Below are 47042 nucleotides of genomic sequence, written 5' to 3' on the forward strand. Positions count from 1 at the left end.
GGACGCGTATCTGTGGGTGAAGCGCCCGGGCGAGTCCGACGGCACGTGCCAGGGCGGTCCGAAGGCCGGGGACTGGTGGGCGGCGTACGCGCTCAAGCTCGCGGAGGCCAGCAAGTAGGCGCTCTTGGAGCTCTTACACGTGCGCGGGTGTCAGGGGACCTTGACCCACTGCGCCACGCTCGGCGTTCCCTGGTCGTCGTCGACGAACAGCATGTACCACCCGGACTGGACGAGGTTGCGGTTCTTCGGGACCGTCACCGTGATCGTGGCCCCCGACGTCTTGAAGTCCAGCGCGATCGACCGCTGATCCACGTCCGTGACGTGCGTGGACGCGCTCGGCCGGATCAGCCGCACCTTCTTGATCGACGAGGCGTGCTGCGAGGTGAACGTTCCCGAAGCACCGCGTGCGATGGTCGCCGGCCCGCCCGACAGCGAGGGCCGTGCGTCCCGGTACAGATACGGCGGCGTGTAGATCTCGATGCGCTGCTCGAACTTGCCGGGCTTGGTGTTCGCCCTGTCGCCGTACAGCGAGTCGGAGCCGAAGAACATCACCCGGCCGTCGGGCAGCAGGAGCGAGCCCGAGTGGTAGTTGCGGCCCACCAGCGGGTCGGCGACCCGCTGGAGCGTGTTGGTGTCCGGGTGGTAGATCCGCGCCTGGAGGATGTCGGAGTCACTGCGGCCCCGGTAGTCCTCCGAGCCGCCCGAGACCAGCACCGTGTCGTCGGGAAGGATCGAGGACTGCGGGTAGCGCGTGCCCTTCTCCAGCGTCGGCCCGTCCACGAAGTGCGGGTTCTTCGCCTTCAGGTCGACCAGCCGCGTCCTGTTGGTCGACAGTGCGGACTCGCCCACCCCGCCGCCACCGATCACCATGTACCTCTCGTCCTGTGCCGGTGGCAGCAGCACCGTCCCGGACGTCTCCATCATGTTCGGGTCGCTGAGCCCCGGCACCTTGGTGAACTTGTTGCTGTCGACGTCCCAGACACCGGGGTCGCGGCCCACGTCGGCCGGACCGTAGCCCGCGTTCGAACCCGAGTAGAAGACCTTGCCGTTCTGCATCAGGAACAGTGCGGGATAGGTCGGGAACTGGCGGATCTTCGGCGTGTACGTCCACTTCTTGGTCCCCGGATCGAAGATCTCGTTCTTGCCCGGGACCAGCTGGCCGATGTCGTCGAGGCCGGACACGCTGAGGATCCTGCCGTCGCCCAGGGTGGTGAGCGTCGGGTACCAGCGGGCTTCGTTCATCGGGTCGACCTTGATGTACTTCTCGGCGACCGGATCGAACTCGTAGGCGTCCCGGATGCCTTGGAAGTCCTTCTTGTCGAGGGCGAGCTTCTGCGCGATGCCATAGGTGTTGCGCGCGTCGGCGCCCGTCAGGCCCCGGATCCGGTAGTTGTCCTGGGTGCCGGTCTCGTACTGGGAGCCGCTCTGCTGCGCCTCGACGTATATACGGCCGAGGCCCGGGTCGTTGCGCAGGAACCTGCCCGTCCCGTCGAAGACCTTCTTCGCCCGCGGCACCAGGACGGGGTCCTTGGACACGAAGGTCTTGCCGTTCGCCCTGCCGGTGAACCCCGTGCCCGCGGGCAGAGTGATCGGCTTGTCCGGGTTCTCGTTGTGGACGATCATCAGGCCGCCGGCCTTGGTGACGTCACCCTTCAGCTTCTCGTACCGCTTGGTGCCGCCCGCGATCAGGATGTCGCCGTTGTCCAGCTGGGTGTGGCCCGTGCAGAACAGGTCGTTCGGCGTCGGGACCTTCTTGATCGTGCCCTTGACCGGGTCCCAGATCCGGGAGTCGAACCGCTTCTTGTCGAAGTTGACCTGGTTGTTGCCCGAGCCCGCGACGAGCAGCACCTTCCCGGTGTGCAGCAGGACCGCGTGGATGGTGTCCTGGCGGTACTCCTCGGGGAACTCGATGATCTGCCAGTGGCCGTTCTGCGCCTTGTACTCGGGCTTGTCGATCGTGTACTGGTGATACCGCTGCGACCCGAAGCGGTACAGCCACGGTCCGTTCATTCCGGCCAGTGCGAGGACCACCGCCGTACCTATCGCGAGACGGCGGGCACGACGGCGGCCGGCCTGGTCCTTCATTTCTTGTGTCCCCCAAGGGCGATCTGCATGGTCTGGTCACTGTCTCCGTGTCCGGCCCAGGTGGGCCGCTGCCCCGGCGCGTGCGCACCGACGGCCCGCTGCGGTATGACCGGGCTGTCCTGCGGCTCGGCCGCGTCGGACGGCCGCTTCCTCTCCTGCCGCAGCGTCCAGCGCCATACGAAGAGGGGCGAGGCCGTGATCAGCAGGGCGATCGAGGCCCAGGTGATCATCGCGGGATGGGAGTGACCGAGGAGGAGGCCGGCGGCGATCGAGCCGCCGAAGACCAGGACGAAGAACAGATGGATCCGGAAGGTCCCGAACAGGGTGTCCGGGCTTGTCGAAGCCCCCTTGGGAGTGACCACGAACGTGCTCTTGCGACGCAGCACGGCGTCCATGAGCGAGCGGGCGTAGACGGGCGCCGACAGCGCCGACATCACCATCCCGGCCACGCCGCCGGAGCCCTCCGGCTCGTGCGGCGAGACGTTGTGCCGGCGGTTCCAGATGTACAGGCCGATCTGCAGCGCCGAGGCGTTGCCGTACAGCATCAGCCAGACCGTCGGGTCGATGTTCACACCCGAGGCGCCCAGCCCCAGGAACAGCGCACAACTCAGCGCCGCCAGGATCCAGTTGAGGGCCGACATCGGATAGAAGACGATCATCATCGTGTAGTTGAAGAGCTTGCCCGGCGACAGCGAGAAGAAGCCCTTCCAGTACTGCTTGAGGATCGTCTCGTACGTGCCCCGTGACCAGCGCAGCTGCTGGGTGAAGAAGTCCGTCCAGGCGCCCGGGCCCTCGCCGACCGCGAGCACGTCCGGGGTGTAGACCGACCTCCACTTCTTCCCGGTGGCGGGGTTGCGGTGGCGGTGCATCTCGAAGCCGGTCGCCATGTCCTCGGTGATCGAGTCGTACAGCCCGCCGATCTGCTTGAGCGCCTTGATGCGTACGGCGTTGGAGGTGCCGACGAACATGGGGGCGCCGTAGCGGTTGCCGGCCCGCTGGATCAGCGCGTGGAAGAGGAACTGCTGCGACTCTGCGGCCTTGGTGACGAAGGTGTCGTAGTTGCCGTACACCTGGGGGCCGATGACGAAGCCGACGTCCGGGTCGCGGAAGAAGCCCAGCATCCTCTCCAGATAGTTGGGCAGCGGCACGTGGTCGGTGTCCACGGAGGCGAAGTAGTCGTACTCGTCGCCGTGCGCCTCCAGCCAGGCGTTGTAGTTGCCGTGCTTCGTCCTGGCGCGGTGCGGGCCCTTGGGCTGGTTCCACCTGGGGATGCCCTTGCGGGTGAAGTGGTGCACACCCAGGCGCTCGCAGACCGCCTTCACCTCCGGGTCGTCGCCCTCGTCGAGGAGCCAGACATGCAGAAGGCCCCGGTGCCGCAGCCGTACGGCCGCCTCCAGGGTCTTCGTCACCATCGACAGCGGTTCCTTGCCGGGGACGTACGTGGTGATGAAGGCGACTCTGGTGCCGGTCTCGGGCACCACCGGGATCGGGTCGCGGGCGACCAGCGTGGCGTGCGCGTTCGACAGCACGTTCATGCAGCGGAAGAACTCGATCAGGCCGATCGAGACGAGCATCACGACGTCGAGGGCCGGCAGGAAGTCGTAGGCGGGATAGTCGCGTTCGGTCCAGTGCGCGGGCTGGAGCAGCCAGGCGAGCAGGATCAGCGACAGCAGCGGCGCCGCACTCAGCATGAGGGCGGCGCGGACGCGGTGCGGCTCGTGGGAGAGCAGTGAGCGGTACTGGACCTTGTACGGCTTGGTGGGATCCGGTTGTGTGAGGGGTCCCGCCAGCCGGCTGTAGTGCTCGTAGTCGTATCTGGGAAGTGTGTTCCGGATCCGGTGGATGCTGCCGGTGTGGCCCGTCCGGTGTGCCGGCACCCTGAGCCGGGTCGTCTCTGACGGGTCGAAGTCCTGCCGGGCGCCCGTCGGCGTCGACGTCATGAGTCATCCCCCCGCACGCATACGTGCGCGTGTTCGTTGATCTTTCGCCCGCCCGCTCCGGTCCCCCTCGACCATCGCGAACGGTCAGTGACTGGTCGGCCTCACCGCGTCACGTATCATATCGACACGAAACGCGACCTTCCGGTTGCATGATGCCCCCCTCGACATCCGTTCAGCCGGGACCCCCATCCCGCGCGCCGCAACCGGCCCGAGCCCCCAACTGCCCTCTCTCGGCAGTCCCTTGACGTCCAGGGTTCTATGGCGTCCGGCATGATCGCAAGAGCGAAACACGGTGTTTACCGGTCATACCCGCTCATTGAGACGCTTCTTGGAGTCTTCTGGTGCGGTTGAGACCACCTGTGTACGGAAGTTGAGAAAGTGTTGCCTCATGGCCTCCTTTGCGGGTACGGCATCCCCGGACCGCACCGCGTCGAGGATCTCCCGGTGCTGCCGGCAGATGACCTCCGGATCCCGCGGCACGTCCACCAGATCCGTGCGGACGCGGTGGAACGCGTCCCGGAAGGCCCCCAGCACCTCGCTCGGCAGCGCGTTGCCCAGCCCTCGGTAGAGGGTGGCGTGAAAGGCGCGGTCGGTCTCGGCGAGGCCGGCCCCTTGCCCGGTCTCCTGTTCCATACGATCGACGAGTGCGTCCAGTGCGACGAGGTCCCGCTCCGGCACCCGGCTGGCCAGCCGGGAGACCAGTCCCGTCTCCACCGCCTCGCGCACCGAGTTCCGGCCGGCGCCGAGCGGCGTCATGAGTTCGGGCTCGGTCGGCAGGACCGCGCCCGGGGGCAGGCGGCGGTCGACGATGAGTCTCCTGATCCGCTCCTGCAGGTCGCGTCCCATGGCCAGAGGCCATCCAGCCAATCGGTGCGGGCTCCCCGTGCGGAGGGATGCGAAATGGCCCCTCGGGTGAGCGAGGGGCCATTCCGGTCGTGCGCCGCCAGGGACTCGAACCCCGGACCCGCTGATTAAGAGTCAGCTGCTCTAACCAACTGAGCTAGCGGCGCCTGCTGACCTGGAGAACTCTACCCGATGTGGAGGGGTGCTCCTGTCCGTGGGGCGCGGCGGCGGCCCGTCGTCCGGATGTGCCCGGACGCGCCGAGAGCGGCCCGTGTACATCATTCGGACCGTCAACATGCGGTTCCGGTGGCGGGTTGGAAAACTGACGGTCATACAGAAATGAGGGTGATTCACCTCAAAACGAACAGGGAGTGTGAGGGTCGTCTCATGGAGACTCCGGTATTCGAGGAATTCGAACCCCAGCGTGGCTGCGACTGCCCAGGATGCGTACACGGGTACCATGGCGTCCCCCTCCCCTCCCTCTTCGGGCCGGCCGGCCGCCCGGCGGTGCGCAAGGCCCTCGCCCTGGCCGCCGCCGCGGGCACGGTGCTCGGAGTGGGTCATGCGGCGCCGGCCGTGGCGGCCGCCCACGCGCCGCTGCGGCCGGGGACCCCCGCGGAGGACGATCCTCCCGCCACCCCGCAGGGCCGCACGGCACCGCTGCACGGCTCGGGCTGGATGCCGGCCCCGGCCCTGGTGCCCACGACGACCCGGGCGCAGATCATCAACCGGGCGAAGAAGTGGGTCAGCGCCCAGGTCCCGTACAGCATGGACAAGTACTGGTCGGACGGTTACCGGCAGGACTGCTCCGGCTTCGTCTCGATGGCCTGGAACCTCGGTACCAACGAGTGGACGGGCAGCCTCGACCGGTTCGGCGTCCGCATCGCCAAGGACGATCTGCAGCCGGGTGACATGCTCCTCTTCCACAACCCCGCCAACCCGGAGAAGGGCTCGCACGTCGTCATCTTCGGCGGCTGGACGGACTACACGCACACGTACTACATCGCCTACGAGCAGACCCCGCCGGTGGCCCGTCGGCAGTCCACGCCGTACGCGTACTGGGTCAATTCCGGCCGCTATGTGCCGTACCGCTACAAGCACATCGTCGACAGCAAGGGCGGCACCCAGGGCAAGGACGCACCGGTCCCGGTGAACCTGCCCGCCTCGTCGGTGCGCTATCCGGGTGCCGCCTCCTTCGGTCCGGGCGCCGACAACGTGCACGTCACCGAGCTCGGCGGGCTCCTCGTCTCGCGCGGCGGGGCCCGCTTCTACACGAGGGGTCCCGGGCCGCGCTGGAGCGAGGCGGACCGGCGGGCCACGCAGGCGTTCCAGCGGGCGCAGGGGTGGACGGGACGGGACGCGGACGGGCTGCCGGGGCCGACGACCTGGCAGTACCTGGCGCGGAAGAGGGGCAGGGACATCCCTCCGTCCGCGACTCCCGCCGGGGCCGCGGCTCCCGTCGGCGCCGCGGGGGCGCCGGGTGCCTCCTCGCCCGGAGTGCCCGGCTATCCGGGTCCGAGCAAGTTCCGGCCGGGCGCGAACAATCCGTACGTCACCCTGCTGGGCCGACAGCTGGTCAGGAAGGGGTTCGGCGCGCACTACACCGGCGGGCCCGGGCCGCGCTGGAGCGAGGCCGACCGGCGCAACGTCGAGGCGTTCCAGCGGTCCCAGGGCTGGCGCGGTGCCGCGGCCGACGGTTACCCGGGACCGGAGACCTGGCGGCGCCTGTTCTCCTGACCCCCGTCCCGGCCCGATTCCCGACGCACCTCGGCACGGCACTTCCCGGCGCGGAGGCATGGAGGCACGTATGAGTACGACATCGCAGACCCCGGAGCCGAATCAACCACCGGACCGGGCGGACGCCCGGCGCGAAGGGGCGCCGGATCAGGAGGGTGGCCGGTGCGAGGGGGCGTCGGGAGGGGCAGGTGGCCGGTGCGAGGGGGCGCCGGGCCAGGGGGGTGGCCGGTGCGAGGGGGCGCCGGGCCGGGAGGGTGGCCGGTGCGAGGGGGCGCCGGGCCGGGAGGGTGGCCGGTGCGAGGCGGCGCCGGGCCGGGAGGGTGGCCGGTGCGAGGGGGCGCCGGGCCGGGAGGGTGGCCGGTGCGAGGGGGCGCCGGGCCAGGCGGGTGACCGGCATGAGGGGGCGGTAACGGACCGGGGGGCTGCCCGGCGTGAAGGGGCGCCGGAGTCGGCGGGTGTTGGGCATGGTGGGGGGTCGGAAGGGGCGAGCGCTCGGCATGGTGGGGCGTCCGAGTCGGCGGGTGTTGGGCATGGTGGGGGGTCGGAAGGGGCGAGCGCTCGGCATGGTGGGGCGTCCGAGTCGGCGGGTGTTGGGCATGGTGGGGGGTCGGAAGGGGCGAGCGCTCGGCATGGTGGGGCGTCCGAGTCGGCTGGCGCTCGGCATGAGGAGGTGGCGGCGGATCACGCTGGTGCCCGGCAGGCCCGGATCATTCACGGCGAGTCGACCACCGAGATCCCCGTCCATCTGCTGTTCCGGGACGAATCCGGCCCGGTCTCCGTGCCGCTCGCCCCGGCCGTCGTGGCGCGGCGGCTCGGCGCGGACGAGCAGGCGCGGGCAGCCCGGCCCGCGCCGCAGGGGCGCCGGGTGCCGGCCGCCGATCCCGAACTGGCCGAGCGGCCCGCGCGGGTGCTGTCCGGCGCGGTGGGCGTGCTGGCCGGTCTCGGCGGGATGGCCGGCTGTGCGGCCGTCACATGGTGGGCGGGGGTCCTGCCGCCGGACGCGGCCCGCGCGCTGGAACTTCCGGTGTCCGGGGGCACCGGGGCCGGGCTGGTGCAGTGGGCCGCGTACGCCGGGGCGGGCACGCTCGCCCTCCTCGGCTTCGGCGGGCTCGCGCGTGGGCGTACCGGGCGCGCCTGGGTGCTCGCCCGGTGCGGCCGCTACCGGGGCACGGTCCGCCGCACGGGCCTGCTGTGGCTCAGCCCGCTGGTGCTGCGCCGCCGGGTCGACGTACGGCTGCGGCACTGGCGCAGCGAACCGATGCCCGCGGTCGACGCCCATGGCGTACCGCTGCGCGTGGTCCTGCTGGTGACCTGGCGGGTCAAGGACACCGCGCGGGCGGTGCTGGGTACGGAGGACCACGAGACGTATCTGCGGGAGTGCGTGGAGTCGGCGCTCGCGCGGGTGCTGCCCCAGGTGTCGGCCGATCTGCCCACGGCGAAGGACGGGGTGACCCTGCGTCATGTCGAGGCAGCCGCCGACACACTCACCCGGCTGGTGGCTCAGGACGCGGCGCCGGTCGGTCTGGAGGTGTTCTCGACGCAGCCGACACGTGTCGAGTACGCCCCCGAGGTCGCCGAGTGGATCCAGCGTCGCCGTATCGCCGCGCTGGATGCCCGGCACCGCGACACGGTGCTCAGCTCGGTCGTCGACTCGGTGGAGGACACCATCACCCGGCTGACCACGCGCGGCCTGGTCGAACTCGACGACTACGAGCGCAAGGCGCTGGTGAAGGACCTGACGGTGGCGTTCTACACGGGGCGTCCGGCCGACGGGGTCTGAAAGCCCTGCTGATTGGTATGGACATGTTCAACTGACGGCAATAATCTGGGACTTGGTCTAGACCTGCACGGCTCACTGAACTTCCCCCACGTTCTCCAGGAGCGGCAGCATGCGCACAAGGACCAGGTTGTACGCCGCCGTGCTGGGCCTCGCGACCGCCGGAGCCTTCGTGCTCTCCACCGGTGGCGCCAGCGCCCACGGCTACACCGACCAGCCCCTCAGCAGGCAGAAGATGTGTGCCGCGAACGGCGGCATCGTCACCGGCTGCGGCGACATCCAGTGGGAGCCGCAGAGCGTCGAAGGCCCGAAGGGCTTCCCGGCGGGCGGCCCGAACGACGGTCAGATCTGTTCGGCGAACCACACCAACTTCAGCGCGCTCGACCAGCCCAGGACGCCCTCGGGCGGGGCGTGGCCGACGACCCGGGTGACCGGCGGGCAGAGCTACACCTTCCGCTGGCAGTTCACCGCCTCGCACGCGACGACCGACTTCAAGTACTACGTCACCAGGCAGGGCTGGAACCAGAACCACGCCCTGGCCCGGGCGGACCTGAACACGACCCCGTTCCTGACCGTCCCGTACAACGGCCAGCGCCCGCCGTCCACGCTCACCCACACCGGCACCCTGCCGAGCGGGCTGAGCGGGCATCACATCATCCTCGGGGTGTGGACGATCGCGGACACGGGCAACGCGTTCTATTCGTGCGCGGACGTCACGTTCTGAGCCGCGTTTCGTCCCTGGTCCCTCCGGGGGCCGGGTTCTGAGCCTCCCTTGAGGGGCGCGGCCGTCCCGGGCGGGTACGTTCCACGCACGTCGGCATGACCGTGTGGGCGTGCGTGGAGTCGTACGACCTCGGGGGAAACATGGACTTCCTGTTCTACGCGGCGCCGAGCCTGATCATCACCGGAGCGCTGGCCATGGGTGCCGTGGTGGTTCGCCGCTCGCTCCGGCTGAGGAGCAACTGGAGCAGCGGCCTGACCGCCGAGGCGCGCTGTCTGGGCACGTACACGACGACCAGCGGTGGTGGTGACACCTCCGTGACCACGACGCTGCACCACGTCTACGAGTTCACCACCCGCGAGGGCCGCGCGGTCTGCTTCGAGGAGGCGGGCGGCCCACGTACCACGGTCGAGGGTGACATCGTCACCGCGCACTACACCGCGGCCCGCCCCGAACGGGCCACCGCCCATGCCCCGGCGCCGGGCACGGCCCTGGCGGGCGCGGTCGGCATCCTCGGGTGCCTCTCCGTGGTCGTCGCCTTCTGTGTCGGCTTCATGGTGACCTACACCGCGGTCTTCGCGGGCGACGGCCCGTTCGCACGCTTGCCGTAGGGCAGGCACGCTCGGCCGGCCCACGGGTGTACCGTCGCGGAGCTGGTGCGGGAGCGGTGGGGTGATCACCGGCCGGGGCTGTGGTTCGAGGGGCGGGTGCCTCAGTCAGCACCAGGTGGCCGCGGGAGCGGCGGCGCGGGCGGCGCTGCTCGTCGACCTGCTGCGTGGCCGCGCCCCCACGACGTGCGGTGGAGCCACGCGGAAACGGCGAAGGCGAGCCTCGCTCGCGCTGTACGCGAACACGACTCGCCATCGCCATGGTGCGCCGCCAGGGACTCGAACCCCGGACCCGCTGATTAAGAGTCAGCTGCTCTAACCAACTGAGCTAGCGGCGCAGACTCTGTCGCTGTTCACTCTCGCGCCCGGCGACAGAGAAAATACTACCTGGTCCGGAGGGGTGCTTGTGACCACCCTCAGATCGCGAGCGACAGCAGGACCGGGGCCGCCCCCTTGTTGAGCCACTCCGCCGCCTGCCGCAGACGGTGCGCGTGCTCCACCGGCAGGGAGAGCGCCAGGCAGCCGACCGAGGAGCCCGCGGTGATCGGGACGGCCGCGCAGACCGTGCCCACCGCGTATTCCTGCAGGTCGAGCACCGGGACCGTCGGTGGATGGGCGTCGAGGCGGGACAGCAGGACCTTCTGACTGGTGATCGTCCGCGAGGTGAGCCGGGCCATCTTGTGCCGGGCGAGATGGTCCCGCCGGCCGTTGAGGTCGAGCTGGCCCAGCAGACTCTTGCCGACCGCGCTGGCATGGGCCGAGAAACGGAAGTCCACCCACTCGTGCACCGCGGGTGTCGCCGGGCTCTCGGCGCACTGGGTGATGTGTATCTCGCCGTCGATGTAACGGCTGATGTAGACCGCGGCGCCCACCGAGTCGCGCAGCCGGTCGAGGGTCCGCTGGAGCTTCTCGCGCAGGGCCTGCTCGTGCTCCCGGGCGGAGCCGAGCCTGCTGAGGGCGGCGCCGGTGACATACGCGCCGTCGGCCGTCTGCTCGACGTACCCCTCCCTGCGCAGCATCCGCAGGAGCGAGGTCAGACGGTGGGCGCCGAGTCCGGTGAGGCGGGCGAGCCGGGCGTCGGTGACCCCGGTGGGGTGCCGGGCCACCGTCTCCAGGACGCGCAGCGCGTCCTGGGCCGAGTGGTACGGAGCGGTCGGCTCATGGGTCAGCGCCACGGTCTCCCCCTGCGCTTTCGGGCCATTCTCGGGACAGCTTGGCTTCCTCCACGATACGGCGCAAAGGCTCACCCGGGAGCGGGCGTTGACGTACTTTGTGGTGCCTTTTGCCCCTCCCGGCAGGAACGTGCCACAGCTGCACATGCCCCTGTCGTGAACCGACGGTCGGGATCTCGCCAAATCACCGCCTTCACTCCCCGTAGTCAGAGCACTGCGCTGAGGAATTCCCGGGTGCGTGCCTGCTCGGGTTCGCTGAAGATCTTCTCCGGGGAGCCCGCTTCGATGACATGGCCGGAATCGAACATCAGGACCCGGTCGGAGATGTCCCGGGCGAAGCTCATCTCGTGCGTCACGCAGAGCATCGTGATGTCCGTGGTATGAGCGATGTCGCGGAGGACGTCGAGGACCCCGGCGACCAGCTCCGGGTCGAGCGCGGACGTCACCTCGTCGAGCAGCAGCACCTGCGGGCGCATCGCCAGTGCCCGCGCGATCGCGACCCGCTGCTGCTGGCCGCCGGAGAGCTGGCTCGGGTACTTGTCCAGGTGCTCGCCGAGCCCGACCAGGTCGAGCAGTTCGCGCGCCCGCTGCTCGGCCTCGTCCTTCGACAGCCCGAGGACGGTGACCGGTGCCTCGGTGATGTTCCGCAGCACCTTCATGTTCGGGAACAGGTTGAACTGCTGGAAGACCATTCCGATGTTCTTGCGGATCTCCCGGACCTGCTTCTCGGGGGCCGGGTGGAGCCGCTGTCCGGCGACCGTGATCGTGCCCTCGTCGGGCTTGGTCAGGGTCATCAGCAGCCGCAGGATCGTGGTCTTCCCCGAGCCCGACGGGCCGATCAGCGTGACGTGCTTGCCCGCCTCGACCGAGAAGTCGAGCCCGTCGAGGACCGTGTGGTCGCCGAAGCGCTTGGTGACCTTGTCTAGGCGGATCAGCTCGCCGGTGGCCGCAGGCGGGTTGGCGTGGGCGTCGGATTCCTTCATCAGGGGGGTGTCAGCGGACAAGGCGTCGCTCCAGGGCTCGCAGGAGGAGGGAGGCGGGATAGGAGATGAGGACGAAGGCCACACCGATGACGGTGAGGGGCTCGGTGAACTGGAAGTGCTGCTGTGAGAAGAGCCGCGCCTGGCCCAGCATGTCGAGGACGGTGATCGCCATCAGCATCGGCGTGTCCTTGAGCATGGAGATCACGTAGTTGCCGAGCGCCGGAACGACCCGGCGGATCGCCTGCGGCAGGATCACGGCCGTCCAGGTGCGCCGCGTCGGCAGGCTCAGCGCGGTGGCCGCCTCCCACTGGCCGGCGGGCACGGCGTCGATGCCGGCGCGGTAGACCTGCATCGTGTACGTCGAGTAGTGCAGGCCGATCGCGACGACACCGGTGGTCAGCGCGGAGAAGGTCAGCCCCCACTCGGGCAGCACGTAGAAGAGGAAGAACAGCTGCACCAGCAGCGGGGTGTCACGGATGAACTCGGTGACGACCCCCACCGGCCAGCGCACCCACGGGGAAGGCGTGCGCATCAGCAGCGCCCACACCAGTCCGACGGCGAACGAGATCAGCGAGCCGAGGGCCAGCGCCTGGAGGGTGACGAGCAGGCCGTCCCAGAAGTGCGGCATGAAGTCGCGTACGGCGCCCCAGTCCCACTTCACGAGACACCACCTCCGACCGGCTGCGGGACGGAGACCCGGGGCTGCGGCGCCTTTCCGACCCCGGCCTTCAGCCGACGCTCCAGCCGCCGCATCAGCCGGGTGAGCAGGAAGGCGATCACGAAGTAGATCAGCAGGACGTACGTGTAGATCTGCGCGCTCTCCTGGAGCGCGAGCCGCACCAGGTTGCCGCTGAACGCCAGGTCGCCCATGCCCATGACGGAGACCAGCGCGGTGCCCTTGAGCAGTTCGACCAGCAGGTTCGAGAACGGCGGGATCATCTCCGGCACCGCCTGCGGCAGCAGGATCTTCCGCATCCGCTGCCAGGGAGTGAAGCTCAGCGCGATACCACCCTCGCGCTGCGCCGGGTCGACGGAGTTCACGGCGCCGCGCACGATCTCGGCGCCGTACGCCCCGTACGTGAGCCCCAGCGCGAGCGTGCCCGCCCACATCGGCACCAGCTGCCAGCCGAAGGCGAGCGGAAGCACGAAGAACACCCAGAAGATCATGATCAGGGCCGAGGTGCCACGGAACACCTCGGTGTAGAAGCCGGCGAGGAAGCGGACGATCCAGCGCCGGTGGGTGCGTGCGATCCCGACGGTGAAGGAGACGGCCGTGGCGAGCAGCGCGCTGAGCACGAGGAGCTGGACGGTGGTCCAGATGCCGTTGAGTACGAGTTCCCAGAGTCCCGAGGTCATCCGCGGCACAACTCCTTCGCGGTCAGGTCGGTCATCTCGGCCCTGGTGAAACCGAACGGCCGCAGAATGCGGAAGAGTTCGCCGCTGGCCTTCATCTTCTTCAGCTCGGCGTTGAAGGCGTCCCGCAGCCTTGTCTCGGTGGGCCGGAACGCGAAGCCGCCCCCGTCGATGTGGGGTCTGCCCTTGACCAGGGGCGCGAAGGGTCTCGTGGCCTCCGCCCTGCTGGACTTCCTGACGACCTCACGGGCGGTCAGCGCGGTCCCGGCGAACACGTCGACGCGTCCGGCCTCGACGGCGTTCAGCCCGGCGACCTGGTCGGGCACGATCAGGATGTCGCTCTCCTTGTACCCGGCCTCGACGGCGTACTGGATCTCCGCGTATCCGGTGCCAGTGGCGAACTTCGCCTTCTTCTCGACGACGTCCTTGTAGGTGTGCAGGCCCTTGGGGTTTCCCTTCCGCACGATGAAGGCGTCGAGCATCTGGTAGTCGGGGTCGGCGAAGATGACCTGTCGGCAGCGCTCCGGGTTGATGTACATCCCGGCCGAGACGACGTCGAACTGCTGGGAGTTCAGCCCGGGTATGAGCGAGCCGAACTCGGTCGGCACGGGCTGGACGCGGTCGACGCCGAGGCGTTTGAAGATGACCTTGGCCAGCTCCGGTGCCTCGCCGGTGAGATTGCCGTTCTTGTCGATGTAGCCGAAGGGGATCTCGCCGGCGATGCCGAGGCGAACGACGCCCTGGGCCTTGAGCCTGTTCAGCAGATCACCGCCGGGCGCGGTCGACGCCGTCGCCACGCGGCTGCAGCCGGCGGCGCCCAGCGCGCCGAACGCGGCGACGCCCGCGAGCAGTGACCGGCGAGTGGTTCCGGGTTTCCCTGCGTCATTCGTCCGTGGTGGAGCCATGGGCGCGCGGCTACCCGGGACCATGCAATGTATTCAGGCCGATTTCAGCCCCGCCCCCCGCGCGACGGTACCCCCGCTGCTTGACACGCCGTGGCGGACGCCGTCTCGGCCAACCAGGTGACTACGGGGACCGGCTCGGCGTCACCTGGGTACCCGAGCGGTGGGTCCCCATCAGGCTCTGCCCGACGAGGCAGCACACCAGGGACCCCGTATTGCCGGAAGGACCGGAAGAACCGGAAGAACAGGAAGGTTGGGCATGACCGCACTCGGATTCCTCTACCCGGGCCACTTCGCGGAGGACGACTATCCGCGCATCGAGCAGTTGCTGGCCAGTGACATCCGGCTCGACCTCGTGCACACCGACAGCGGCGAGGACGTGCACCGCGTGGACGTGCTGCGGGAGATCGGCTCACCGCGGCGGCTGGCGGCGGGTGTCGAAGAGCTGCGCCTCGCGGGCGCCGAGGCGGTCGTGTGGGCGTCCACCAGCGGCAGCTTCGTCCACGGCTGGGAAGGCGCCCACGAGCAGGTGCGCGCCATCGCGCGCACCGCCGGGATGCCGGCCTCCGCCACCTCGTTCGCCTTCGTGCACGCGGCGCGGGAGATCGGCGCGCGGCGGCTGGCCGTCGCGGCGACATACCCGGGAGACATCGCGGAGCTGTTCGCCGAGTTCCTGCGGGAGGCGGGCACGAAGGTGGTGTCGGTCCACGCCGCCGGCATCGTCACGGCGGCGGAGGTGGCCGCCTGGGGCGCGAAGGAGGTGCTGGAGCTGGCCCGGCAGGCCGACCACATCGACGCCGACGCGGTCCTGCTCCCCGACACCGCGCTCCACACCGTCGCGCACCTGGCGGCCCTGGAGCGGGAGCTCGCCAAGCCGGTCCTCACGGCGAACCAGGTCACCGTGCGGGAGGCCCTGCGTCTGGTGGACCGCCGGGTGAACGCGCCGGAGCTCGGGACGCTGTTCACGAAGGAACCGATCGTCCAGGTGTGACCCGTCCCGTGACAGCGGGGCCGGGAATAACCGGGGACTGCCTCCTGTTGTGTCTCCGACAGACGCGACGCGCACACAGGAGGCATCCCGGTGGACGAGATCCGAGGCAGCACACAGGGCACCGCCCCCGTCCCCCTGTCCGTACTGGACCTGGTCACGGTCGGCGCGGGACGCACCGCCTCCGAAGCCCTGCGCACCAGTGTCGCCCTCGCCCGCCTCGCGGAGTCCCGCGGCTTCCACCGCTACTGGGTCGCCGAACACCACTCCATGCCGGGTGTGGCGTCCTCCTCACCCGCCGTGATCCTCGCCCATCTCGCCGCCCACACGGATCGCATCCGCCTCGGCTCGGGCGGCGTGATGCTCCCGAACCACGCCCCGCTCGCCATCGCTGAGCAGTTCGGCACGCTGGAGGCCATGGCCCCCGGCCGTATCGACCTGGGCCTGGGCCGCGCCCCGGGCACCGACGGCGCCACGGCCGCCGCGCTGCGCCGCACCGACCGGCCCGACGAGGGCGCCGACGACTTCCCCCAGCAGCTCGTCGAGCTGACCCGCTTCCTCGACGACGACTTCCCGGACGGCCACCCCTACTCCCGCATCCACGCGGTCCCGGGCCCGGTACAGGGCACCTCCCCGGGTGGCGTCCAGTCCCCCCACCGGCCGCCGATCTGGCTGCTCGGCTCGTCCGGCTTCAGCGCCCGCCTGGCCGGCATGCTCGGCCTGCCCTTCGCCTTCGCCCACCACTTCTCGGCGCAGAACACCATCCCGGCGCTCGACCTGTACCGCGAGTCCTTCCGCCCGTCCGAGGTCCTCGACGCCCCGTACGCCGTGATCGGTGTGTCCGCGCTCGCCACCGACGACGAGAAGGAGGCCAGCCGGCAGGTCAGGGCCGCCGCCCTGAACATGATCCGGCTGCGCACCGGCCGCCCCGGCCTCTTCCCCACCCCGGAGGAGGCCGAGGCGTACGCATTCGGGCCGCTGGAAGAGGAGTTCGTGGCGTCCTGGGCCGCCAACATCGTCCACGGCACGGCGGACGAGGTCCGTTCCGGCCTGGACGACCTCCACAAGCGCACCGGTGCCGACGAGTTGATGCTCACGTCCCACGCCCACCGCGGCGAGTTGCGGCTGCGCTCGTACGAACTGATCGCGGACGCCTACGGCCTGCCGGTCGCATGAGCTCGGGAGGGTGCCGTCGCCACGGGGGACGGCACCCTCCCGGTCAGGTGCGGCGACAGGCCTCCGTCTCCACCAGCTCGGAGATGCGGTCCGGCGGCACGGGCCGCGAGTACAGCCACCCCTGGCCGGTGTCACAGCCGATCCTGCGCAGGCGGGAGGCCTGCGCGGAGGTCTCCACGCACTCCGCGGTGACGGTCAGGCCCAGCCGGTGGGCGAGCTGGATCACGCCCTCGACGATCACCTCGTCCGCGGGGTTGGGGTGGGCGTCCGTGCCCTCGTACTGGAAGCCGCGGACGAACGAGCCGTCCAGCTTCAGCACCGACACCGGCAGCCGGCTGAGGTAGGCGAGGTTCGAGTAGCCGGTGCCGAAGTCGTCGATGGCGATGCGTACCCCCATGTCGCTGAGCGCCTGGAGCGCCTGGAGGGGACGGCCGGCCGAGCCCATGACCGCGGACTCCGTCAGCTCCAACTGCAGCAGATGCGGGGCGAGTCCCGTCTCCGCGAGGGTCTCCGCCACGTCCGCCACGAGGTCGGAGTCCCAGACCTGACGCACCGCCACGTTCACGCTGACGAAGATCGGGGGTTCGTCCGGGCGTTCCTCCTGCCAGCGGCGCGCCTGGCGGCAGGCGGTCGCCAGTGCCCAGCGCCCGAGCTGCACGATCGAGCCGTCCTCCTCCGCCAATCCGATGAACCGATTCGGCGTCAACGTGCCGAACTGGGGGTGATGCCAGCGCACCAGCGCCTCGACCCCACGCACCCGTCCGTCCTCCATCCCCACCAACGGCTGGTACTCCAGGGCGAACTCACCCCGTTCGATGGCGGGGCGCAGACCGGAGGAGAGTGCCTGGCGGGTCATGCGGTGGGCGTTGCGCTCGGGGTCGAAGAGTGTCCAGCGGGACTTGCCGTCGGCCTTAGCCCAGTACAGCGTCGTATCGGCCGCCTGCATCAGACCGGTCGCCGTCGTCCCGGCCGCGTGCCGCTCCACGACACCGATGGACGCCGAGACGGACAGGCGCTGGCCGGCCAGGTCGAACGGCGCCTGGAGCGCCTTGAGCACCGACTCGGCCAGCTCGGCGAGTTGGTCGGTGCCCGTGGAGTCCTCCACCAGCAGGGCGAACTCGTCGCCGCCCAGCCGGGCCACCAGGGGAGTGGCGGCCCTCGCGTAGCCCGCCTCGTCCGCGCAGCGTGTCAGGCGCTCCGCGACGGCCGCGAGCAGCCGGTCGCCGACGCGGTGGCCGAGCGTGTCGTTGACGGCCTTGAAGCCGTCGAGGTCCAGGTAGCACAGCCCGATCCGGCCGGTGCCGCTCTCCTCGTACGACTCCGCCTCCAGCGAGGCCGACAGGCGCTCGAAGAACAGCGTGCGGTTGGGCAGCCTGGTCACCGCGTCGTGCATCTGCAAGTGGCGTAGCTGCGACTGGAGTTCCCGGCGGGCGCTGATGTCGGCGACCGAGAGGAGGACGGCCTTCTCGGCCTCGGGCAGCGGAGTGACCGTCACCTGGACCCACAGCGAGTGCCCGTCGGGGTGTTTGAGGCGGCGCGTGCAGCGCAGCCGGGCCTGGCGGCCGCGCAGGACCTCGCGGTACGCGTGCCAGGTGCGGGCGTCCGAGGACAGGTCCACCAGATCGGCGGCCACCCTTCCGGCCAGCCCGTCCCTGCCGATGCCGAGCAGCGACCCCATCGTCTCGTTGGCGGTGACGACCAGGCCGTCCCGGTCGACGACCGCCATGGCGAGCGGTGCGACGGCGAACACGGCGCCGAAGGAGCTGGGTTGGAGCCCGGTGGTGGGGAAGGGCGCCGGTTGCGCCGGTGCGTCGGCAGGTGGCGGAAGGGGATGCGCCCCTGGCAGGGGCGGTGGCGCGGGCGCACCCGATGACGTGGTCTCGTGACTGTCTGTGACGGCCCGGCCGACGAGGTCTGCCGCGGGCGCCGGCCCTTCGGACGTTCCGCTCACCGCTCGCTCCCGCAGTGCACTCGTTCTTCGTACGGATCTCGTGGGTCTCGTCGGGGTCGACGGCCGCGTGATGAGCGGCCGTACAAGCCGTGTTCGTGCAGGAAAGTGTGCCGATCATAGAGGCTGGTCCCGAGGCCTTCCAGCCGCTGTCCAGTCTCGAGGAACGAGCACATGTTCTGACAGATCGTTTCTGCCCGCACCTGACCCCGGTCTATCAGGCACCCGTCGGTTGTGACGTTCCGTGAGTATTCGGGGTGTCGGCCCATGTCGGCCGCCCCCTCGGTGCTCGTGCGCCGTTCTGCGCTCCCACCCCGCACTGCCCCTCCCCCGGCCGTGGCGGCCCCCTTCTGGCCTTTCCCCCGACTGATGGCGTCTCACCCTTCTGGGGCAGACAAACAGGGCGTAGTCATACAAGTAAGACAAGGCTGGGTGCGGAGTTCCCAGAACCGCACCCGGAGGTCGACGTGCCGCGTCCGCTCCCCCGCAAGGAGCCCATCCGCGAGGCCCTGAAGGGACTCGCCCGGGGCGCGGCGCCCGTTCTGCGCAGTACGGCGGCCGTGGGCACGTCGATGACGGCCCTGGTCGCGACCTCGCTCGTCACCGGCCCCGCGCTCGCCGAACCCCTGGGGGCGTCGTGCGAGCTCGGGCGCAGCCAGGTGCACCACTCGGAGGGTGTCGACACCTGGAACGCCGCCTATACGCGGCCCACACGCCCGCTCGACGCGGTCATGGTCTTCCTGTCCTTCCCGGACTCGGTGCCGGCGACCACACCGGCCGAGCTCACCGCGGACTACTTCCCGGCCACCAGCCGCTTCTTCGAACGCGCCTCGTCCGGCCGGTTCACCCTGCGTCCCCATCCGGTGGACCACTGGATCACGATGCCGCACACCTCCACGTCATATGCCATACGCAGAGACTGGAGTCCCGAGCGCCGGTCCGCCTATCTGCGGGACGCGCTCGCCGCGGCGGACAAGGACGTCGACTTCTCCCGCTACGACATCGTGTACTTCGTGGCCGACCCGAACGCGCCCGGCGTCGACTCGGACGCCACCAAGGTGGTCAACCTGGACACCCCGCTGCGGGCCGACGGCAAGGACATCCGCCGGGTGGTCACGGTCTTCGAGAAGCACCCGCCGGACCGGCTCGTCCTCGCCCACGAGACGGGCCATGTCTTCGACCTGCCCGACCTCTACCACCGCCCCGTGGACGCCAAGGGGGACTGGGACACCTACGTCGGTGACTGGGACCTCATGGGCAGCCAGTTCGGCCTCGCGCCGGATCTGTTCGCCTGGCACAAGTGGAAGCTGGGGTGGCTGGATCCGCGCCAGGTGGTGTGCGTGCGGGGAGCGGGGAGCACGCGGCTGACGCTGGAGTCGCTGGGGGCGGGGGCGGCCGGGGTGCCGCAGGTGCCGGTGAATGCGGGCGCGACCTGGGAGGCCGGTGTGACGGGTGCGGCCGTCGGTGCCGGGGAGCAGGTGCCCGGAGCCGGTGTGCAGGCGTTCGGTTCGGGGGGCGGCACCAAGCTGGCGGTCGTGCGGACGGGGCCCGACAGCGTGCTCGCCATCGAGGCGCGCGGGGCGGTGGGAAACGACAGCACAGTCTGCACGCAGGGCGTCCTGATCTACCGGATCCGCAGCGAGACGGAGTCCGGCGGCGGCCCGATCGAGGTCGTCGACGCCCACCCGCACTCCTCGGCGTGCCCGGACAGATCGGTCTATCCACCCCTCGCGGACGCCCCCGTGGGCGAGGGGGAGAGCTTCACGGTTCCGGGTGAGGGAGTCCGGGTGGAGGTGGAGGACCGGACGCCCACGGGGGCGTGGACGGTACGGATCACTCGGGCGTGAGTCAGGGTGCCGGTGGTGCTTGAGGTGTGCGCGGGGCGGTGGCCGGGGGATGTCTGGACGGGGGTGTGGGGGGGCGAGGTCCGCGACGGCGCGCGGTGGGGCCGTGCGGGGACGGTGGGTGGCGAGTGGTGTTCGCGCTGTCCGGGAGCACGGTGTGCCAGGTGGTGCGTGAGGCCTGCGCGGGGCGGTGGGCGCGGGTGCCTGAACGGGGGGTGTGAGTGGCGAAGCCCCTGCGGCGCGCGGCGGGGCCGCGCAGAAACGACGATGGCGAGTCGTGTTCGCGCTGTCCGCGAACACGACTCGCCATCGTCATCGTGCGCCGCCAGGGACTCGAACCCCGGACCCGCTGATTAAGAGTCAGCTGCTCTAACCAACTGAGCTAGCGGCGCCTGCTGACGTCGTAGACCTTAGCACCCTGGTCGGCGGGAGGAAAAATCGATATGTGTGCGGTGGCGGAGGCGGCGGCGCGGGCCGCTCCGACGGCCGCCCAGAGGACGACTTCCGGGCCGGGCAGCCAGGGGTGGCGGCTGTCGGGCGCGACGAGCCACCGGGACTCGGGGCGGGCGGCGGCGGTGGCCGTGGGAGGGTCCGAGGGACAGACGGCGGGGACGGTCACGGCGTCACCGGGCCCGTGGCACAGCAGCGGCGGAATCTCGTGGGCGCGCCCGCCCCACTCCTCCCAGTCGAGCAGCGCCGGTAGCCGCCGGGCGGTGCCAGGTGCCGCGAACAGCAGCATCCGCCCCCGGTGCATGGCGACGGGCCCGGACCCCGGCCCCTCGTCCCAGAGCCGGTCGAGCATGCGCCGCCCGAAGATCGCGGGGGCGTTGACGACATCGAACGTGGTGCCGCAGGGCAGCACCACCGGGGCGGTGGGGCGCTCCGCCCAGTATGCGAGCGTGCTACGCGGATACGTTCCTGCCGAGGCGAGCCAGGCGGCGCCCTCCGAGGTGGCGCTGAAGGGTTGGGTGCTCGGCGTTCGACTGCTCATACCGCCAGATGTACCGGCTGTGAGCAATCCGTCTCCGAGAGTTGCGGAAATCCGGGACAGGAGAGGCGGTACGCAGTATTGTGCCGCCCGGCATATGCCGCCTGATCATTCGAGCCTCCGGCGTGACCGTCGGGGGCCGCCGGCATGATCGTCGCGGGTCGCCGACGCTCAGCCCAGGTTCTCCGGGCCGGTCGCGTCCGCCCCGCGCATCAGGTCCTGGCCGAACTCCACCATCTTCTTCGCGTAGTCCTCGGTCCACTCCGCCCGCTCGGCGATCGCCGCGGGTGTCAGCCGGTCGAAGCGGCGCGGATCGGCGAGCTGGGCGGCGGCGATCGCCTGGAACTCCACCGCACGGTCCGCCGCCGCACGGAACGCCTGGGCCAGCTCCGTCGCCCGCGCCAGCAGCGCGCGCGGGTCGTCCATCGACTCCAGGTCGAAGAAGTGCTCCGGGTCGGAGGCCGCCTCCGCGGGCTCGAAGAGCAGGGGCGCGGGGCGTAGCCGCGGCTCGTTCCGACGCGGCGTGGGCTCCGCCATGTCTTCTCCTCCTCGTACGGTTCGAGTGGTGTCCCTCTCGGGTGGGCCACCGTCCATTGTCTCGCGGCGACGCAAGAGGGCAGGGTCGAACGCCGCGCGCCCGCCCCGCGCCCCCCGCGCCGCACGGTTCCCCCACCCTCAAGGCGGCCGGGCCACGTGATGTTCCCCGCTGGTCGGGCCCACGCGTCGGCCGCACGGGTGCCGGGGAGCCGGTCAGGGCCGCCACGTCACCCGGTGTTCCGCCAGATGAGCCAGCACCGCGTGGTTGGCCTCCCAGCCGTCCGGGAACTTCACCGTGACCCCCAGCTGCACCGGCTCCGTCGACGGATGGTCGTCCAGCAGCTCCGTCACCCCGGCCCGGCACACCACGATGCACGCGTGCCGGTGGCGGGACGCCAGCACGCACAGGCGCCCGGTTTCGAGATGGAACGCCGTGGCGTCCGGTCTTCCCGACAGCGGGTGCAGCACCACCGTCACATCGAACTCCCGGCCCTGCAGCCGGTTGGCCGTGTCCACCGTCACGTCCGTCACCCCGAGACCGGCCAGCGCGGAGCGCACCGCGGCCGCCTGGTCCCGGTGTGCCGTGCCGACGGCGATCCGGTCCGCGGTCAGCGGCACCGGCTCCGCGGCCCGCTCGGAGACCGCGGCCCCGCCCCGGTCGAGCAGCCGCCGCACCACCCGGGCGACCGCCCGCACCGCCTCGGGATCCGTCCGCGGCGTGTGCCGGGCGGGCAGCTCGAGCAGCCCCCAGCCGGTCTCCGCCGCCTCGTCGATCACCCGGTCGGGCCCCGAGCCGTCCGAGGCCATCCCGAACGAGAGCCTCCGGTCCCCGTGCCCCGTCCCGCTGCGGAACGGCGTGTACGGATAGAACGCGTCCGACACCAGCGGCGCCGCCGACGCCGGCAGCCGCCACGACACCGGCAGCCGGTGCTGCGGCAGCTCGGGATTGTGGGCCAGGAGCGTCGTCACCGCGGACGCCGACGGGTCGTACGACAGGCCCGCCCACTGCTCCGCGCCCACGATCGCGAACGGGTCCAGCTGCCCCGGATCGCCCACGAACAGTGCCCGCTCGAACAGGCCCGCCACCGCCAGCAGTGCGTCCGAGCGCATCTGGTACGCCTCGTCGACGATCGCGTGCCGCCACGGCTCGACGTCCTTGACGTGGGCCCACTTGGCGGCCGTCGAGATGACGACGTCCAGGCCCGCCAGATCGGCCGCCTTCGTCGACTTGCGGACGTGCGGCAGGTCGTCGAGCGCCTTGTCGTACGGGTCGGGGTCGCTGCTGTGCAGCCGACCGACCGGAACGCCGGGATCCTTCTCCGCCAGCCGCAGCACCAGGTCGTCCACCTGCGCGTTGGTCTGCGCGATCACCATCAACGGCCGTCCGGCGGAGGCGAGTTCGAGCGCCGCCCGGACGACGAGCGTCGACTTCCCGGCGCCCGGCGGCGAGTCGACGACGACCCCGCGGTGCGCGCCGTGCAGCGTGTCGCGCAGGATCGCCTCGGTGGCCCGGGCGGCCGCCGTCCCGGGATCGAGGGCCCGGCCCGGCTGGGCGAACACGGTCACAGCACGTCCTCCTCGGTCACCGGATCGGGCCTCGGTACGGCGTGGGACTCGCCCGGCGGCCCGCCGTGCGTCCAGGGCGTCTCCTCCGGCTCGGGCAGCTTCGCCCCGCCGCGCTGCTCGTGCTCGAACAGCGTGAAGCACACCTGGTCGCCCTTCTCGGGAACGGATCCGGCCTCCGGCTCCTTGCCGCGGCCCATCTTGTCGACGATGCGCAGGATCACGAGGCCGGCCGCCGCGCCGTTGCCGCCGTACTCCCCGTCTCCCTCGCAGGGCTCGTGCCCGACGAACTCGGCCGCCTGCGGCTTCCCGCCCAGCGACCGGTACACCTTCGTGCGCTCCCCGAGATGCGGCCGGTCCTCGGTCCGTACGGTCACCAGCGGGCGGGGGCTCGGCCGCTTGCCCTCGCTGTACGCCATCACGACGTCCGTGACCTCGCCCGCGAACGCCTCCCCGGCGAGCCGCCGCCCGGCCATGACCAGCGGGTCGTCGAGCGCCTCCTGGGCGTCAAGACGCGCTTGTTCGCGCTCGCGCGTGGCGAGCTTGTTGGCCGCCGTGACCGCGTCGTCGCGTCGCGGCTGCGGCGGCTCCCCGGCGGCCACGCGATCCCGGTGGCCGGTGAAGGACCAGCGGTCACGGGTCCACCGGTCCACGACGTGCGCACCTTCCGGCAGCGCGCGCAGCAGGTCGAGGCCGCGCCACACCGCGTCCCAGGTCGGACGCGTACGGCTCTCCACGAGATCGCGGATCTCCCGCTCGGCGGCGGCGAGTTCGCCGAACCGGCCGTCCGCCTCGACGCCGTCCTCGGCGGCGGCGAGCCGGGTGCGCGCGCGGTCGTGGCGCTCGATGGCCGGGGCGAGCAGCTTGTTGTCGAAGGCCGGGTCGGTGGCCGGTCCGGCAGGCGGACACAGCAACTGGCCGCCGCCGTCCCGTGCGAGCTCGGCCCGCAGCGCCGCCTCCGCGCCCGTGGCCCCGTCCGGCGGGTCGATCCAGGCGAGCAGCGCGCCCAGGTGCTGGTCCTCCAGGCCGGACTGTCCGGTCGCCCAGTGCCGCGCCAGCACCTCGGTGAGGGCGAGCAGCAGCGAGGAGCCCGGAACCCGGGCGCGCTCCCCGAAGTGGGTGAACCAGCGGCCGAGCAGCGGCACCCGCGGGGGAGCCGGATGCGGGGCCTCCGGGTCCTGCTCGGCGGTGCGGCGGAACCGCATGGAGCGCCCCAGGAGCCGTACGAATTCGACGCCCGCCCGGCTCGGCACGATCAGCTGCGCGGCGTCCGCGCACAGGTCGACCTCGACCTTGACCCGCTTGCCGGTCTCGGGGTCGGTCTCGGTGCGCTCGGCGGGCTCCACCGCGTCGGCATACCCGTCGATGTAGGGCAGGACGATGTCCGCCAGTTCGGCGAGGAAGGCGAACCTGAGGTCGCGGTCGCGTGGCTGCGGCACCACGAGCAGCCGGGGCGCGTCCCGGTCGGTGCCGACGAGCGCCCCGAGCGGCGCCCCGGCCTCGCCGGCCGTGGTGAGCGGCACGAAGACCAGGGGCCGCTCGGACAGATGCCGGTGCCGGACGGTGGCGGCGGGCTGCGCTCGGCCGGACCGCACGGCCTCCAGCCGGGCGAGCGTGGCGATCAGCGACATACGGCGGCCTCCCCGGCGAGCGCGTCCGCCCGCAGCCGAGCCGCCCGGCGCAGGGCCGCCACCGCCGGGTCGTCCGGGTCCCCGGCCGTCCCATGGGCGGCGGCCAGGACCTCGTCCACCGTCGCCAGACCGCCCAGCTCGGCCCGCAGCGACCGCCCGTACGACGTCACCGCGCCCTGCGCACGGGAGCGGTCGCGGCAGTGGAAGGCCAGTTCGCAGGCGGCCAGGCACTCGGGTGCGTATGTCGCCGGGACCGACTCGACCGCGGCCGTCAGCTCCTCCCGCGGGAGGTCCGGGGCGAAGCACGTGCCCTCGGGGAGGGCGTCCGCGATCTCCTCGATGCGGGTGAGGCGGGCAAGCTGGCGCCGGGTGACCGCGCGCTGCTTGCGGACGTCGACGGGGGAGGCGGTCGGCAGGTTGGAGAAGTCCTTCGGGCAGACCAGCAGGACCCGGTGGCGCACCACGGCCGGGGGAGTGACGCGGGCGGCGACCTCCTCCAGCGCCAGCACGTACACGGCGGACTGCCGGGCGGCCGCTCCGACCTTCGCCGGGTCCGCCGAACCGTCCAGCATCGGGAAGGACTTGATCTCCACGACGGTCCAGCTGCCGTCCGGGTGCACCACCACCGCGTCGGGCTCCAGGAACGTGGGGGAGCCCGCCACGTCGAGGGCGAGCATGGGGTGGTCCAGCAGTGTCCAGGCGCGTGCCCCGGTCGCCTCGCGCAACGCCAGCGCCGTACGGGCCGCGCGGCCCTCCGGCCCCACGGCGGCCAGGTCGGGCACGAGGGCTTCGTCCGGCGCCTGGGCGGTGGGGTCGAGCTTCTCGCGCACCAGCCGCAGCAGCTCCGCGCCGCCGTCCGCCTTGACCCTGGCCTCGAACGAGTTGCCTCGCATGAAGGCGAACTGCGACTGTCCGAACGCCGACGGCGCGCCCAGCGCGGCCGCCAGCGTCGCCTTGTTCACCCCCGCGCCGTCCAGGAGCGCGCGTCGTCGGCACCCGGGGTTCGCGGCGAGCGCGGCGAGGGCACGCGCGTCGAGCGCCTTGGGCGGTACGGACGGGCCGCGCAGCTCAGCGAGCCTTCCCCAGACTCTCGGCTTCGCTCGAGCAGGGGAGACCCCAAGCTGCTGCGCCGTCCCCCGCGTCCGCGGGAGAGGCACCCGGCTCGGCTCCCGGTCCGGGGTCGGAGGTGCGCTGTCGGGGAATTCGCTCACCCGTGGAAGTCTGGCATCCGCCACTGACAATTGAGGAACCGGCGGCGGCAGAGGCGTCCGGGACGGTTGCGAACCGCGCCCGCAGCCGGACCTTGACCGTGGCCACCGCCCGCATCAGCGGGAGGGCCGGCAGGAAGCCGACGCCCATGACGGCGACGCCCGCGGCCGCATCGAGGAAGTAGTGGTTGGCGGTGCCCATCACGACGATCGTGGTCAGCAGCGGATAGGCGACGCCGACCGCCTTGGCCCAGCGCGTGCGGCCGTACCGCCACAGCATCACTCCGCACCACAGCGCCCAGCCGACGTGCAGGCTCGGCATCGCCGCGTACTGGTTCGTCATACCGCCCAGGCCCCGCGGCGCGCTCGCCTGGCCGCCCCACCAGCCGTACGAGCTGTACTGGGCCATCGAGTCGACGAAGCCGTGGCCCGCGGCCAGCAGCCGGGGCGGGCAGGTCGGCATCAGCGAGAAGCCGATCAGGCCGATGAACGTCGAGCTCAGCAGCCAGGTGCGGGCCGCGCGGTAGTGTGCCGCGCGGCGCCTGAACAGCCACACCAGGATCGCCGGGGTCACCAGGTAGTGCAGCGACGCGTACCAGAAGTCGGCCGGTACGCCGAGCCACGCCTCCCGGGTGAAGAGCCGGTTGAGCGGGTGCTCGGCGTCGATGTGCAGCAGCTTCTCCAGGCGCAGGATCGCCAGGCCGTGGTCGACGGCGTCGGAGACATCGCCCCGGGCGAGAAGCCGGCCCGCGGAGTACGAGGCGTACACCACCAGGACCAGGGGCAGTTCGGTCCACCATCGCAGCCGGGTCAGCGGGCTCACCCCGGTGCCTGGTGTCTCGGCCTGCGGCATCCGATCCGCCCTCCCCCTTCTGCTGCGCTGCGGCTCCCGGTGGTCCGGTCGTGCCACCTTACGGTGGCTCCGTCCGCCTCCGTGGAGCGCCCCCGGCCCTCAAAGACGCAGCGATCGCCCGCCGGGTTGCCCGGGAAGCGGGTGCGCGATGATGGTGTGACCTCCTTGTTGATTCATCCCGGAAAGGCCCCTCATGGCACCGCGCATCCTGTTGGCCCGGCACGGACAGACGGAGTGGTCGCTGTCCGGCAAGCACACCGGCAGGACCGACGTGCCGCTCCTGGAGGAGGGCCGACGGGGCGCCAAGCTCCTGGGGGAGCGGCTGCACCGGGCGCCGTTCGACGGGCTGCCCGGGGTCGAGGTGCGCACGAGCCCGCTGGCACGCGCGCGTGAGACGTGCGAGCTCGCCGGGTTCGGCGAACGGGCGAACGCCTGGGACACGTTGATGGAGTGGGACTACGGGGCGTACGAGGGGATGACGCCGGCCGAGATCCGGGCGATCCGGCCGGGCTGGCTGATCTGGCGCGACGGGGTCCCCGAGGGGGAGACCCTGGCCGAGGTCTCCGCGCGCGCGGACGAGGTCGTCGCCTGGGCGCGCGCGGCCGATCGCGACGTGCTGGTCTTCGCGCACGGCCACATCCTGCGCTCCATAGGCGCGCGTTGGCTGGGCCTGCCGCTGGACTTCGCGGCGCGGATCAGGCTCAACCCGACGTCCCTGTCGGTCCTGGGATGGGCCTACGGGGAGCCGGCGATCGAGTCCTGGAACGAATGCGGTCATCTCTGAGCCGCCGCCAGGACCGTTCCATCCGTCAGGCCGTGCGCGGCTGCGACGCGTGCCGGTCCAGGAACGCCGACACGCCCGCAGCGCGCCGGTGCGGCAGGAGGACCCTCGCCGTGCCCGCCAGCATCGTCTGGATCCGGGACGACTGGACCTGGTCCAGCAGATCCAGGACGCGCTCGCCGGCCGTGGCCGCCTCGTCGGGCCGGCCGCCGCGCGCCAGGTCGTCCGCCAGTTCCGCCGTGTACAGGGCGATGTTCCGGGTGAAGTGCGGGTCCTGGAGCTGCGCGGCGCGCCGGGCGTGCCGGGCGGCGCGCGGCCAGTCGCCCAGGGTCGACCAGCACTGCGCCTCCAGGCCTTCCAGTTCGGCCTCGCCGTAGAAGGTCATCCACTCGGGGTCCGAGTCCGTCGCCCCGCGCTCGAACAGGGCCTGTGCGCGGGCCAGAGCCTGCTCGCAGCCCGCGCGGTCCGCGAGCCCCGCCCAGCCGCCCGCCTCGCGCAGGGCGAGCAGCGACATGAGGCGGTGCGAGCCGAGCGGGCGCGCGGCGCGCTGCGCCGCCTGCGCCGCCCGTACGGCTTCCCGCGGGCGGCCCGCGTCGCGCGCGAGGAACGCCGTGTTGCAGAACGCGTGCGCCTCCAGGGCCGGGTCCCCGGCCATCCGGGCCGTCGCCAGCGCCTCCGCGTAGTGCGAGCGGGCGTCGTCGAAGCGTCCCGAGTCGTGCGCCAACCACCCTACCGAGATGGCGAGTTCACCCGCGCCCGAGTACAGCCGGTCGGCGACGGTCTGCCGGGTCGTCCCCGCGTCGAGCAGCGCGTACGCGGTGCGGAGAGGGGCCGCGGCGCGCCGGTAGAGCCCGTCTGCGCCGTGCCGGTCGTCGAGCAGGCGGATCTTGCGTACGGCCTCTTCGAGCGCGCCGGCCTCGGATGAGCCCGCGCGGTGGACGGGACGTCCGGCGGCCGCTGCCGGACCGCCGAAGGTGAGCCCGAAGGGGCCCAGGGAGGCGGCCGCCACCGTGACGGTGCCGCCGGTCATGAATGCGCGACGCTGCACGTCGCTCTCCTCGTGGTTCTGTTCGTCGTACGCGTGTGTGCCGTACGACTCGTGCGTCTCATAGCTGTCTGGTGTTACATAGGTCTCACACGCCCCGTGCGTCTCACCTGGGCCGTGCGGACGGCTGTTGGTGTGCATGGGGGGCGCCTCGTCGGCGGTGCGCGCCCCACGGCCGCGTACCGCGGAGCGGGGTGCGAACCCCAGGTCCACGAGCGTGCGACCGGGGAACATGTGCAGGAACACACGTTCGTAGGCGTAGTTGGGGCAGCGGATCTCGCCGGCCTCCACGCGCCCGATGTACCGCGCGTCACAGCTGACCCGCTCGCCGATCTCGCGTGCGGCGCGCCGCACCGCCGCGGCGAACTCGCCCGGCGAGCGCTGGCCGCGCAACTGCCGGAAGGCGAGGTTTGGCCGCGGTGGCCGGGGGAACTGGGACGAGGTCATGGCCGGGCCCTCTCGTGCGAACCGTCGAACCATGCCGGAATCAGGGTGACTTGTCCGCGTGGTGCCAGTTGGTTCCCTGCGTCCGGCGGGGCAAGAACGTACCTTCCCCGCGAGGCCCGTCATGCCAGGTTTGGCTACAAACCGGATATCTCATGCGTGATCTGCCATGAACTGCCATCCTTTGCGGCGGTGGTGTGCCGTTGCCGTTGACGTCCGGGCGCGTTGAGCCTCGCGGAGCGGGAGCCCCCCGGACTCCCGACCCATCTCAACGTCGAGGAGGGGTTCGTTTTGGAGGCCGGGATGCACACCACGCAGAGCACCGAGTTCCGTACGCAACTGTCGACCGCTCGGCACGTGCCGGCCCCGGAGTGCGGCGCACCCCCGCACCAGGCCCCCGACCTCGTGACCGTCCCGGCCCGGCAGGGCCTTGAGGCGGTCGACATCCTTCGCCGCGGTGCGGGCGACTGCGTCGGGCTCGTCCTGCACGACGACGGCTGCGACACCCTTGGCTTCCTGGTTCCGCCCGGCACGGCGGACGGATGGGACGTCCCGGGCAGTACGTGCACGCAGACGGACGGACGCGGCATGAGCCTCGCCGCCCCGCAGCCCCCGGTCGAGGGCACGGGCTGGCTGCTCCCGCCCGGCGAGGCGGAACTGGCCACGGACCCGGCGGTGCTGCGCCAGGCCCTCGGGGAGGCGGCCCGCCTGATCGAGGCGGCGGACAACTGCCGCTGAACGACTCGCACCGGCCGGGCGGTCCCGCCGCTGACCTGCGTCGGCGCCTCCCGGTGACCGCCGATGGGACGGTACCGGCGTTCCCCCTGATAATGGCGGGATGGGCAGGTCACGCAACGCGCGGCGGGGGCAGGCCGCCGAGGCCGTCGTCGAGGCGGTCGACGGCGGGCTCGCCCAGCTGATACCCGACCGGGACCGGGCGCGCGCCTGGACCCTCCTCATCGACGGCGCCCCGCAGTCGCACGTCGACCTCGATGACCCGGGGCACCTCACCTTCGAGTACCAGCGCCGCCTCGGCCACGTCATCGACCTGGCCGCCCCACCGGGCCGCCCTGTGCACGCCGTGCACCTCGGCGGGGGCGCCTTCACTCTCGCGCGCTACATCGCCGCCACCCGCCCCCGCTCCACCCAGCAGATCGTCGAGCGCGACGCGGCCCTCGTCCAACTCGTGCGGCGCGCACTGCCGCTGGACCCGAACGCCCGCATCCGGGTGCGCTCCACCGACGCCCGCGAGGGTCTCGCGAAGGTGCCGGATGCCTGGGCGGATCTGGTCATCGCTGATGTGTTCAGTGGGGCACGCACCCCCGCCCACTTGACCTCGGTCGAGTTCCTCACCGAGGTGCGCAGGGCGCTGAGGGACGGTGGCCTGTACGCGGCCAACCTCGCCGACGGCCCGCCGCTCGCCCATCTGCGCGGCCAGATCTCGACCGCCGCGGCCGTCTTCCCGCAGCTCGCCCTGGTCGCCGACCCGGCCGTCCTGCGCGGCAAGCGCTTCGGGAACGCGGTCCTGGTCGCCTCCGCCCATCCCCTCCCGGTCTCCGAACTGACCCGCCGCGCCGCCACCGACCCGCACCCCGCACGCGTGGAGCACGGCCGGGCGCTCACCGACTTCACGGGCGGCGCGGCGGCGGTCACGGACGCGGCGGCGGTGGCGTCACCGGCGCCGCCCCCGTCGGTCTTCCGCTGACCCGACGCGCCCGGCGACCACCGCGCGATCCGTGGCCGCGAGCACGCACCGGACGCCGCTCCTTGTCCCACGGAGATCCGTCAGCAGCGCCCTAGTAGTTCCCGATCTCCACATGGGGCGGGCCGTCGTGCCAGGTGCAGATCACGGAGACCCGCTGCGTGCCCGAGGTGAACTCCACACGGATCCATGTGTCCGTCTTCCACACCTGCATCGACCAGCCCGGCCCCGGCGTCGCCGACACCAGCGTCGCGTACGTCCCCCCGAGGTCGAAGACCACCCGCCCGCCGCCGGTGTCGTAACTCCTGACCTGCCCGGCCGGGGACGTGGTGGGCGAGGGACTGGGGCCCGGGCTCGCGACGGCCGTCCTGGAGGGCGTCGGCGTCGGGCTCGGCGCGGGCTTCCTGCTCGGGCTCCTCGACGGCTCGGGCCGCTCCGTCGACGACGTGAGCGATGTCGTCCCCTGCGTGGTCGCGCCGCCCGCCGTGATGGGCAGGGCGCGCGGCGGGTCGTAAGCCGTCCCCGCCATGACGGTGTGGACACCCCACCACGACAGCGTGACCGCCGCGCCCGTGGCGAGCGACCACGCCAGTACGTGTACGAGTCCTCTGAACATCCCGGCCATACTGCCTCACGCGCCCCACCGGTGTCTCACGGGTCGCACACAGTTCCGTTTGTCCCATTGCCGCAAAGGGAGTTGTCCACAGGCCCCGAACCGGCGTGTGCGGATGGCGTACGGTGCCGCCCATGGCAAGTGTGCTCGTGGTCGAGGACGACCAGTTCGTACGCTCGGCGCTCATCAGGCATCTGACCGAGGCCGGACACACCGTGCGCAGCGTCGGCACCGCTCTGGAGGCGCTGCGGGAGGTCGCCCATCTCCCCTTCGACGTCGTGATCCTCGACCTCGGACTGCCCGACCTGGACGGATCGGAGGCGCTGAAGATGCTGCGCGGCATCACCGACGTACCGGTGATCATCGCCACCGCGCGCGACGACGAGACGGAGATCGTCCGCCTGCTGAACGCGGGCGCGGACGACTATCTGACCAAGCCGTTCTCGGTGGAGCACCTGTCGGCACGGATCGCGGCGGTGCTGCGTCGCTCCCGCGCCGCCGCCGTGGACGCCGCGCCCTCGCCGGTCATCCGGGTCGGCGGACTCGCCATCGACCCCCTGCGCCGGCATGCCGAACTGGACGGTGCCCGGCTGGACCTGACTCGCCGTGAGTTCGACCTGCTCGCCTTCCTCGCGGGCCGTCCCGGCGTCGTGGTAGCGCGCAGGGAACTGCTGTCCGAGGTGTGGCAGCAGTCGTACGGGGACGACCAGACCATCGATGTCCATCTCTCCTGGCTCAGGCGGAAGCTGGGCGAGACGGCGGCCAGGCCGCGCTATCTGCACACGCTGCGGGGCGTCGGCGTGAAGCTGGAACCGCCGAGGGCGGAGCCGCTGCCATGAGATGGGCGCTGGTCAAGGTGTGCGTGGCGGTGACCACCATGGTCGTGGTCGCCTTCGCGGTCCCGCTCGGGCTCGTCATCAAGGAGATGGCGCGCGACCGGGCCTTCTCCAACGCGGAGCGGCAGGCCGCCGCGATCGCGCCCGCGCTGTCCATCACCACCGACCGCGACCAGTTGGAGCGGGTCGTCGCATCGGCGGGCTCCGGCGACGGGATCGCGGTGCACATACCGGCCGGTGGCGGCACGAGGGCGGTCGACATCGGCCGGCAGCGCGCCGCCGCCAAGGACATCGCGATGACTCGCGAACTGGGCCGGGCCTCCACCACCGTGGTTGCGGGCGGCTCGACGCTGCTCCAGCCCACCGCGCTCAGTTCGGGCGCGATCGCCGTGGTCGAGGTGTATGTGCCCGAGTCCGAGGTGACCAACGGGGTCGGCACCGCCTGGGCGGTGCTCGCCGGGGTCGGCGTCGCGCTGATCGTCGGCTCGGTGGCGGTCGCCGACCGGCTCGGCGTACGGATGGTGCAGCCCGCCCAGCGCCTGGTCGAGGGCGCGCACGAACTGGGCGAGGGGAAGCTCGGGGCGCGCGTCCCGGAGGAGGGGCCGACCGAACTGCGCCTGGCGGCAGTCGCGTTCAACTCGATGGCCGACCAGGTGGTCGAACTGCTGGCGAACGAGCGGGAGCTGGCGGCGGACCTGTCCCACCGGCTGCGTACGCCGCTGACCGTGCTGCGGCTGAACGCGGCCTCACTGGGAGACGGCCCGGCCGCCGACCAGACACGGGCGGCCGTGGCGCAGCTGGAGCGCGAGGTCGACACGATCATCCGTACGGCGCGGGAGGCGAAGCCGCAGACTGCGGCACCGGGGCCGGGCAGTGGGTGCGACGCGGCCGAAGTGGTACGCGAGCGCATGGAGTTCTGGTCGGCGCTCGCGGAGGACGAGGGCCGCAAGTGGCGGGTGGCGGGAGTCGACCGGCCGGTGCGCATACCCGTGGCCCGCGCCGATCTCGCGGCCGCGCTCGACGCCCTGCTCGGGAACGTCTTCCGGCACACGGCGGAGGGCACGGCGTTCGCCGTCGACGTGCACAACGGCGAGGACGCGGTGATCGTGCTGGTGTCCGACGCCGGGCCCGGGATCGCCGACCCGGAGGCGGCGATGGCCCGGGGGCGCGGCTCGGGCAGCGACGGCTCGACGGGCCTGGGCCTGGACATCGTGCGCCGGCTCGCGGAGTCCACCGGAGGGGACGTACGGATCGGCTCTTCGGTGCTGGGCGGCACCGAGGTACGCATCTGGTTCCAGCTGGACGGGCGGCGGGCTCCGGTGCGGCGGGGGCACCGGGTGCGCCGCCGACGGAGCGGCACATTGGTCTCTACCTTTAACCGTCCCCGATCCCTTCCTTAAGCGCACCCTAAGATCCTCGACGCCCGCCCGGATACGGCGGATTGCCCGGTTCCGGCTCGCTAGCGTGCTGCCGCATCCCACCCCCCGTGAGCAGCGAAGGCAGGCACGCGATGAGCAGTACGCACCGGCGCAGGGTCGGCGGTCGGAACAAGGCGATAGGCGGCATCGTCGCCGCGGCCGTGGTCGGCGGCGGCGCGATGGTGCTCACCGGCACCGCCCACGCCGCCGACGTGGGCGCCGTGTACACCAGGACCAGCGCATGGTCGACGGGATACACCGCGCAGTACGTCGTCACGAACGACAGCGGCAGCGTCAAGGCCGACTGGACGCTGCAGTTCGACCTGCCCTCGGGCGCGAAGCTCAGCTCCCTGTGGAACGGCACGCAGACGGTCAGCGGGCAGCACGTGACCGTGAAGCCGCCGTCCTGGGACAAGAGCGGACTGGCGAAGGGCGAGTCGGTCACCGTCGGGTTCGTCGTGAACGGATCCGGCGACCCGACCGGCTGTCTCATCGACGGCGCGAAGTGTTCCGCCGACGACGGCGCGACGCCGGAGCCGAGCGGCCGGCCGACCCAGTCCCCGACCCCGACGGCCACCCCGACGGCCACCCCCACCCCGACCGCCACGGCGTCCTCCACCCCCTCCCCCACCGCCACCCGGACCACGGGCAGCGGCACGACCAGCGGGGCCGGCTTCGCCCCGTACGTCGACACGTCCCTCTACCCGGCCTTCGACCTGGTCGCCTCCGCCAACGCCACGGGAGTGAAGGACTACAACCTCGCCTTCGTCACCGACGGCGGCGGCTGCACGCCCAAGTGGGGCGGTGTCACCGACCTCGGCAGCGACGGAGTGGCCGCGCAGATCGGCACGCTGCGCGCCAAGGGCGGCGACGTCCGTGTCTCCTTCGGCGGGGCCTCCGGTTCGGAGCTCGCCACCACCTGCTCCTCGGCGGACGCGCTGGCGGCGGCGTACGGGAAGGCCGTGGACGCGTACAAGCTCACGAAGGTCGACTTCGACGTCGAGGGCGGCGCGCTGCCGAACACCGCCGCGAACACCCGCCGCGCCCAGGCCATCGCCAAGCTCCAGCAGCAGCACCCGGACCTGGACGTCTCGTTCACGCTCCCGGTCATGCCGGAGGGCCTGACCCAGGACGGCGTGAACCTGGTCTCCAACGCCAAGTCCAACGGTGTGAAGATCTCCGCCGTCAACATCATGGCGATGGACTACGGCGCCTCGTACAGCGGCGACATGGGCACCTACGCCGAGCAGGCCGCCACCGCCACCCAGGCCCAGATCAAGAGCGTGCTCGGGCTCTCCGACAGCGCGGCCTGGAAGACGGTCGCCATCACGCCGATGATCGGGGTCAACGACGTGAGCAGCGAGGTCTTCAAGGTCGACGACGCCACCCAGCTGGTGGACTTCGCCAAGTCCAAGGGCCTGGGCTGGCTGTCGATGTGGTCGGCCACGCGCGACAAGCAGTGCGCGGGTGGCGCCAAGCCGACCGCGGACGCGACGTGCAGCTCGGTCGTCCAGGACCCGTTCGCCTTCTCGAAGGCGTTCGGCGCCTTCAAGTAGGCGGCGCCCGCGCCCAGAGGTGGACCACGGCCCGGCCCCCCGCGATCAGAAGGGGCCGGGCCCGCCGAAGACGCCCCCCGTGCCGCAGCCCGGGCGGTCAGCCCTCCACCGGCGGCAGGACGCCGGTCCGCGCCGCGCGCCCGTACCAGTGCGCGCTCGACTTCGGCGTGCGGGCCAGCGTCGCGTAGTCCACGTACACCGCCCCGAACCGTTTCCCGTAACCGTAGGCCCACTCGAAGTTGTCCATCAGGGACCACAGGTAGTACCCGCGTACGTCGGCGCCGTCCGCGATGGCGCGGCGCACCGCCGACAGATGCCCGTGCAGATACGCGATCCGCTCCGCGTCGTGGACCTGGCCGTCCGGATCCGGCTTGTCGTCGTACGCCGCGCCGTTCTCCGTCACGTACAGCGGCAGGCCCGGAGCCTCTCGCGTGTACCGCATGATCAGCTCGTGCAGCCCGCTCGGGTCGATCGTCCAGCCCATCTCCGTGCGGTGGCCCGGGATGTGATGGAACGCCACATCGTCCGCGCCCGGCCAGGGGGAGTAGGCGCTGGCACCGTGACCGTCCGCCCGCCGGTCGCTCGCGTCCTTCGCCGTGGCCGCCGACACCAGTGTCGGGGTGTAGTAGTTGAGGCCCAGCGCGTCCAGCGGCTGATGGATCGTCTCCAGGTCCGCGTCCCGGACGTACGACCAGTCCGTGATCGACGAGGTCGCCGCGAACAGCGTCTCCGGGTACGCCCCGGACAGCATGGGGCCGTGGAAGACACCGTTCGCCAGATCGTCGATCTTCCGTCCCGCAGCCAGGTCCGCCGGGTCCTGTGAGGCCGTCCGCACCACGGACGAGTTGAGGCTCACCGCCACCGCGCTGCGGGCCGGTGTCACGGACCTCAGGGCCGCAGCGCCCAGGCCGTGGGCGAGGTTGAGGTGGTGGGCCGCACGCAGTGAGGCGGCCGGATCCGTACGGCCCGGGGCGTGCACGCCCGAGCCGTAGCCCAGGAACGCGCTGCACCACGGCTCGTTCAGGGTGATCCACTGCTCCACACGGTCGCCCAGTGCCTCGCCCACGATCCGGGCGTACTCGGCGAACCGGAACGCGGTGTCCCGCTCCGGCCAGCCGCCCGCGTCCTCCAGCTCCTGCGGCAGGTCCCAGTGGTAGAGCGTGATCGCCGGCTTGATGCCGTGGGCGAGGAGTTCGTCCACGAGCCGACGGTAGAAGTCCAGGCCCCGCTGGACCGCAGGCCCCCGGCCGGTCGGCTGCACACGCGACCACGAGACCGAGAAGCGGTAGGCCGTCAGGCCCAGCTCCGCCATCAGCGCGACGTCCTCGCGGTAGCGGTGGTAGTGGTCGACAGCGATGTCACCGGTCTCACCTCCGGCCGTCTTGCCCGGCGTATGGCTGAAGGTGTCCCAGATCGAGGGCGTACGGCCGTCCTCCCGCACCGCACCCTCGATCTGGTATGCGGAGGTCGCCGCGCCCCAGAGGAAGGCGGGAGGAAAGGTCACAGGCGTCACGGACGCGTCGGACTCAGGCATGGAAGCGCTCCCATCGAATGGCCGTGGAGACCGGTGGGTTGGTAGGGGGAGGGAAGGGGCCGAGGCGGCGGTGACCCGGCCCCCGTGAGCGATGTCCCGTGCGAGCGTCAGCCCTTGACGGCACCCTGCATGATGCCGCCCACGATCTGCTTGCCGAAGATCGCGAAGACCAGCAGCAGCGGCAGCGTGCCGAGCAGCGCGCCCGCCATGATCAGGGACTGGTCGGGGGTGTAGCCGCGGCCCAGGCCCGCCAGCGCGACCTGCACGGTCGGGTTGCCGTTCTGGGTCAGGACCAGGAACGGCCACAGGAAGTCGTTCCATGTCTGGACGAACATCAGCATGCCCAGGACCGCCATCGCGGGCCGCGCCGCCGGGAACACCACGTTCCACACCACGCGCCAGCTGCTCGCGCCGTCCACACGGGCCGCCTCGATCAGTTCGTCGGGCAGCGCCTGCATCAGGTACTGCCGCATGAAGAACACCCCGAACGCGCTCACGATCGACGGCAGGATCACCGCCTGGAGCTGGTCGGTCCAGTCGAGCTTGGCGACCATCATGTACAGCGGGATCACACTCAGCTGCGGCGGCACCATCATCGTGCCGATGACGATCAGCATCAGGGCGTTACGGCCCCTGAAGCGCAGTTTGGCGAAGGCGAACCCGGCGATCGTCGACAGGAAGACGACGGTGGCCGCCGAAATCCCCGCCACGACCGTCGTGTTGAAGAACGCCTTGCCGAGATTGGCGTCCGTCCAGGCGATCTGGAGGTTGTGGGCGAGGTTCGAGCCGAACCAGAACGGCGGCGGCGTCTGCGCCAGCCGGTTGTTGTCGCGGGAGGCGGCGATCGCCGTCCACACCAGCGGGAACAGCGAGCCGATCGAGAACAGGATCAGCACGGTGTACGCGACGGGGCCCGCGTACGCCTGCCCGCCCGCGCGGGCCGCCTTGGGCCGCCGTAGGCGCCGCGGCTCCTTCGCCTCCGCGTCGGAGGGTTTCGTCAGGGTCGTCGTCACGGCCGGGTCTCCTTAACTACTGGCGCGCAGCCGGCGCGAGATGACGTAGTTGACGGTCCCGATCACGATGAGGATCAGGAACATCGTCCAGGCGATCGCGGAGGCGCGGCCCAGGTGCTGGTTCACCCAGCCCTGCTCGTACAGATAGAGACCGAGCGTCTGGAACTGGTGCTCGGCGCCGCCCGACGCGCCCTTGTTCGCGTCGAACAGGAGCGGCTCGCCGAAGACCTGGCTCGCGCCGATCGTCGACACGACACAGGTGAACAGGATCGTCGGGCGCAGCTGCGGCAGCGTCACATGGACGAACTGCCGCCAGCGCGAGGCGCCGTCCAGGGCCGCCGACTCGTACAGGTCCTGCGGGATCGCCTGCATCGCGGCCAGATAGATCAGCGCGTTGTAGCCCGTCCAGCGCCAGACGATGATCGTCGAGACGGCGATCTGCGAGGGCCACTTGTCGTTCTGCCAGTCGATGCCGCCGATGCCGGCGAAGTGCAGCGCCCAGTTGATCACGCCGTAGTCACGGCCGAACAGCAGGACGAAGACCAGCGAGGCCGCGGCGATCGACGTGGCGTACGGCGCCAGCATCACGACCCGGTAGAAGATCGAGGCGCGCAGCTTGTAGTTGAGGATGTGCGCGAGGCCCAGCGCCATCATCAGCTGCGGAACCGTCGAGATGATCCCGATGGTCAGGGTGTTCTTCGCCGCGTTCCAGAAGAAGTCGTCGTCGAAGATCCTGGTGTAGTTGCGCAGCCCCGCCCACTGCATGTCGGTGGGCGCGGTCAGCTCCACCGTGTGCAGCGAGGCCCAGCCGGTGTAGATCAGCGGGAACAGGCCGAAGGCGATGAACAGCAGGAAGAACGGCGAGACGAACGCGTACGGGCTCCAGCGCATGTCCCGCTGCCAGCGGCGGGAGAGCCGGGCGCGGCGCCGCCGCTCCGTCTCCGTGACCGTGGCGGGCGGGCGCCCCGGGGCCGCGCCCCCCTCCTTCGCGGGGGGCGCGGCGGTGTCGTGCCGGGTGGCCATGCCGGTCACTTCTCCAGGTTGTTGTCGATGGTCTTGGTGGCCGTCGTCCAGGCGTCGGCGGGCGACTTGCCCTTCGTCACGAGGATGACCCCGTTGTCCGTCAGGCCCTGCTGGATGATCTGGTCCTTCGGGCCGATGATCTGGACCGGGCTGGTCCTGGCCGCCGCCGCGAAGATCGTGCCGATCGGGGCGTCACCGGTCATCTCGTTCTTCGCGCCGGTCACCGCCGACATGGTGTACGCGGCCGGCGAGCTCGGGAAGCTGCCCTGCACGCTGAAGAGCTTCGCCTGCTGGGCGGGCGCGGTCAGCCAGGCGGCCAGCTTCGCCGCCTCCGACGTGTGCTTGCCGTTCTTGGGCACGGCCAGGAAGGAGCCGCCCCAGTTGCCGGCCTTGGGGGCCGCGGCCACGTCCCACTTGCCGGCGGCGTCCGCCTTCGACTTGCCCTTGATGTAGCCGAGCATCCAGGGCGGGCAGGACATCGCGGCGAACTTGTTGTTGGCGATGGTCTGGTCCCAGGCGGGCTGGAACTGCGTCTGGCTGCCGACCAACCCCTCCTGCGCGGCCTTGGAGGTCAGGTCGAAGGCGCTCTTGACGGCCGGGTTCGTCTTGTAGACGACCTTGCCGGAGGAGTCGTAGAAGCGCTCGCTCAGGCTGCCGAGCATGGCGTTGAGCAGACCACCGGGAGAGTCCATGAAGGTGGTGCCGGACGGGGCCTTCTTCTTGTACTGCTCGCCGGCCTGGACGAACTTGTCCCAGCTGCCGGCCCACAGCTTGCCCACCGCCTCGCGGTCGGTGGGCAGACCGGCCTGCTGGAACATGTCCTTGCGGTAGCAGATCACCATCGGGCCGATGTCGGTGCCGAGCCCTATGGTCTGGCCGTCCTTGGTGGTGGCCTGCTGCCACTTCCAGTCCAGCCAGTTGCTCTTGGAGACGCCCGGCGCCTTCGACAGGTCCATCAGCTTCGAGGCCTGGGTCTGGACGACCTCGGCGATGTTGCTGACTTCGACGCCCTGGATGTCCTGCAGACCACTGCCGGTGGTCAGGTGGTTGACGAGAGCGGGGTAGTAGTTCTCGTTCCGCTCGATCGAGTTCTCCTGGATCTTGATGTCCGGGTGGAGCTTCTCGTACTCCGCGTACAGCCCGGCCTCCTTGAAGCCGAACGTGCCGAACAGGCCGAGCGTGATCGTCGTCTTGCCCTTGCCGCCGCCCGTGTCACTGCCGCTGCTCCCACCGCTGTCCTTGGCGCAACCGGCCAGCAGCCCGGCGCCCAGGGCGGCGATGGCCGCATAAGCCACCGCTCTGTGGGCGATGAGGGTCCCCCCGCTCGAGCGAAGTCGAGAGTGGGGGAGAGTACGTGCTCGCATGTCGTCCTCCTGTTGCCCTGACGTGCCGACCCCCCGGCCAACATCTTTGCTGGGCCCGTGTGTTCTCGCTGCGGCTCGGGCGGGGAACGTGCGGGTTGTGTATGTGTCAGGTACCGTGGGAGCGCTCCCACAAGTGATGTGTTGAAGAGTCGTGGGTCCGGACGGGGGTGTCAAGGGAGCGGACGAGGAGAGCTGCTTTCGGTTATCGGCCTGTTAGCGAATCCGGCGGGAGGATGGCTGGAGGAGGCCGGGCACCGGTGAGATGGCTCGTCAGTGGACAATGCCGACCTGTCCGGCGATCGGGCCGAGGCGGTGATTCGCGGCGCGGCTGTTAGATTCCAGGCCAGGCGCGCAGCGCGGGGTGTGACGGGAGGCGGGGCCCATGGCAGGCCACGGAACGCGGGGCCGGAGCAGCCGACGGCCGACTCTTGAGGAGGTCGCCGCGCGGGCCGGTGTGGGCCGAGGCACGGTCTCCCGGGTGATCAACGGCTCGCCCCGGGTCAGCGACGCCACGCGCGCGGCCGTCGAGGCGGCGGTCGCGGAGCTCGGCTATGTGCCGAACACGGCGGCCCGGGCCCTCGCCGCCAACCGAACGGACGCGATCGCCCTCGTCGTCCCCGAGCCGGAGACCCGCTTCTTCTCGGAGCCGTACTTCTCGGAGATGCTGCGCGGTGTGGGCGCCGAGTTGTCGGACACGGAGATGCAGCTGCTTCTGATCTTCGCGGGCAGCGACCGTGAGCGCCGCAGGCTGGCTCAGTACCTGGCGGCGCACCGGGTGGACGGCGTCCTGCTGGTCTCCGTGCACGCGGACGACCCGCTGCCGGACCTCCTCGCCCAGCTGGGAATCCCGGCGGTGATCAGCGGCCCGCGCTCGGAGCACGAGACGCTGCCCTCGGTGGACTCGGACAACTACGGCGGTGGCCGCTCGGCGGTCGAGCACCTGATGGCCCGGGGACGTACGCGGATCGCCACGATCACCGGCCGCCTCGATGTGTACGGCGCCCAGCGGCGTATCGACGGCTACCGGGACGCGCTGCGGGACGCGGGCCGGGAGGTGGACGAGGCCCTGATCGTGCCGGGTGACTTCACCGAGACGGGCGGCCGCCGGGCCATGACAGAGCTCCTGGCCCGTCGCCCGGCCCTGGACGCGGTGTTCGCGGAGTCGGACGTGATGGCGGCGGGCGCCCGCCAGGTGCTGCGCGAGGCGGGCCGCCGCATACCCGACGACGTGGCGCTGGTCGGCTACGACGACTCGGTGATCGCCCACCATATGGACCCGCCGCTGACCAGCGTGCGCCAGCCCATCGAGGAGATGGGCCGCGCGATGATCGACCTGCTGCTGGACGAGATAGCGGACCGCCGTCCGGCGGTCTCACGCGGCCTGGACCCCCGCCGGGTGGTCCTGCCGACGGAACTGGTGGCGCGGGACTCCTCCTGAGGGGCCGGGAGCCCTGCCGCGAGCAGACAGAGACTGTCGCGAGTAGACAGAGACTGTGAGGGCGGTCATGAGTCATCCGTTGCTGGGCGTCGACTCCGTCCCGGATCTGGAGGGGTACCTCCGGCGGGTGGGTGTGGTCTTCCGCGTGTTCGGGCAGCGTGACTCGGGCTGTGCGTCGTACGGTGTGCGGCTGCCCGGCGGCGAGCGGTGGTTCGTCAAGCAGGCGGTCACCGGGGACGCGCGGCGCTCGCTGGAGCGTGCCTGGGCGTTTCACCGGTCGGTACGTCATCCGGTGATCGTGCCCCAGGTCCATCGCATCGCGGCGGGGGACGGGGCGGCCGTGGTGATGCCGTGGCGGGAGGGCGAGGTGCTGTATCACGCCGTGGCGGGCGGCCGGGGTGACCGTACGAGTCCGGGCAGTCCCATGGCGCGCTTCCGCGCCCTGCCCGTGCGCGAGGTCCTCGGCGTCCTCGACCGGATTCTGGACGCCCACCTCGCGGTGGAGGCGGCCGGGCACGTCGCCGTCGACTTCTACGACGGCTCCCTGCTCCACGACTTCGCCGGCCGGACGGTCCATCTGGTCGACCTGGACGAGTACCGGCCGGGCCCCTTCGTACTGGAAGCGGAACGGCTGCCGGGGTCTCGGCGGTTCATGGCGCCGGAGGAGTTCCGGCGCGGGGCGGTCGTCGACGTCCGTACGACCGTGTTCACCCTGGGGCGAACCGTACGGCTGCTGCTGGACGCGGGGGACGAGGAGCGAGCCTGGCGGGGGACGCCCTGCCAGCTGGCCGTGGCCCACCGGGCCACCCGGGCCGTGCCCGGTGAACGGTACGGCAGCGTACGGGAGTTCGTGGACGCGTGGCGAGCGGTGGCCGGGGCGGCCACCATGGCGCCGTGCTGAGTCAGAGGCTTGACCTCGGGCTTCCCCTCGCGCTTGACCGGCGCATGGCGGCAACGACGAGCTAGTGCTGTGGCCGGAAAGGTTTGCCGGGAAGCTCGCGGCGTCCGGTGCGGTGCATCGCAAGGCGGAGCGTCGCCCGCGTACTGGATGTACTCGGGCGATGCGACAACGCGGCGAGGTGCCGTGCCGGACGCCGCGAGCCGGTGAACCTTTCCGGTCGCAGCACTAGGGCCCTGACGAGCCGGGCTGCTGTTTCCTCGCCGTTCGGAGGCTGTGGCGAAGGGCCCGGCCGTCACCGAAGCAGGGCAGCAGGAACACAGCGTGGGCGAGGTGCCACCAGGCAAGGGGCCGGTCCAGGTCCGGGAGCCAGAGGAGGGAGCCGACGATGACGCATGAACAGGGCCCGACGAGGGCCACACCTGCCATCTGGCGTGCCGTCATGGTTCCTTCAGGGATCACTGACGTACGCCATGCCGTGCGGTCGATCGCGATGTGGGTCACCGAGCGAATGCGTTTGAGGACGATCGCGTGGGCTGACTCGTGCAGGGCGAATGAAGCCACAAGGCCCAGGGTTGCCGGTTTGAACAGTCCCCACGCCATTTCGGCGGGCACATGGTCGCCCGAGCGCGCGAGATAGGCCAACGCCGCCGCCAGGAGGAGACTCAGAAACGCCAGCAGCGGCCACACTTGGGCGGCCACCGCTACGACGACTGCGCGGATCTGAAGTTCGTCTCTGACGTAGACCTTCGGTTCAGTTCCCTGCCATCTCCTTGATGAGCTGCTCACGGCGCTGCTTCAACCCCCGGTAGGTGATCTGGGTGAACGTTAGGACGACGGCGAACACGAGGAACATGACGATCAGCGCCGTGGGGTTTGCCACGCCCATGGTGACGCCGATCGCTCCGCCGGCCTTCTCCTTCTGATCGAAGAACAACGACCCGAACAGGGCTTCCCGGTGGACGGAATGGTCACTGTCCGTTGAGAACATGAGGTACAGAAGCGTCGCCACCACGGTCACCATGGTCAGCAGGGTGGCTCCGACGACGGACCTCATGACCGACTGTGCCTGCTTCATTTCTTCTCCTCGATTCGCTTGTCTGAATTCCCTGTACCGCGTACCAGACGAACAACGCGGATGCTCCGGCAAGGAATCCCATTACCGCCCACGGTGGAAGACTCAGCATGCCAAGTCCGATGGCTGACACCGCCAGAACAATTCCGACCACGGAAAGCCCGAGGAACACGGAGAACGGATTGTCCTTCTCTGCGGGAAACACGATGCTGATGCATGTGGTCATGACCGCACCGCCGAGACAGCCCAAGAGAGCCGGCCCGCTCTGGGCAAAGAGGTGCGGGTCAACGGCAAATGTGGTTGCGAGCCCGGGTACGGCGAACACGGCGAGCAGGACGATTTGCGCCTTGACCAGGCGTCCGTAGATCCACCAAGCGGAGGCCGAGGCGCCGGGTAGTAGTCTGAGTGGCTGGGTGGCGGTGAACTGGTACAAGCCACCCAGGGACAAGACGGTGAAGCTCCACACCGGGTTCATCGACGGCCGCAGGAGCAGGAAGACGAACAAGGCGACGGCCATCGTCGCACCGGCCACGGTCTGCGAACTACGCAACAGACACCAGTCGTACGGGCCCAGAGCACCGCTCAGTCGGCTGCTGACCCGAACGTTCACGTAGCGGGACTGGCGAACGTGCTGGTTCGGAGCGAGCGCGAGCGTCAGGGCCACGAGTACCACCACGAGGAGCATCGCCGCGGCGAAAGCCGGCACGGCCCCGTACCTGTGCCACGCCCAGGACACCGATGTGACCCACACATGCCGACTCTGCTTGTGCAGGTACGCCTGGCTGATGTCCGGGATCATCGCCGTCATCTGGACGGAGTAGACCGCCAGCAGCGCGAACAGGGCAAGGACCGATAGGACGTTGGAGATTCGCCTGAGCCTCATCAAGGTCCACAGCCGCGTCAGCAGTTGGTAGAGGACGCTCAGGGCGAGGTAGGTGAGGGCGACGGGCAAGATGACGGACGCGGTGATGTACGGGACAGCGGATGGGCCGAGCAGGAGCAGGGCGCTCACCGTGAGGGAGATCAGACCGGCGCCGGCCACGACCCCGGTCATCGTCGCCTCGTACATCAGGAACGCCGCCGAGCGTTCGCGGTTGGTCACCGGCAGTTGGTAGCTCAGCTGGAGCATTCCCTCCGCGTTGATGAAGAGCACCTTCACCAGAAGGAACGCGATCTGCACCCACAGGACGAGGGAGACCGTCGAGGTGTCGAACAGCAGACGCCACACGGCCGCGTTGCCGGCCAACGGCTTGAGGAAGAAGTAGGCGGAGGTGCACATGGCGGCCAGGAGCAGTCCGGCCACCGACACCACGAACACTCTCACCGGGGTGGAGCGCAGGACCCCTACTCTCAACACCCTGCGCCGGAAGAAGACAAGGAGCATCCGGGCCAGGACGGCGGAATGCCGCAGCCGAATGGTCATCGCTCGTCCGATCCGATGTAGTCGAACACCATCGTGGCCAGCGAGCCATGCTCGGAAATCAGGTCTTCCGTCGACTCGTCGTACACCACGTGCCCCAGGTCGAGGAAGACGATGCGGTCGGCCAGCCGTTCCAGGACGGCGAAATCATGCGTGCACAGCAGGATGGAGCGGCCCTCGTCGCGGACGCGCCTGAACTCCCGCTCGCTGAGGTGGAGTGCTTCGAGATCAATCCCGTTGAGGGTCTCGTCGATCACGGTGAGCGGTCGGCGCATGACGAGCGCGCAGACCAACTGGGTCTTCTTGCGCATGCCGTGCGAGTAGTCCTCGATGAGGTGGTCGTAGCGTCCCTCCATCGAGTACTTGCGGAACAGGTCGCGGGCTTCGGCGTGGTCCACCTGGACACGGAACAAGTCCCCCATCAGGGAGACGTATTCACGGGCGGTGAGGAACTCCGGCAGGTAGTCGTTGCTGGACAGATACATGCCCAGGGACTTCGCCTGCGCGGAGGCGTGCTCGTGGCCGCCGACCCGGAGGGTTCCCGACTGGAGACGCACAAGATCGAAGATGTTCTTGATCAGTGTGGACTTGCCGGATCCGTTGGGGCCGACAAGACCGACGATCGTCCCTTCCTCGACCGAGAAGGACACGTCCGCAAGGACGTTGACGATGCCGTCGTAGGAGTAGCTGACGTTCTTGACATCCAGGAGGGTCACGGTCGCGTTGGTCTTTCGCTGAGTCCGGCAATTCAGAGGGTGCCCAGGCAGCCTGGGTTGTCCACGGGTCAGGCCGGCTGGGCACCTGTACTGAAAGACGTCAGCCAGCTACCTGGCGGCGCACGTTACTTGCACTCGAAGTAGACCTTCAGACCGAAGTCCTTGTACTGCCAGTTGCCGGTGAACGTCTTGCCCTTGTAGACGACGCACCAGACCGCCATGCCGGCGAGCAGGGTGGCGCCCAGGGCGATGATGACCGCGATGAACACCAGGAACCAGGCGTCGTAGCGGACCAGCGCTCTGTCGACCTTGGCCTTCGCCGACTCGACGGCACGCGAGGTGATCCGGTGCGTGTGCGCAACGGACTCCGGCACCAAGGTGGATACGGACATGTCTTCTCCTCCGTTCGGGGTTTCCTGCTTCACCGAAGGTGGCATGCCCATGAAAATCGTACTAGTGTCCACTGGGACACCGTGTGGTTGGAGCTCACGCTTCCGGCAAGTTGCTATGACGGCCGCTTCCGCCCGCGACGAGATCTCCAGCTTGCCGAAGATGCTGGCGACATGCTTCTTGACCGTTCGCTCTGTGATGTGGCAACGGCCCGCTATGGCTGCATTCCCCAGGCAGTCGCCCAGGGCGAGGAGGATCTCGCGTTCACGCACGGTCAGAAGGGACACGTCTGCGTCGAGCACCCATCGCGGTACATCGAGCAGGCGGTAATGGTGCCCTCGCTCTTGATGTTCGGTGTTCTGTCTGACGGCAGGGTCAAGCTCGTTCCCCCGTGGCAACGCGATCCCCCGATCGTTCGACTGGTCATGCTCCGGTGGTCCTCCGGAGCCGCTGGTCGCGGCGAGCATTGTCGTCACAGCGTCAACCGGTGGGGCAAGGGGTTACGGGCGGGGTGGCGTGAATCGATTCCGTTGGTTCGGTCAGACGGAATCGGCAGGAAGCTTGTAAATCATGCATGAGTTACCTTGAAGCGGAACCGTTTTGAGGTCGTGTTGGGTGTGTCGGCCTTGGCTGAAGTGCGATGGTGTGGTTCCACCCCTGACCGCCGGAGTGTGACGGCGAAACCTTGTAACCGTGGCCGTACGCGTCGGTGAGTGTCAGGTTCTCGAGGTTCATCGTGACCATCGCGGGTCTCCGTGGGTGTCCGGTGCACGCTCAAGGTGCCGGCGCCCAAGACGAGCTTCTTTCGGCGGCTCGTCCAAGCGGGGGTGCGGCTGCTCGCCCGACGAAGTCCGCTCGGCCCCGGCCGCCGAAGGTCACCATGTCACTCGCCGAGATCGTTGACGCTCCCAGGACGCTG

General features: G+C 70.6%; 42 protein-coding genes, 3 tRNA genes and 1 pseudogene (1 of these 46 cut by a window edge). 16 read left to right on the plus strand and 30 right to left on the minus strand.

Annotation, left to right across the window (positions count from 1 at the left end; translation table 11 throughout):
* Positions 1-118 carry the 3' end of a glycoside hydrolase family 6 protein gene (locus ASC56_RS33170; protein WP_055495300.1) on the plus strand. Its footprint begins 899 nt before the window's first position, so 118 of the gene's 1017 nt are visible here — the last part of the coding sequence; the start codon falls outside the window, past its left edge; it ends in the stop codon at positions 116-118.
* A gap of 32 nt (positions 119-150) precedes the next feature.
* Here ASC56_RS33170 and ASC56_RS33175 read toward each other — a convergent pair whose 3' ends face one another.
* The 4 genes from ASC56_RS33175 to ASC56_RS33190 all read right to left on the minus strand — a co-directional run bounded on the left by ASC56_RS33175 (position 151) and on the right by ASC56_RS33190 (position 5035).
* Positions 151-2085 (minus strand): galactose oxidase-like domain-containing protein, encoded by a 1935-nt coding sequence (locus ASC56_RS33175; RefSeq protein WP_055495301.1) that lies wholly within the window; start codon positions 2083-2085, stop codon positions 151-153.
* Complete coding sequence (locus ASC56_RS33180; protein ID WP_055495302.1) at positions 2082-4025, minus strand: glycosyltransferase family 2 protein; 1944 nt, start codon at positions 4023-4025, stop codon at positions 2082-2084. Before ASC56_RS33180 ends, ASC56_RS33175 begins: the two co-directional genes overlap by 4 nt.
* 303 nt (positions 4026-4328) lie before the next feature.
* Positions 4329-4871 carry a FadR/GntR family transcriptional regulator gene (locus tag ASC56_RS33185; protein WP_055495303.1) on the minus strand — a complete coding sequence of 181 codons (543 nt, stop codon included), beginning with the start codon at positions 4869-4871 and terminating at the stop codon, positions 4329-4331.
* 90 nt (positions 4872-4961) lie between these two features.
* Positions 4962-5035 (minus strand) — tRNA-Lys (locus ASC56_RS33190).
* 220 nt (positions 5036-5255) lie between these two features.
* Here ASC56_RS33190 and ASC56_RS33195 point away from each other — a divergent pair.
* The 4 genes from ASC56_RS33195 to ASC56_RS33210 all read left to right on the plus strand — a co-directional run bounded on the left by ASC56_RS33195 (position 5256) and on the right by ASC56_RS33210 (position 9714).
* Positions 5256-6605 carry a peptidoglycan-binding protein gene (locus ASC56_RS33195; protein ID WP_055495304.1) on the plus strand — a complete coding sequence of 450 codons (1350 nt, stop codon included), beginning with the start codon at positions 5256-5258 and terminating at the stop codon, positions 6603-6605.
* A gap of 670 nt (positions 6606-7275) precedes the next feature.
* Positions 7276-8385 (plus strand): SPFH domain-containing protein, encoded by a 1110-nt coding sequence (locus ASC56_RS42420; protein ID WP_055495305.1) that lies wholly within the window; start codon positions 7276-7278, stop codon positions 8383-8385.
* 109 nt (positions 8386-8494) lie between these two features.
* Positions 8495-9106: a lytic polysaccharide monooxygenase gene (locus ASC56_RS33205; RefSeq protein WP_055495306.1), complete on the plus strand. Its 612-nt coding sequence runs from the start codon at positions 8495-8497 to the stop codon at positions 9104-9106.
* A gap of 95 nt (positions 9107-9201) precedes the next feature.
* Entirely contained in the window at positions 9202-9714 is a 513-nt protein-coding gene (locus ASC56_RS33210; protein ID WP_371330346.1) for a DUF3592 domain-containing protein, read from the plus strand.
* Between the two features lie 258 nt (positions 9715-9972).
* Here the strand turns inward: ASC56_RS33210 and ASC56_RS33215 are convergent.
* From ASC56_RS33215 to ehuB, 6 genes are all read right to left on the minus strand, one after another.
* Positions 9973-10049, minus strand: a tRNA-Lys gene (locus ASC56_RS33215).
* Positions 10050-10127: 78 nt separating this feature from the next.
* On the minus strand, positions 10128-10886 hold the full coding sequence (locus tag ASC56_RS33220; RefSeq protein WP_055495307.1) for an IclR family transcriptional regulator: 759 nt from the start codon (positions 10884-10886) through the stop codon (positions 10128-10130).
* A 203-nt stretch (positions 10887-11089) separates the two neighbouring features.
* Positions 11090-11866, minus strand: coding sequence for an ectoine/hydroxyectoine ABC transporter ATP-binding protein EhuA (gene ehuA, locus ASC56_RS33225; RefSeq protein WP_055495308.1), 777 nt, complete (start codon positions 11864-11866; stop codon positions 11090-11092).
* Between the two features lie 10 nt (positions 11867-11876).
* Positions 11877-12527, minus strand: a complete 651-nt coding sequence (gene ehuD / locus ASC56_RS33230) for an ectoine/hydroxyectoine ABC transporter permease subunit EhuD (protein ID WP_055495309.1) — start codon at positions 12525-12527, stop codon at positions 11877-11879.
* A complete protein-coding gene (gene ehuC, locus ASC56_RS33235; RefSeq protein ID WP_055495310.1) occupies positions 12524-13222 on the minus strand; it encodes an ectoine/hydroxyectoine ABC transporter permease subunit EhuC in 699 nt (232 codons plus the stop codon). The genes ehuD and ehuC overlap by 4 nt, the downstream gene beginning before the upstream one ends.
* Positions 13219-14124, minus strand: a complete 906-nt coding sequence (gene ehuB, locus ASC56_RS33240) for an ectoine/hydroxyectoine ABC transporter substrate-binding protein EhuB (protein ID WP_055495311.1) — start codon at positions 14122-14124, stop codon at positions 13219-13221. The genes ehuC and ehuB overlap by 4 nt, the downstream gene beginning before the upstream one ends.
* A gap of 256 nt (positions 14125-14380) precedes the next feature.
* Here ehuB and ASC56_RS33245 point away from each other — a divergent pair, with 256 nt between their 5' ends.
* Together ASC56_RS33245 and ASC56_RS33250 are read left to right on the plus strand one after the other, a co-directional pair.
* Positions 14381-15112, plus strand: coding sequence for a decarboxylase (locus ASC56_RS33245; protein WP_055495312.1), 732 nt, complete (start codon positions 14381-14383; stop codon positions 15110-15112).
* 84 nt (positions 15113-15196) lie between these two features.
* Complete coding sequence (locus ASC56_RS33250) at positions 15197-16285, plus strand: LLM class flavin-dependent oxidoreductase (RefSeq protein WP_055495313.1); 1089 nt, start codon at positions 15197-15199, stop codon at positions 16283-16285.
* 43 nt (positions 16286-16328) lie between these two features.
* On the opposite strand, the gene ASC56_RS33255 is transcribed toward ASC56_RS33250, so the two are convergent.
* Positions 16329-18236, minus strand: coding sequence for a bifunctional diguanylate cyclase/phosphodiesterase (locus ASC56_RS33255; RefSeq protein WP_055495314.1), 1908 nt, complete (start codon positions 18234-18236; stop codon positions 16329-16331).
* A 464-nt stretch (positions 18237-18700) separates the two neighbouring features.
* Between ASC56_RS33255 and ASC56_RS33260 the strand changes: the two genes are divergently transcribed.
* On the plus strand, positions 18701-20080 hold the full coding sequence (locus ASC56_RS33260; RefSeq protein WP_055495315.1) for a M6 family metalloprotease domain-containing protein: 1380 nt from the start codon (positions 18701-18703) through the stop codon (positions 20078-20080).
* A gap of 315 nt (positions 20081-20395) precedes the next feature.
* Here ASC56_RS33260 and ASC56_RS33265 read toward each other — a convergent pair.
* The 7 genes from ASC56_RS33265 to ASC56_RS33290 form a co-directional block, all read right to left on the minus strand.
* Positions 20396-20469 (minus strand) — tRNA-Lys (locus ASC56_RS33265).
* Positions 20460-21068: a bifunctional DNA primase/polymerase gene (locus ASC56_RS37325; RefSeq protein WP_063785041.1), complete on the minus strand. Its 609-nt coding sequence runs from the start codon at positions 21066-21068 to the stop codon at positions 20460-20462. Before ASC56_RS37325 ends, ASC56_RS33265 begins: the two co-directional genes overlap by 10 nt.
* Before the next feature lie 168 nt (positions 21069-21236).
* Entirely contained in the window at positions 21237-21602 is a 366-nt protein-coding gene (locus ASC56_RS33270; protein ID WP_055495316.1) for a hypothetical protein, read from the minus strand.
* 213 nt (positions 21603-21815) lie between these two features.
* Complete coding sequence (locus ASC56_RS33275) at positions 21816-23168, minus strand: AAA domain-containing protein (RefSeq protein WP_199836135.1); 1353 nt, start codon at positions 23166-23168, stop codon at positions 21816-21818.
* Entirely contained in the window at positions 23165-24796 is a 1632-nt protein-coding gene (locus ASC56_RS33280; protein WP_055495317.1) for a hypothetical protein, read from the minus strand. The genes ASC56_RS33275 and ASC56_RS33280 overlap by 4 nt, the downstream gene beginning before the upstream one ends.
* Positions 24787-25953: a hypothetical protein gene (locus ASC56_RS33285; RefSeq protein WP_371330347.1), complete on the minus strand. Its 1167-nt coding sequence runs from the start codon at positions 25951-25953 to the stop codon at positions 24787-24789. Before ASC56_RS33285 ends, ASC56_RS33280 begins: the two co-directional genes overlap by 10 nt.
* Positions 25865-26857: a phosphatase PAP2 family protein gene (locus ASC56_RS33290; RefSeq protein WP_055495318.1), complete on the minus strand. Its 993-nt coding sequence runs from the start codon at positions 26855-26857 to the stop codon at positions 25865-25867. Before ASC56_RS33290 ends, ASC56_RS33285 begins: the two co-directional genes overlap by 89 nt.
* Before the next feature lie 193 nt (positions 26858-27050).
* On the opposite strand from ASC56_RS33290, the gene ASC56_RS33295 reads away from it, so the two are divergent.
* On the plus strand, positions 27051-27641 hold the full coding sequence (locus ASC56_RS33295) for a histidine phosphatase family protein (RefSeq protein ID WP_055495319.1): 591 nt from the start codon (positions 27051-27053) through the stop codon (positions 27639-27641).
* A 25-nt stretch (positions 27642-27666) separates the two neighbouring features.
* Here the strand turns inward: ASC56_RS33295 and ASC56_RS33300 are convergent, their stop codons facing one another.
* On the minus strand, positions 27667-29130 hold the full coding sequence (locus ASC56_RS33300) for a hypothetical protein (protein ID WP_199836136.1): 1464 nt from the start codon (positions 29128-29130) through the stop codon (positions 27667-27669).
* Between the two features lie 300 nt (positions 29131-29430).
* Between ASC56_RS33300 and ASC56_RS33305 the strand changes: the two genes are divergently transcribed.
* Together ASC56_RS33305 and ASC56_RS33310 are read left to right on the plus strand one after the other, a co-directional pair.
* Positions 29431-29865 carry a hypothetical protein gene (locus tag ASC56_RS33305; protein WP_234377177.1) on the plus strand — a complete coding sequence of 145 codons (435 nt, stop codon included), beginning with the start codon at positions 29431-29433 and terminating at the stop codon, positions 29863-29865.
* A gap of 100 nt (positions 29866-29965) precedes the next feature.
* Positions 29966-30832 (plus strand): spermidine synthase, encoded by an 867-nt coding sequence (locus ASC56_RS33310; protein ID WP_055495321.1) that lies wholly within the window; start codon positions 29966-29968, stop codon positions 30830-30832.
* A 91-nt stretch (positions 30833-30923) separates the two neighbouring features.
* On the opposite strand, the gene ASC56_RS33315 is transcribed toward ASC56_RS33310, so the two are convergent.
* Positions 30924-31445 carry a hypothetical protein gene (locus ASC56_RS33315; RefSeq protein WP_055495346.1) on the minus strand — a complete coding sequence of 174 codons (522 nt, stop codon included), beginning with the start codon at positions 31443-31445 and terminating at the stop codon, positions 30924-30926.
* Positions 31446-31576: 131 nt separating this feature from the next.
* Between ASC56_RS33315 and ASC56_RS33320 the strand changes: the two genes are divergently transcribed.
* From ASC56_RS33320 to ASC56_RS33330, 3 genes are all read left to right on the plus strand, one after another.
* Positions 31577-32281 (plus strand): response regulator transcription factor, encoded by a 705-nt coding sequence (locus ASC56_RS33320; RefSeq protein WP_055495322.1) that lies wholly within the window; start codon positions 31577-31579, stop codon positions 32279-32281.
* Positions 32278-33678 carry a HAMP domain-containing sensor histidine kinase gene (locus ASC56_RS33325; protein WP_055495323.1) on the plus strand — a complete coding sequence of 467 codons (1401 nt, stop codon included), beginning with the start codon at positions 32278-32280 and terminating at the stop codon, positions 33676-33678. The genes ASC56_RS33320 and ASC56_RS33325 overlap by 4 nt, the downstream gene beginning before the upstream one ends.
* A 110-nt stretch (positions 33679-33788) precedes the next feature.
* Positions 33789-35252, plus strand: coding sequence for a cellulose binding domain-containing protein (locus ASC56_RS33330; RefSeq protein WP_055495324.1), 1464 nt, complete (start codon positions 33789-33791; stop codon positions 35250-35252).
* 97 nt (positions 35253-35349) lie between these two features.
* On the opposite strand, the gene ASC56_RS33335 is transcribed toward ASC56_RS33330, so the two are convergent.
* The 4 genes from ASC56_RS33335 to ASC56_RS33350 all read right to left on the minus strand — a co-directional run bounded on the left by ASC56_RS33335 (position 35350) and on the right by ASC56_RS33350 (position 40186).
* Positions 35350-36786: a GH1 family beta-glucosidase gene (locus ASC56_RS33335; protein WP_055495325.1), complete on the minus strand. Its 1437-nt coding sequence runs from the start codon at positions 36784-36786 to the stop codon at positions 35350-35352.
* Between the two features lie 107 nt (positions 36787-36893).
* Positions 36894-37799, minus strand: coding sequence for a carbohydrate ABC transporter permease (locus tag ASC56_RS33340; RefSeq protein WP_055495326.1), 906 nt, complete (start codon positions 37797-37799; stop codon positions 36894-36896).
* A gap of 12 nt (positions 37800-37811) precedes the next feature.
* Positions 37812-38822, minus strand: coding sequence for a carbohydrate ABC transporter permease (locus ASC56_RS33345; protein ID WP_055495347.1), 1011 nt, complete (start codon positions 38820-38822; stop codon positions 37812-37814).
* A 5-nt stretch (positions 38823-38827) separates the two neighbouring features.
* Positions 38828-40186: an ABC transporter substrate-binding protein gene (locus ASC56_RS33350; RefSeq protein ID WP_055495327.1), complete on the minus strand. Its 1359-nt coding sequence runs from the start codon at positions 40184-40186 to the stop codon at positions 38828-38830.
* A gap of 382 nt (positions 40187-40568) precedes the next feature.
* Between ASC56_RS33350 and ASC56_RS33355 the strand changes: the two genes are divergently transcribed.
* Together ASC56_RS33355 and ASC56_RS33360 are read left to right on the plus strand one after the other, a co-directional pair.
* Complete coding sequence (locus tag ASC56_RS33355; RefSeq protein WP_055495328.1) at positions 40569-41624, plus strand: LacI family DNA-binding transcriptional regulator; 1056 nt, start codon at positions 40569-40571, stop codon at positions 41622-41624.
* A 67-nt stretch (positions 41625-41691) separates the two neighbouring features.
* The gene (locus ASC56_RS33360; protein ID WP_055495329.1) at positions 41692-42525 is read left to right on the plus strand and encodes a hypothetical protein; all 834 of its coding nucleotides are present in this window, start codon (positions 41692-41694) and stop codon (positions 42523-42525) included.
* A 225-nt stretch (positions 42526-42750) separates the two neighbouring features.
* On the opposite strand, the gene ASC56_RS33365 is transcribed toward ASC56_RS33360, so the two are convergent.
* The 6 genes and pseudogenes from ASC56_RS33365 to ASC56_RS42430 form a co-directional block, all read right to left on the minus strand.
* Positions 42751-43224 carry a hypothetical protein gene (locus tag ASC56_RS33365; RefSeq protein WP_055495330.1) on the minus strand — a complete coding sequence of 158 codons (474 nt, stop codon included), beginning with the start codon at positions 43222-43224 and terminating at the stop codon, positions 42751-42753.
* 52 nt (positions 43225-43276) lie between these two features.
* Entirely contained in the window at positions 43277-43546 is a 270-nt protein-coding gene (locus ASC56_RS33370; protein WP_055495331.1) for a hypothetical protein, read from the minus strand.
* Complete coding sequence (locus ASC56_RS33375) at positions 43494-45020, minus strand: hypothetical protein (RefSeq protein ID WP_055495332.1); 1527 nt, start codon at positions 45018-45020, stop codon at positions 43494-43496. The genes ASC56_RS33370 and ASC56_RS33375 overlap by 53 nt, the downstream gene beginning before the upstream one ends.
* Positions 45017-45733: an ABC transporter ATP-binding protein gene (locus tag ASC56_RS33380; protein ID WP_055495333.1), complete on the minus strand. Its 717-nt coding sequence runs from the start codon at positions 45731-45733 to the stop codon at positions 45017-45019. Before ASC56_RS33380 ends, ASC56_RS33375 begins: the two co-directional genes overlap by 4 nt.
* A gap of 125 nt (positions 45734-45858) precedes the next feature.
* Positions 45859-46125, minus strand: a complete 267-nt coding sequence (locus tag ASC56_RS42425; protein WP_234377178.1) for a hypothetical protein — start codon at positions 46123-46125, stop codon at positions 45859-45861.
* Positions 46126-46248: 123 nt separating this feature from the next.
* Positions 46249-46590, minus strand: a pseudogene (locus ASC56_RS42430) (helix-turn-helix transcriptional regulator); the annotation flags it as partial.
* Between the last annotated feature and the right edge of the window lie 452 nt (positions 46591-47042).

It is taken from the genome of Streptomyces sp. TP-A0356, from assembly GCF_001417775.1.
In the GTDB taxonomy this organism is placed as follows: Bacteria; Actinomycetota; Actinomycetes; order Streptomycetales; family Streptomycetaceae; genus Streptomyces.

What these genes read in the sequence shown, in the direction of transcription:
- ASC56_RS33330 (WP_055495324.1), top strand. Translation starts at nt 33,789, where the DNA reads ATGAGCAGTACGCACCGGCGCAGGGTCGGCGGTCGGAACAAGGCGATA.
- ASC56_RS33245 (WP_055495312.1), top strand. Translation starts at nt 14,381, where the DNA reads ATGACCGCACTCGGATTCCTCTACCCGGGCCACTTCGCGGAGGACGAC.
- ASC56_RS33185 (WP_055495303.1), bottom strand. Translation starts at nt 4,871, where the DNA reads ATGGGACGCGACCTGCAGGAGCGGATCAGGAGACTCATCGTCGACCGC.
- ASC56_RS33205 (WP_055495306.1), top strand. Translation starts at nt 8,495, where the DNA reads ATGCGCACAAGGACCAGGTTGTACGCCGCCGTGCTGGGCCTCGCGACC.
- ASC56_RS37325 (WP_063785041.1), bottom strand. Translation starts at nt 21,068, where the DNA reads ATGAGCAGTCGAACGCCGAGCACCCAACCCTTCAGCGCCACCTCGGAG.
- ASC56_RS33370 (WP_055495331.1), bottom strand. Translation starts at nt 43,546, where the DNA reads ATGGTGACCGTGGTGGCGACGCTTCTGTACCTCATGTTCTCAACGGAC.
- ASC56_RS33350 (WP_055495327.1), bottom strand. Translation starts at nt 40,186, where the DNA reads ATGCGAGCACGTACTCTCCCCCACTCTCGACTTCGCTCGAGCGGGGGG.
- ASC56_RS33290 (WP_055495318.1), bottom strand. Translation starts at nt 26,857, where the DNA reads ATGCCGCAGGCCGAGACACCAGGCACCGGGGTGAGCCCGCTGACCCGG.
- ASC56_RS33320 (WP_055495322.1), top strand. Translation starts at nt 31,577, where the DNA reads ATGGCAAGTGTGCTCGTGGTCGAGGACGACCAGTTCGTACGCTCGGCG.
- ASC56_RS33305 (WP_234377177.1), top strand. Translation starts at nt 29,431, where the DNA reads ATGCACACCACGCAGAGCACCGAGTTCCGTACGCAACTGTCGACCGCT.
- ehuC (WP_055495310.1), bottom strand. Translation starts at nt 13,222, where the DNA reads ATGACCTCGGGACTCTGGGAACTCGTACTCAACGGCATCTGGACCACC.
- ASC56_RS33315 (WP_055495346.1), bottom strand. Translation starts at nt 31,445, where the DNA reads ATGTTCAGAGGACTCGTACACGTACTGGCGTGGTCGCTCGCCACGGGC.
- ASC56_RS33210 (WP_371330346.1), top strand. Translation starts at nt 9,202, where the DNA reads ATGACCGTGTGGGCGTGCGTGGAGTCGTACGACCTCGGGGGAAACATG.
- ASC56_RS33345 (WP_055495347.1), bottom strand. Translation starts at nt 38,822, where the DNA reads ATGGCCACCCGGCACGACACCGCCGCGCCCCCCGCGAAGGAGGGGGGC.
- ASC56_RS33375 (WP_055495332.1), bottom strand. Translation starts at nt 45,020, where the DNA reads ATGACCATTCGGCTGCGGCATTCCGCCGTCCTGGCCCGGATGCTCCTT.
- ASC56_RS33270 (WP_055495316.1), bottom strand. Translation starts at nt 21,602, where the DNA reads ATGGCGGAGCCCACGCCGCGTCGGAACGAGCCGCGGCTACGCCCCGCG.
- ASC56_RS33300 (WP_199836136.1), bottom strand. Translation starts at nt 29,130, where the DNA reads ATGACCTCGTCCCAGTTCCCCCGGCCACCGCGGCCAAACCTCGCCTTC.
- ASC56_RS33335 (WP_055495325.1), bottom strand. Translation starts at nt 36,786, where the DNA reads ATGCCTGAGTCCGACGCGTCCGTGACGCCTGTGACCTTTCCTCCCGCC.
- ASC56_RS33280 (WP_055495317.1), bottom strand. Translation starts at nt 24,796, where the DNA reads ATGTCGCTGATCGCCACGCTCGCCCGGCTGGAGGCCGTGCGGTCCGGC.
- ASC56_RS33355 (WP_055495328.1), top strand. Translation starts at nt 40,569, where the DNA reads ATGGCAGGCCACGGAACGCGGGGCCGGAGCAGCCGACGGCCGACTCTT.
- ehuA (WP_055495308.1), bottom strand. Translation starts at nt 11,866, where the DNA reads ATGAAGGAATCCGACGCCCACGCCAACCCGCCTGCGGCCACCGGCGAG.
- ASC56_RS33175 (WP_055495301.1), bottom strand. Translation starts at nt 2,085, where the DNA reads ATGAAGGACCAGGCCGGCCGCCGTCGTGCCCGCCGTCTCGCGATAGGT.
- ASC56_RS33195 (WP_055495304.1), top strand. Translation starts at nt 5,256, where the DNA reads ATGGAGACTCCGGTATTCGAGGAATTCGAACCCCAGCGTGGCTGCGAC.
- ASC56_RS42425 (WP_234377178.1), bottom strand. Translation starts at nt 46,125, where the DNA reads ATGTCCGTATCCACCTTGGTGCCGGAGTCCGTTGCGCACACGCACCGG.
- ASC56_RS33310 (WP_055495321.1), top strand. Translation starts at nt 29,966, where the DNA reads ATGGGCAGGTCACGCAACGCGCGGCGGGGGCAGGCCGCCGAGGCCGTC.
- ASC56_RS33360 (WP_055495329.1), top strand. Translation starts at nt 41,692, where the DNA reads ATGAGTCATCCGTTGCTGGGCGTCGACTCCGTCCCGGATCTGGAGGGG.
- ehuB (WP_055495311.1), bottom strand. Translation starts at nt 14,124, where the DNA reads ATGGCTCCACCACGGACGAATGACGCAGGGAAACCCGGAACCACTCGC.
- ASC56_RS33180 (WP_055495302.1), bottom strand. Translation starts at nt 4,025, where the DNA reads ATGACGTCGACGCCGACGGGCGCCCGGCAGGACTTCGACCCGTCAGAG.
- ASC56_RS33295 (WP_055495319.1), top strand. Translation starts at nt 27,051, where the DNA reads ATGGCACCGCGCATCCTGTTGGCCCGGCACGGACAGACGGAGTGGTCG.
- ASC56_RS33325 (WP_055495323.1), top strand. Translation starts at nt 32,278, where the DNA reads ATGAGATGGGCGCTGGTCAAGGTGTGCGTGGCGGTGACCACCATGGTC.